This window comes from Kitasatospora sp. NPDC043950 (assembly GCF_056435345.1).
Genome location: NZ_JBWKER010000007.1, coordinates 57672 through 115342, shown reverse-complemented (window position 1 = coordinate 115342; position 57671 = coordinate 57672). Strand labels below are relative to the sequence as shown.

Below are 57671 nucleotides of genomic sequence, written 5' to 3'. Positions count from 1 at the left end.
GACCACAGGGCGCTGGCCATCGAAGGCCGCCTCGACGTGCGCACCGCCGCCGATGCGCGCGCCCGGCTGCACCAGGCCGTGGACGGCGGCCTCGGCGACCTCGTGCTCGACCTCGCCCGGCTGGAGTTCTGGGACGCCACCGGCCTCGGCGTGATCATGGGCACCCACCGCAGGGCCGGCCGGATCGGCCGGCGGCTGGTGCTGCGCTCCGTCCCGGCCCAGCTCCAGCGGCTGCTGGTGGCCACCAAGCTGCACCGCATCCTGGCCGTGGACGGCGTCACCGAGGCCCACGGGATCGCCCTCTAGGGCCTGGCCGCTCCTGCCCCCGTCCGGCCCCGGTGCTCGTTCGTTCCCTGCCTTCGTTCGTTCCCCGCCCGCTCTTCGTCCGGCCCCCGACCTGGCTCTGATCAGCCGTCGTCCGGGCCCCGACCGGGCTCTGATCGGCCGTCGCCCGGCCCCCGACCGGGCCGCCCCTGCGCGGGCGGGCCCGGATGTGCAAGAGTCTGCCCGTCAGATGACGGCCGCCCCAGCCAGCTGCCCCCAGCCCGCGCGCGGCCGCGACCGAGACGTCAGCCGGCCGGCGCGGGACGCCGGCGGCCGAGCAGGATGCGGAGCAGAACGTGGCACAGCCAACCGGGGAGTTCCGGCAGGAGGCCGCCCGCACCCGAGGCGGCGAACTCGTCTCCGGCGCCCTGCTGGTCGGCGTCGGCGCCCCGGACGGCTCCGAGGTCAGGCCCTGTCCCGAGGAGTGGCGGCCCCGCCCGCGCCGGATCGAGCGCAGCGAGCCCGCCCGGGGCCCGGTCGGCGGCGTCGGCCGCGCGGTCGGCCCGCTCGCCCTCGGTGCCGGGCCCGCCGACCTGCCGCTGCTCGACCGCGAGGCCGACGTCGCCGAACTCCTCGGCCTGCTCGCCGAGGGCCGCTCGATACGCCTGGTCGGCCAGGCCGGCTCGGGCCGCAGCGCGCTGCTGTCGGCCGTCGCCGAGGCCGCCGCCGACCTCGCCCCCGGCGGCGTCGTCCAGCTCTGCGGGCACCGCCGCACCGCCGCCGACCTGCTCCAGGACCTCTTCGCGGCCACCCACCACGCCCCCGGCTACCGGCCCGACCCGGGCCAGCTGGCCGTGCACCTCGCCGAGGTCGGCGCGATCGTGGTCGTCGACGGCGCGGAGCAGTCCGGCGCCGAGCTGGAGGACCTGCTCGCCCTCGCCCCCGGCTGCGCCTTCCTGATCTCCGCCGCCCCCGGGAGCCCGGCGCTGTCACCCGGCTCCCGCTTGCAGGACCACCTGGTCGCCGGGCTCTCCCGCTCCGCCTGCCTCGCCCTCGCCGCCCGCCAGGCCGGGCGGCCGCTGGACGTTGAGGAGAAGGCCTGGGCGGTCGACCTCTGGTTCGAGTCCGAGGGGCTGCCGCTGCGCTTCGTCCAGGCCGCCGCGCTGCTGCGCCAGCGGGACGTGGCGGTGGACGCGCTGGTCGCCGCCGAGGAGGACCGGATGGGGGTCTTCGGCGCGGTCGAGGAGCCCGTCCACGACCCCGATCCGGCCGTCCGCGAGAACGCGCTGCGCCGCACCGTCCCGCTGCCGTCCGTCGCCGAGACCGCCTCACCCGCCGTCCGGCTCGCGGAGGGGCTGAGCGAGCCCGCCCAGGCCGTCCTGAGGCTCGCCGTCGCGCTCGGCGGCGAGTGTCCCACCGCGCCGCACCTGCCTGCGCTGATCGACGTCGGCCAGGGCGAGAGCGCCCTCGCCGAACTCGCCGACGCCGGGCTGGCGGTGTCCATCGGCGGGCACCACCGGCTGACCGCCGGGGTGCTGGACCTGCTCGCCCCGCACTGGCCGGCCCGCGGCTGCCTGGACGGCGCCGCCCAGCACTTCGCCTGGTGGGTCGGGCACAGCTCGGTGTCGCTGGAACAGGTCGCGGCCGAGGCGGAGGTCGTGGTCGGCGTGCTGGTCGCGGACCGGGCGGCCGGCCGGCACGACGCCGTCGTGCGCCTGGCCCGGGCGGCCGCGCCCGCGCTGGCGCTGGCGCTGCGCTGGGGCGCCTGGGAGAGGGTCCTGGAGCTGGGGCTGGAGGCGGCCCGCCGGACGGGCTCCGGCACCGACCAGGCCTGGTTCCACCACGAGGCGGGCGTGCACGCGTTCTGCGTCCGGGAGCCGTCCCGGGCGATGGCCGAGCTGGAGACGGCGCTCACCCTGCGGTCCGCCGCCGGCGAGCAGCGCGGCGTCGCGGCAGCCGGCCGGATGCTGGACCTGCTGCGTGCCGACGGGCGGCAGCTGCCGCCCGCGGCGTCCCCCGGGCCGGCGCCCGTGCGGCGGCCCGTCATCCGCGCGATAGCCAAGGTGCCGTCCAGCCTGCGCTCCGGGACCAGGCGTCGGGTGATCGCCGCGTCGGCGGCCGTCCTCGCGCTCGGGGCGCTCGGGACGGCGGTGGCGATGAGCGCCACCGGTCCGGAGCAGCACCCGGGCAACGACCCGCACACCCGGCTCGACGACCCCGACGGCGGGCAGGGCGGGCCGCTCCCGTCCCCGCACGTCGGTGGCCCGACCGCCGGGGCCGGTGCCACCGGTACGGGGGTGTCAGGGACGGGAGCGCCGGGGACGGACGCGGGGGGCGGTGCGGCGGCGGGCGGGACCAGCCCGGAACCGTCGGCGAGCGGTGGCGCCTCGCACTCGCCGAGCGCGTCGAAGAAGCCGAGCCGTGGGCCGAGCGAGACCGCGGGGGCCACCGAGCAGGCGCAGCAGTCGCAGCCGCCCGCACCGGGACAGTCGCAGCCGCCGGCCCAGCAGTCCGGCCCGCCGCAGGGTGGCAGCGGCGGCGGCAGTGGTGGCGGCACCGGCGGCGGCAGCGGTGGCAACTCCGGGGGCACTCAGCCTGGCGGAGGCGCCAGCACGCCGCCCCCGCCGAAGCCGTCGACCACGTCGCCCTCGGCGACCGCGACCACCCAGCCGCCCGCCACGGGCCCCGCGACCGGGACGTCCAGTCCTCCGCCGCCGACGCCCTCGCCGTCCGCGAGCTGACCGGTCAGAACAGCTTGAGCTTGTCGTCGTCGATGCCGCGCAGCTCGTCGTAGTCCAGCACCACGCAGCCGATGCCCCGGTCGGTGGCCAGCACGCGGGCCTGGGGCTTGATCTCCTGGGCGGCGAAGATGCCCTTGACCGGGGCCAACAGTGGGTCCCGGTTGAGGAGTTCGAGGTAGCGGGTGAGCTGCTCGACGCCGTCGATCTCACCGCGGCGCTTGATCTCGACGGCCACCGTGGCACCGTCCGAGTCGCGGCAGAGGATGTCGACCGGGCCGATCGCGGTGGGGTACTCGCGGCGGATCAGGGACCAGCCGGCGCCGAGCACCTCCATCCGGTCCGCGAGCAGCTCCTGGAGGTGCGCCTCGACGCCGTCCTTGATCAGGCCCGGGTCCACCCCGAGTTCGTGGGAGGAGTCGTGCAGCACCTCCTCCAGCGTGATGATGAGCTTCTCGCCGGCCTTGTTCTCCACCGTCCAGACCCCGTCCGCCTCCTTGAGCGCGCACGGCGGGGACATCCAGTTGAGCGGCTTGTAGGCGCGGTCGTCGGCGTGGATGCTGACGCTGCCGTCGGCCTTGACCAGGATGAGCCTGGTGGCGGAGGGCAGATGGGCGGAGAGCCGACCGGCATAGTCGACTGAGCAGCGGGCAATTACGAGACGCACGGTCGACCACGCTAGCCCACCGGGGCCAGTTGATGCGATTCCACGACGACCGGGTGAAGAAACCGGGAACCCCGCGAACATGGAGGCTCGGCAATTCCGCTCACCTCCCGTCGCGGTCTGGCGCCCACGTCCTGGGGTCGCTACCGTACGTGACGGCACGCGTGCGGGATCGCTGTCAACGGGGACGGAGACTTCAGATGAACGATCCGACGGGATCCGGCCAATGTGGTGCACCGCCGCGTATTTCCGAAGCAATCCACAGGAATGACCGGCCCGTCCCGCCGTTGACTGCCACGCTGTTCCGAGCGCGGTCGGTGTCCGGGACGTCACGTCCCGTGGTGCCGCCGCCTTCGCGGGGTGTCAAAAACGCCCGTTCCACGGCGTTCCGGACACCACGCGCGATCCGCCCACCCTCACTGTGAGCTTGGACTACGCACGACCACCCGGGCGCCGCGCGGGTGGACCGCGAGAGGAGAATCCATGTCGCTCGACGTCTCACCGGCCCTGCTGGAAAAGGCCGAGCGGGGCGAGGTCGACGAGCGGGAATTCGTCGACTGCGTCCGCGTCTCGCTGCCGTACGCCTGGGACCTGATCAGCTCGCTGGTCGCCCAGGCGAAGGTCGACGGTACCGACTTCGCCGACAACCAGGTACCGCCGCCCAGCGAGCAGGCCCGCGGCCAGCTCCTGCGGGCCCTCGCCAGCGACGCCATCCGGGGGGCCCTGCAGCGGCACTTCGGGGTGCGGCTGGCCTTCCAGAACTGTCACCGGGTGGCGGTCTTCCTGCCGTCGGACGCCAACGAGGCACGGCACGCACGCTTCACCTCGGTCCGGGAGCAGCTGCTCAACCAGTCCGAGGAGCTGCGGGACTGCTGACCCGGCAGCACCGCCGATGCCGGGCCCTAGGTCCTGTCCGGCCGACCTTGCCGGGCCCGCGACGCCGGACATCCCGCCTGGACGCACGCCCGAATCGCCCAAGTACGCCCAGTACGAGGGCGATCCGGGCGCACGCCCAGCCGGGCGCCCAACGCCGCGGGCTGATCCGCCAAGATCGACCGGATAGGACCTAGCGGCCCGGAAGGTCGTCGGGCCGCCCCCGTCCCCCGGTGCGGGGGGAGGGGCGGCGGCCCGGACCGGGCCCGGCCGCTCCACCCCCGGGCTCACCCCAGCTGCGGCAGCACCTCGGAGCCGAGCCGGGCGATGTTGTGCAGGGTCGCCTCGCGGTCGCCGCTGCCCTCCGCGAGCAGCGCGAAGCGGCGGATGCCGGTCCGCTCGGCGGTGGCCAGCAGCCGGTCGGCGCACTGCCGCGGCGTGCCCACCGCGTGCAGGTCGCAGAGGAGTTCGGTGTACTCGCGCGGGTCGCGCATCTTGCGCTCCCGGCCGTCCACGGTGCGGTGGGCGCCGAGCCCGTACTCGAACCAGCCCGGCATGGCGTTCAGCAGGGTGGCGCGGGCCGCCGAGGTGCGGTCGTCGACCTGGGCCACCCCGGCCGCGACGTGCCGGCGGTTCACCCGGCGCAGCTGCTCCTCGCCGCGCCCGGCGGCCAGCCAGGCGCTGCGGTACAGCTCCAGCATGCGCAGCTTGTCGTCGTCGCCGGAGTGCATGCCGAGCAGCATCGGCAGGCCGCGTTCGGCGGCCAGCCGCACCCCGCTCGGAGAGGTGCACGCGACCACCATCGGCGGTCCGGCCACCGGCCGCCCGGACGGGTCGAGTTCCTCACCGAAGCCCTCGCCGAGGCCCTCGACGTCCTGGCGCTGGCGCGGGAAGCGCACCGGGCCGGACCGCTCGCCGAGACCGAGCCAGCTGCCCAGTCCGGACCGGCGCACCGGTTCGGTGGCGCGCGGCACCACCGCCACCTCGGGGAAGGCGAACTGCGGGCCGTCCGCGCCGACCCGGGAGCCGCGCAGCCAGCGCAGCAGCAGGTCCAGCCGCTCCGGGAAGCCGTTCTCGAAGGCGTCCACGCCGCCGCCGAACACGTCCAGGTCGATCCAGGGGCCGCCGCGGCCCACCCCGAGCGTGAAGCGCCCGTCCGAGGTGAGGTGCAGCAGCGCGGCCTGCTCGCCGAGCGCCACCGGGTGGGCGGTGGAGAGCACGCTGACCGCCGTGCCGACGCCGATCCGGCGGGTGCGGCCGAGCAGCAGCGCGGCCAGCGTGGCGGCGTTGGGGCAGACCCCGTACGGGACGAAGTGGTGCTCGGCCAGCCAGACGCTGTCCAGGCCCGCGCGTTCGGCCTCGACGGCGGCCCGGACGGTGCGGTCCAGCGCCTCGCGGTGGCTCTGCCCGGGGAACTGCGCGGACAGCAGGAACGCGCCGACCCGCACCGGCGCGGTGTCCGGCGGGAGCGCGCCCGCCCGCTGCGGAACGGGCAGCGGCTCGCCCGCCGCGGCCGTGACCGGGGCGGGCGAGGTCAGCACCGGCCCGGGGGCGGGCGGCCGGACTCCGACGGGCCGACGGGTCTCGGCGCGGGCGCTGGTCTTGGTCATGGTGGGGCCTCCTCGGGTGCGCGCAGGGTCTGCGGGCCCCGCCTGTTCCCCTTGTGGGTATCCGATGTCATGTGCCAATGGCACGCGGAAACCCGGATTTCGTCGAAGATCGGGTGGATCTCGGCAAAAACGCGGGAGCGTCGGACGATGCCGTGATAGTGGCCTGCCGGAGGGGCGGCCGGCCGTAGGCTGGAACGACCCGAAATCCCGGAAGAGAGGTAGTCCGACGTGTCGCCGCGCCGCAACCGGATCAAGAGCGCCGACCCGGGCGGGAGCGCCGAGCAGGCCTCCCCGCTCGGCGGATCGCTGCGCCGCACCGAGAGCCACCAGGGCGACGACTGGGTGGTCCAGACGGTCGCCGGGACGGCCGGGCGGCACTACCGGTGCCCGGGCTGCGACCAGGAGATCCCGCCCGGGATGGGCCACGTGGTGGCCTGGCCGATGTACGGCGCGGGCGTGGACGACCGGCGGCACTGGCACCGCGCCTGCTGGGGCGCGCGGGAGCGCCGGGCCTCCAACGTCCTGCGGGGCCGCGGCGCTCCGCGGTACTGAGCCGGTCAGGCGTCCCGGTTCTTGAGCACCAGCGCGCCGCCGAGCAGGGCGGCGAGCGTCCAGGCCAGGCAGATCACGAAGCCCTCCCACGGCCCGTACGGCTGGCCGTGCTGCTCGTACACCAGCAGCATCCGCGAGCCCGCGTAGTCCGGGAAGTAGTGGGCCAGGGTCTTGACCTTCGGCACCGCTGAGAGGATCGGCGAGAGCAGGAAGAAGAACGGGACCAGTACGCCCAGTGCCAGCGTCTGGCTGTGCAGCATCGTGGTGACGCCGGCCGAGAACAGGCAGAGCATCGTCAGGTACAGCGCGGCGCCGAACACCGCGCGCAGCACGTGCGGTTGGTCGAGGCTGGTGGAGTGCGAGCCGAGCAGCGCCTGGCCGGTGAAGAAGGTGACGAAGGCCGTCACCACCGAGACCGCCAGGGCCATCGCGCCGAGCACCACCGCCTTGCCGGTGAGCAGGGTGCCGCGCTGCGGGACGGCGGCCAGGGTGACCCGGATCATGCCGGTGCTGTACTCGTTGCCGATGGCCAGCACGCCGAACACGATGATGGCGAGCTCGCCGAGCATGATGCCGGAGAAGGCCGTGCCGGTGGCGTCGAAGACGGACTGGTCGCCCCGCCGGAACTCGCCGAAGTTGCTGTTGGTGAGCAGGGACAGCAGCGCGCCGATGCCGACGGTGACGACGAAGGTCAGCGCGAGCGTCCAGATCGTCGAGCGGACGCTGCGGATCTTCGTCCACTCGGAGCGCAGGATCGCCGGGAAGGACGTCATCTCAGTTCTCCTCCTGCCGGGCCGCCGCGGTCTGCGGGGCGCCGTCCGCTTTCCAGCCGGCGCCCCAGACGCCGGGTGCGCCGGCCGCGTCCCGGCCCGGGCCGTCGCCCGCGTGGTACTCCACCGAGTCGGCCGTCATCTGCATGAACGCCTCCTCCAACGAGGCCTGCTGCGGGCTGAGTTCGTGCAGGACGACGCCGTGGGCCGCGGCCAGGTCGCCGAGCCGGGCGAGATCGCCGTCGACCACTTCGTAGGAGCCGCCGGGCCCGGGTTCGGACCGGAGCCCGGCGCCGGACAGGGCGTCGAGCAGGCGCTCGGGGTGCGGGGTGCGCAGCCGGACGGCGGAGCGGGAGTTGCGCCGGATGAACTCCGGCATCGGCAGGTCGGCGAGCAGCCGGCCCTTGCCGATGACCACCAGGTGGTCGGCGGTGACGGCCATCTCGCTCATCAGGTGGGAGGAGACGAAGACGGTCCGGCCCTCGGTGGCGAGCCGCTTCATCAGGTTGCGGATCCAGAGGATGCCCTCCGGGTCCAGTCCGTTGACCGGCTCGTCGAACATGACGATCTCCGGGTCGCCGAGCAGTGCGGAGGCGATGCCCAGGCGCTGGCCCATGCCGAGCGAGAAGCCGCGGGCCCGCTTGCGGGCGACCGGGGTGAGGCCCACCAGGTTGAGCACCTCGTCCACCCGGCGGGTCGGGATGCGGTTGCTCTGGGCGAGCCAGAGCAGGTGGTCGCGGGCGGTGCGGCCGGGGTGGACGGCCTTGGCCTCCAGCAGCGCGCCGATGTACTTGAGCGGTTCGCTGAGCTGCCCGTAGCGCTTGCCGTCGATGGTGACCCGGCCGCTGGTGGGGCGGTCGAGGTCGAGGATCATGCGCATGGTGGTGGACTTGCCTGCGCCGTTGGGGCCGAGGAAGCCGGTGACCACGCCCTGGGGGACCTGGAAGCTGAGCCGGTCCACCGCGAGGGTCCTGCCGTAACGTTTTGTCAGGTCGTGCAACTCGATCATTCGCGCTCCCTTACTCCTGGTAAGGCTAGGACAAAGCGGATATCACGGCCCGCTGAGTGGGCCCGCCGGGCGTGCCGGAATACGGTGGGCCCATGACCCAGCCCCCCTCCGCAGTGTCGGTCCGCGAGAGCGGCACCGGAACACCCCTCGTGCTGCTGCACGCCTTTCCGTTGAACGCCTCGATGTGGTCCGCCCAACTGGACGCGCTGCCCGGTCTGACCGGCGACGAGGCCCGGGTGCTCGCCCCGGACCAGCGCGGCTTCGGCGGCACCGAGCTGGGGGCCGACGAACCCTCGCTGGACCTGGTCGCCGACGACCTCGCCCTGCTGCTGGACGCGGCCGGGATCGAGCGCGCGGTGGTCGGCGGGCTCTCCATGGGCGGTTACGTGGCGCTGGCCTTCGCCCGCCGCCACCCGGACCGGCTGGCCGGACTGCTGCTGGCCAGCACCCGCGCCACCGCCGACACCGACGCCGTCCGGGCCAACCGGGAGCGGATCGCGGCCGCCGTCACCGCCCGGGGCAGCGTCCAACTGCTGCTCGACGAGGAGGTCGCCGCCGGGCAGCTCGGGCCGGACTCGCTGCACCTGGTGGAGCGGGTGCGGTCGCTGGTCGCGGCCGCGTCGCCGGCCGCCGTCGCCTGGGCCCAGCGGGCCATGGCGGCCCGGCCGGACGCGCTGGACGTGCTGGCCGGGCTGCGGGTGCCCACCGCCGTCGTCGCGGGCGCGCAGGACGGCCTGGTGGCGCCGGAGGAGGCCGAACCGATGCTCCGGGCCCGGCCGGACGCCGAACTGACCGTCATTCCCGGGGCGGGCCATCTGAGCGCCCTGGAGGCACCGGAGGCGTTCAACACCGCCGTCCGCGACCTGCTGGCCCGGGTGACGGCGGGATGAGGGAGGAAGCGACCGGCTGGGACTTCTCGGCGCTGGAGGTGACCGGCCGGATGCCCGTGACCAACCGCGGCGAGGGCCTGGTCGAACTGACCCTGGAACCGCTCGGCGAGGACTACTGGCTGCGCCCCGGCGAGACCTTCATCGTCACCTCGTACGGCGACCACGGCTCCGGCCACCCGTTCGAGGTGCAGTACTGGCCGGACTCGGTGTCGGTCTGGTGCACCTCGTGGTTCGGCACCGTCTCCGACGACGAGGGCAACCAGCTCAGCAGCGGGCACCAGCGGCCCGACGGGGCCTACCCCAGGTGACGCCCGCTCACCCAGGTCACCCGAGATGATGACGGTGGAAAGACGGCAGGCCCTCACCCTGGTGGGTGAGGGCCTGCCTGCTGTTCCGCACGTGCCGTCCGTTCCGCACGTACCGCCGGGCGCCGGCGCCCGGCGGCGGCGTCAGCGCGACTGCTGGGCGGGCACGCCCATGGTGTCGTCGCCCGGCAGCGAGGCGGCGGCCACGGCCGCGCCGGTCAGCGTCGCCAGCATCTCGCGGACGTTGGTCAGCTGGGCGTTGATGCTGTCGCGGCGGTTGGTGAGCGCCGCCAGCTCGCGCTCGGACTCGCTGCGGATCCGGTCGGCCTTGGCGTTGGCGTCCGCCACGATGTCCTCGGACTGGCGCTGCGCCGTCTCGACGGTCTGGCGGGCGCGGCGCTCGGCGTCGGTGCGCAGCTTCTCGGCCTCCAGGCGCAGCTGCTCGGCCCGGTGCTCGATCTCGGCCAGGCGCTTCTCGGCCTTGGCCTGACGGGCGGCCAGGTCACGCTCGGACTGCTCGCGGCGCTTGGCCAGGTTGGTCTCGAACTCCAGCGCGGCCTGGGCGGCCTTGGTGCGGGTCTCCTCGAAGAGGGCGTCCGCCTCCTCGCGCTTGTTCTGGGCGTCCTTGTTGGCCTCGGCGCGCAGCTGGGCGCTGTCGCTCTTGGCCTTGTCGACGATCCGCAGACCCTCGTCCTCCGCCTTGGCCTTGCGGTCCTTGGCGTAGTTCTCGGCCTCGGTGCGGACCTGCTGGGCAGCGGCCTCGGCGAGCTCGCGGTGCTGCTCGGAGGCGCGGTGCGCCTCGTCGCGCAGGTCCTTGGCCTCCTCCTCGGCCAGTCGCAGGATCTTCTCGACCCGGGCGCCGAGACCGGCGTACGAGGGCTCCGCCTCGGTGACCGCCGCCTGCGCGGTCTGGGTCTCCAGGTGGAGTTCTTCGATGCGCTTCTCGAGCGCGCTGATCCGGGTCAGGGCACTGTCACGGTCGGCCACCAGCTTGGTGATCCGCTCGTCGACCTGGGCGCGCTCGTACCCACGGCGCACCAGGTCGAAGCCGTGAGGGGAGTGACTGTCGCTCATGGGGTTCTGGGCTTCCTGTCGTCAAACCGCTGAGGTGGTTGAGGGAATCCTGACACGGTACCGGAGTGTCGACGGCGAGATGCCGTCGTCCCGCGGACAATGTCCGCTCAATCGGGTGGTGCGTTCTTGGAACGATTGCCGCCCGACCGGGGGGAACCAATTCCGGCACCCGCCTTGGCACCCCCGTCCTTCTTGGTGCTGCTTCCCCCGTTGGTCTGGGCGACCGGTGCCGGTGCCTCGAACGCCTCCAGCGCGGACAGCACGTCCTGCACCCTGGAGATCTCGGTGTTGATGTCCTTGCGCCGCCGCACCAGTTCGTCCAGCTCGCGACGGCCCTCGTCGGTGACCCGCTTCGCCTCGGCCTGCGCTTCGGCGAGCAGCCGTTCGGCCTCCGCCTTCGCCAGTTCGACCTGCTCGTCCGCGCTGCGGTCGGCGTCCCGCAGCCGCTTCTCCGCCTCGGTGGCGGCGGTCTCCAGCCGCTCCTCGGCCTCGGCCTCGGCCGACTGGAGCTTGGCCTCGGCCTTGACGATCAGCGCCTCGGCGCGGCTGGTGGAGTCGGCGAGCTTGGTCTCCGCCTCCTTCAGCAGCCCCTCGGCCTTGCGGACGGCCGAGATCCGGACCTTGCTGGCCTCCGCGGACGCCTCCGAGGTGAGCTCGCCCGCGCGGTCCTCGGCGGCCGCGACCAGCGCCGCCGCCCGGTCCTCGGCCTCGGCGACGGTGGCCACCGCCTGCTCCTCGGCCTCGGTCAGCTGCTCCTGAGCGGCCGTCACCAGGGCGTCGACCCGCTCGCCGGCCGACTTCATGGCCGCCGCGTTCTCCTTGCGGGCGCGCTCGTGCAGCGCCTCCACCTCGGCGTCGGTGCGCTCGCGCAACTCCTCGGCGCGCTCGCGGATCGCGGTGGAGTCCCGGCGGGCCTCGGCGAGCAGCGTGTCGGCGTCGGACCGGCCCTTCTCCACCTCGGCCTGGCCGGCCGCCTCGCCGGCGGCGACCAGCCGGTCGGCCTCCTTGCGGGCGGCGGCGACCATCGCGTCCGCCTGCTCCTCGGCGGCGGCGGTGGTGGCCAGTGCGGTGGTCTGGGCGTCCTCGCCGAGCGACTCGGCGTCCGCGAAGGCCTTCTCCAGGACGGAGTTGGCCTGCTCGCGGGTGGCCTTGTCGAACTGCTCGGCGGCCTCCCGGGTCTCCGCGTCGTACGCGTCGGCGCGGCCGTGGGCGGCGGCGTCGTACTCGTCGGCGAGGGTCCGGGTGGCGAACGCGTACTCCTCGGCCTCGGCGCGCAGGGCGGCGGCCAGCTCCTCGGCGTCGGCGACCAGGCCGGCCGAGCGCTCGTCGGCGGCGGCCATCGTCCGGGCGGCCTGGGCCTCGGCGTCCGCGCGCAACTGCCCGGCGGCCTCCCGGGCCGCGTGCAGTACGGCGTCGGCCTCCGCCCGCAGGTGCTCGTCGTAGGCCTGGGCCTCGGCGCGCTGACGGCCCAACTCGGCCTCGTGGGCCTCGCGTTCGGCGGCCAGCTCGCGGTCGGTCAGGTCGCGCAGGGCGGTGGTCTCGGCGTCGGTACGGGCGCGCAGTTCGGCGGTCTCGTGGTCGGCGAGGGCCCGCTGCTCGGCGGTCTCGGCGTCGGCGAGTTCGCGCAGGGCGGTGGTCTCGGCGACGGCGAGGGCCCGCTGCTCGGCGGTCTCGCGCTCGGCCAGTTCGCGCAGTTCGGCGGCGGCCTGTTCGGCCCGGTCGCGGACCTCGGCGGCCTCCCGCTCGGCGGCGGCCTTCCGCTCGGCGATCTGCTCGGCGGCGGCCTCGTGCATGCCGGCCACCGACTGGCGGACCTCGGCGGCCTCCTCCTCGGCGGCCTCGACCAGGGCGGCGCCCTCGACACCGGCGGCGGCGACCAGCTCCTCGCCGTCGACCCGGGCCTGCTCCAGGACGGCGGTGGCCTCGGCCCGGATGCTGTCGGCGGTGGCGCGGGCCTCGGACAGCTCGCGGCCGGCCTCGGCGCGGACCGTCTCGGCCTGCTCGGCGGCGAACGCCAGCTCGGCGGCGGCCTTCTCCCGGACGGCCTTGGCGTCCCGGGCGGCCTCGGCCTGGCGCTGCTCGGCGGCGCTCCGGGCGCCCTCCAGCAGTTCCTCGGCTTCGGCGCGCTGGGCGGCGACGTGCTGTTCGGTCGCCTCGCGCTGTTCGGTGGTCTCGGCGGTGGTGCGTTCGGTGAGTTCGGTGGCGGCCTGTTCGGCCTTGGCCCGGACGTCGGCGGCGTACGCCTCGGCGGCGGTGCGCTGCTCGGTGGTCTCGCGCTCGGCGAGCTCGCGCAGTTCGGCGCTCTCCCGCTCGGCCAGCTCGCGCAGTTCGGTGGTCTCGCGTTCGGCGAGGGCGCGCAGTTCGGCGACGTGCTGTTCGGTCGCCTCGCGCTGTTCGGTGGTCTCGGCGGTGGTGCGTTCGGTGAGTTCGGTGGCGGCCTGTTCGGCCTTGGCCCGGACGTCGGCGGCGTACGCCTCGGCGGCGGTGCGCTGCTCGGTGGTCTCGCGCTCGGCGAGCTCGCGCAGTTCGGCGCTCTCCCGCTCGGCGAGGGCCCGCAGCTCGGTCGCCGTCTGTTCGGCCTGCTCGTGGGCGGCCTGGGCGGCGGCCAGCTGCTCGGCGGTCTCCTCGCGTTCGCGGTGCAGCCCGGCGGCGGCCTCCTCGTACTCGCGCCGGCTCTCCTCGCGCAGCGCGTTCGCGGCGGCCTCGGCCTCGCTGCGGGCACGGGCGGCCTCGGCGTCGGCCTCGGTGCGGACGCGCTCGGCGTCGGCCACCGCGGCGTCCCGGACGGCGTTCGCCTCGGCCCGGACCCGCTGGTCGAACTCGGTCGCGTCCCGGCGGAGTTCGGCGGTCTCGCGCTCGGCGGCGGCGCGGTTCTCGGCGGCTGCGGCCTTGGCGGCGGCGAGGGCGTCCTGGCCCTGCTGCTCGGCGGCGGTGGTGGTCTTCTCGGCCTCGGTGCGGGCCCGGGCGAGGGTCTGCTCGGCCCGGCCCTGGGTCTCGGCGGCCTGTTCCTGGGCCTGCGCGCGCAGCCGCTCGATCTCCCCGGCGGCGCCCGCGCGCAGCTCGTCGGCGTCGGCCTTGGCCCTGGTGAGCAGTTCCTCGGCGTTCTTCGCCGACTCCTCGATCTGCACGACGGCCTGGCGGCGGGCCTCGCCGCGCACCCGGTCGGCCTCGGCGGCGGCCTGGGCGCGCAGCTCCTCGGCCTCGGCCCGCAGGCGGGCCGCCTCGTCCTGCATCTGCTCGATCCGCTCGCGGATCGCGGCGGCGTCGTCGAGCGCGGCGTTCTGGGCCTGCTCGACGGCGGCCTGGGCCTGCTCGCGCAGGCGCTGCGCCTCGGCGGCGGCCTCGGTGCGGATCCGCTCGGCCTCGGTGGCGGCCTCGGTGCGGGCGGTCTCGGCGTCCTGGTCGGCCTGGCCGAGCACCTCCTCGGCGGTCTTGGCGGCCTTGGCGAGGTGGACGGTGGCTTCCTTGGCGCCGGCCGCCCGGCCCTCCTCCTCGGCCGCGTGGCGCAGCCGCTGGGCCTCGGCCTCGGCGTGGGCGCGGAGTTCGGCGACCTCCCGGTCGGCCTGGGCGCGCAGGTCGGCGATCGCGGCCTCGGCCTCGGCGCGCAGCTCGCCGGCCACCGATTCGGCGGTGGCCCGCAGCCGTTCGCTCTCCTCGGCGGCGGCGGCCTTGGCGGCCTCCGCCTCGGCCTGCTTGGTGGTGGCCTCGGCGCGGATCGCCTCGGCCTCCTTGGTGGCGTGGGCGACCATCCGGGCGACCTCGGCACGGGCGGTCTGCGAGCGCTGCTCGTTGGCGGCCTCGCCGTCGGCGGCCTTGCGTTCGGCGGCGGCCTCGGCGTCGGCCTGGAGCTGTTCGGCGGCCTGTTCGGCCTGGGCCCGCAGCTCGGCGGACTCGCGGCGGGTGCGTTCGGCCTCGGCGATCGCCTCGGCACGCAGCCGCTCTATCTCGGCCTGGGCGTGGGCGAGCTGCTGCTCGGCCCGGATCTGCTCGGCGGAGGCCTGCTCCTTGAGCCGGCCGATCTCGGCCTTCGCGACGGCGAGCTGCTGCTCGGCGGCGGCGTGCGCGGCGGCCAGCTGCTGCTGGGCCTCGCCGCGGGCGGCGTCCACGTCGGCGGCGGCCTGGGCGCCGGCCTGCTGGGCGTGCTCGGAGGCGGCGCGCAGCAGGCGCTCGGCGTCGCTCTGGGCCCGCTGGAGGGCGGCCTCGGCGGCGGCCTGGGCCTCGCCGCGGGCGGCGTCGACGTCGGCGGCGGTCTGGGCGCGGGCCTGGTCGGAGAGCGCGACGGCCTCCGCGCGGGCGGCGGCGACCATGCGCTCGGCCTCGGCGCGGGCGTCCTGGAGCAGGCGCTGGGCCTCCTGCTCGGAGCCGGTCCTGGTCTGCTCGGCCCAGCCGTTGACGTGCTGCTCGGCGGTGCGGCGCAGCTCGGTGAGCTCGTCCTCCAGCTGGCGGCGGCGGGCGGTGAGCTCGGCCTCCAGTCGGGCGGTGCGCTCGGCGGCCTCGGCCATGATCCGCTGGGTGGCGGCCTGGGAGTCGCGCAGCTGGCGCTCGGCGTCGGCGCGCAGCTGCTGGGCCTGCATCTCGGCAGTGCGGAGCATCTGCTCGGCCTGGCCGGAGACGGCGTCGAAGGCGCGCGGCTGGGCGAGCATGCGGCGGGACTCGTGCAGCTTGGCCCGGAGCACCTCCACCTGGTAGGCGAGGTCCTCGGCATGCTCGACTGCCTTGTCCCGCTCCTTTCGAGTCCGACCCATCTCGGCCTCGAACTGGGAGAGGTGATCGTCAACCTCGTAGCGGTCGTTGCCCCGCACTCCGCGGTCCCATCCATCTCCTGGTCGCGTCCTCGACCCGGCCGGTCCAGGGCACCCGTTGTCCGGGTACTGGTCCGACTGGCTCCTTGCATCCGCAGCCGGTGGACGGCCCGCCGGTCAATCCGGGGCCGCCCGCCGCGGTCGTCGGAGCCCTGGGCGTGGAAGCGCGGTGATGCCGCGTTCCCCCGTCCGGGTGGACTCCTGGGCGAACTCTTGCCTTGTGGAGAATGGTGACAGATCAGTGTTGCGACTGTTCAGCCGTGCCCGCGTTGTGGACTCCCCTGCGACGGGCCGGCCACCGCTGGGCGGACGGGCCTGTCATCGGCCGTGCCCGTCGCCTCCGTCCCCCGGAGCCTTCGCGCACCTGGGCATTGTAGTGGGAGCGCACCGCGGGGGAATGGCCGCGTGGTGGTTTTCCGGCTGTCGGACGAGGTTACTGACGGGTCATGACCGGCGATTCGGGGGTGCCGCCCGGTCGTGGGCGGCACCTGGCGGGGGTCAGTGGGCGTCGTGGACGCCCGGTTCGGCGGAGGTGACCAGCTCGGTCAGGACGCCGCCGCAGTCCTTGGGGTGCAGGAAGGTGATCCGCGAACCCATCGAGCCGATCCGGGGCTCGTCGTAGAGGACCCGCACGCCCTTGGCCCGGACGGCCTCGGCGTCGCCGTCCACGTCGGCGGTGCCGAAGGCGATGTGGTGCACGCCCTCGCCGTTCTTCTCCAGCCACTTGGCGACGGTCGAGTCGGGCCGGGTGGGCTCCAGCAGCTGGAGGTAGGAGGCGCCGCCGTCGCCGGTGTCGTTGATCTTGAGCATGGCCTCGCGGACGCCCTGCTCCTCGTTGACCTCGGTGTGGAACACCTCGAAGCCGTAGGTGGCGCGGTAGAACTCGACCGTCTTGTCGAGGTCGCGGCAGGCGATGCCGATGTGGTCGATACGGGTCAGCACGGCGACCTCCGGGGGCGGGTTGGGTACCTCGGGAACCAGGTGGCACCAGTGCAGCGCATCGCCGCTGACCGGCGCCAGCGCCGGACGTGCGAGTCTGCTCACACGCCGGGGGTCCACCCGGGCCGCACACCGGGGGCTCACCCGGGGCGGACGCCGGGGTTCACCCGGGCCGCGTTGACACGGTGTTGACTGGAAGGTGCCAGTGCGCTCGATCACACCGTCGCTCCGGTGACGGGCGGGTAACGGGTCAGTACATTGAGCGCATCCTCACCTGGCCACGACGTGCGAAGGGGCTCGTCCCATGACCAACACCACCTCTGTGATCGTTGCCGGTGCGCGGACCCCGATGGGTCGCCTGCTCGGTTCCCTCAAGGGCTTCTCCGGTGCCGACCTCGGCGGCTTCGCGATCAAGGCCGCGCTGGAGCGGGCCGGCATCACGGGTGAGCAGGTCCAGTACGTGATCATGGGCCAGGTGCTGCAGGCCGGCGCCGGCCAGATCCCGGCCCGCCAGGCCGCCGTCCGGGCCGGCATCCCGATGAGCGTCCCGGCGCTCACCATCAACAAGGTCTGCCTCTCCGGCCTGGACGCCATCGCGCTGGCCGACCAGCTGATCCGGGCCGGCGAGTTCGACGTCGTGGTGGCCGGCGGCCAGGAGTCGATGACCAACGCCCCGCACCTGCTGCCGAAGTCCCGCGAGGGCTACAAGTACGGCGCGATCGGGATGCTCGACTCGATGGCCCACGACGGCCTCACCGACGCCTACGAGAACATCCCGATGGGCGAGTCGACCGAGAAGCACAACACCCGGCTGGGCATCGCCCGCGAGGTGCAGGACGAGATCGCCGCGGCCTCCCACCAGCGGGCCGCCAAGGCGCAGGCCGACGGCGTCTTCGACGCCGAGATCACCCCGGTCGCGATCCCGCAGCGCAAGGGCGAGCCGGTGCTGTTCGGCCAGGACGAGGGCATCCGCGCGGACACCACCGTCGAGGGCCTGGCCAAGCTGCGTCCGGCGTTCGCCAAGGACGGCACGATCACGGCCGGCACCTCCTCGCAGATCTCGGACGGCGCCGCCGCGGTGGTCGTGATGAGCAAGGCCAAGGCCGAGGAGCTGGGTCTGAGCTGGATCGCCGAGATCGGCGCGCACGGCAACGTGGCGGGCCCGGACAACTCGCTGCAGTCGCAGCCGTCCAACGCGATCAAGCACGCGCTGGCCAAGGAGGGCCTGGAGGTCTCCGACCTCGACCTGATCGAGATCAACGAGGCGTTCGCGGCCGTCGCCCACCAGTCGACCAAGGACCTGGGCGTCTCCTCGGACATCGTCAACGTCAACGGCGGCGCGATCGCGCTCGGCCACCCGATCGGGATGTCCGGCGCCCGCGTGGTGCTGCACCTGGCGCTGGAGCTCCAGCGGCGCGGCGGCGGGGTCGGCGCGGCCGCGCTGTGCGGCGGCGGCGGCCAGGGCGACGCCCTGATCGTGCGCGTCCCCAAGGACGCCAGCCCGAAGGCCTGATCAGCTGACATGCCTTCGGGGCTGCGGACCGCCACGAGCGGCGCCGCAGCCCCGAAGGCATCCGCGCGAGGAGCTCCCGATGATCGATGTCGCCACGCTGGTCGAACAGGCCCGGGCGGGCCGGCCGCGGGCGGTCGCCCGGCTGATCACGCTGGTCGAGAACGCCGCCCCGCAACTGCGCGAGGCGATGGCCGCGCTCGCGCCGTACACCGGTCAGGCCTACACGGTGGGCCTGACCGGCTCGCCCGGGGTCGGCAAGTCCACCTCCACCTCGGCGCTGGTCTCCGCCTACCGGCGGCTCGGCAAGCGGGTCGGGGTGCTGGCCGTCGATCCGTCCTCGCCGTTCTCCGGCGGGGCGCTGCTCGGCGACCGGGTCCGGATGCAGGACCACGCCACCGACCCCGAGGTGTTCATCCGCTCGATGGCCACCCGCGGCCACCTCGGCGGGCTGTCCTGGACGGCGCCGCAGGCCCTGCGGGTGCTGGACGCGGCCGGCTGCGACGTGATCCTGGTCGAGACCGTCGGGGTGGGCCAGTCCGAGGTGGAGATCGCCGCCCAGGCCGACACCACCGTGGTGCTGCTCGCCCCCGGCATGGGCGACGGCATCCAGGCCGCCAAGGCCGGGATCCTGGAGATCGGCGACGTCTTCGTGGTCAACAAGGCCGACCGGGACGGCGCCGACGCCACCGCGCGCGAGCTCAACCACATGCTCGGCCTCGGCGAGGCCCGCGGGGCGGGGGACTGGCGCCCGCCGATCGTCAAGACCGTCGCCGCCCGCGGCGAGGGCGTCGACGAGCTGGTCGAGGCGCTGGAGAAGCACCGCGCATGGCTGGAGGAGCACGGCGAACTGGCGGCGCGCCGCCGCCGTCGGGCCTCCGACGAGATCGAGGCGATCGCGTTGGCCGAACTGCGCACCCGGATCGGCGACCTGCGCGGGGACCGCCACCTGGCCGGCCTGGCCGAGCGGGTGGTGGCGGGCGAACTGGACCCGTACGGCGCGGCCGACGAACTCGTGGCCGGCCTCACCCGGGGCTGAGGACGGCGCGGGGCCGGCCCCTGGCGGGGCCGGCCCCGGTGTGCTGGGGGGGCGGCGCGTCAGGCGCGGCCGCGGAGGCCGCGGAGGTGTTCGGCGACCGGGGCGAGGGCCTCGTACATGGCGTCGAGCTGCTCCTGGGTGAAGCGGTCGATGAAGTGGGCCCGGACGCTGCGCACGTGGTCGGGGGCGACCCGCTGCATGGTCTCCCAGCCGTGCTCGGTGAGGTGGGCGTAGAGGCCGCGGCGGTCGCCGGGACACTCCTGGCGCAGCACCAGGCCGGCGTTCTCCATCCGGGTGATCTGGTGCGAGAGCCGGCTCTTGGACTGGAGGGTGGCGGTGGCGAGGTCGGTCATCCGCATCCGGCGGTCGGGGGCCTCGGAGAGCACCACCAGGATCTCGTAGTCGTTGATCGCCAGGTTGTGCGGCTGGAGTTCACGGCTGAGCTGGTACTCCAGCAGTTTGGCGACCTCCAGATGGGCGCGCCACATCCGCTGCTCCCTGGCGGTCAGCCAGGGAGTCTCCTCCTCGGGCTGCGACGGAGGGGTGTCCGCAGTGTTGATCGTGTGCGTATCCATGGGCTCAGCATACCCTATTTAGTTCAATCTTGTACAAGTTTACAGGCCGAAACGTCGCCCCAGATCGCCCAGATTGCCGAGACCCGGCACGTTGAGGTTGCCCCCGCCGTGGCCCGACGCCGCCGGCTGCGACGGCACCCCGCCCACCGGCACGCCCGCCTCGGCGTCCACCTGGCCCACCGACCGCTCGGCCATCAGTTTCTCGCTGGACTGCAGCAGCACCTGGCCGGCGCCGATGAACTCGAACTGGTGCTCCTCGCCGGAGGCCCCGCCCAGCCCGGTCAGCCGTCGGATGCCGCCGATCAGCCCGTGCATGTAGTCGTGGTCGTAGTGGTGGCACGGCGCCGGGCAGTCCGCCCAGCCCACCAGCGCCTGCGGGTCCACCCGGATCGGCGGCTCGACGAAGTGCACCGGCCCGTTGGAGGCGGCGACGAACTTCCCGGTGCCGATCAGGGTCAGGAAGCCCGGGATGATCGACTGCTTGAGCCGCAGCGACGGGTCGAAGGCCAGCAGGTTGCCCGAGCGGACGGTCAGGTTGCCGTCGTCCAGGTCGTAGGAGTTGAGGTCGAAGGCCCGGTCGGCCAGCAGCAGCTTGCCGCGGCCCTGGGCGACCACCCAGTCCGCCGCGTGCATCGGCGAGTTGAAGTGCTGGCCGATCGCCCGGTCCAGCATGCCGGCGCCGACGCCCTTGAAGGTGATGTCGCCGTAGTAGGCGACCATCTTGCCCTTCTGGAGGAAGTACGAGCCGTTCAGGTCGACCGAGAAGGCGTACGGGTTGACGTTGTCGTTCACCGGCAGGCTGTACGCGTCGTGCACCACCGGGCCGGAGCCGCCGTGCGCGCTCGGCAGCGGGGCCTGCGGGCCGCCGAACTGCTCCTGGGCGTAGGCCTGTTGGGGCTGCTGCGGGGGAGGCGGTGGCGGGTACCCGCCCTGCTGGGGGTAACCCTGCGCGGGCGGCGGCGCGTAGCCCGGCGGGGGAGGGGCGGCGAAGCCGGGCTGGGTCGGCTGGTCGTACGGCGACTGCCCGTGCGGCGGCTGCGGCGGGTAGGACATCAGAGCTTCTCCTCGCTCGCCTGGACGTACACCGCGCCCTGTCCGGACAGCTCCAGCTGGAAGGCCTCGCCGGAGCCGCGGCCGATCATGTCGCGCCAGCCCAGCGCCGTGGACAGCTTGTTCTGCACCTGGCCGCGGTGCGCCACGTACGCCTGCGGGTCGACGTGCACCGGCCGGCCCGGGACGATCGGCAGCTCGAAGACGCCGCCGTGCGCCATCACCGCGACCGAGCCCTTGCCGTCCAGCTGGGTGGTGAACAGGCCCTGGCCGGTGACCTGGCCGCGGACCATGCCCATCACCCCGCCCTGCGAGCCCATGAACATGGTGGACTGGCGCAGCGTGCCCTCGAAGGCCAGCAGCCGGTCCGCCTCGACGTACAGGGTGTCGCCGGCCAGGTCGATCACGTGCACGTGGTGGCCGCCGTGGCCGAACATCACCCGGCCCTGGCCCTCGACGGTCATCAGCGGGGTGTCCTCGTTGGCCACCCGGCGGCCGATCATCGACATCACGCCGCCCTGCCCGCCGGTGATGTTCGGCGTGAAGCGGACGTCCCCGGTGTACGCGAGCATCGCGCCGCGCTGGCTGAACAGCCGCTGCCCGGGCAGCACCACGGCCTCGACCATCTTGCCGTTGATCTTCGTGAAGCCCATCAGACGTCGCCTCCGATGGTGACCTTCTCCGACGGCTGCACGTACACCAGGCCCTCTCCGGTGAACTCCACCTGGACGGCCTCGCCGCCGCCCTCGCCGATCACCGTGGTCCAGCCCGCGCCCGACTTCAGGCTGCGGTGCAGGCTGCCGGTGTGCGCCACGTAGGCGCCCGGGTCCACCCGCAGCGGCTGGCCCTGGCCGACCCGCAGGATGATCGCGGGCCCGTTCGAGGTGACGGCGGCCCAGCCGTGGCCCTCCACCTTGGTGGTGAAGAGGCCGTTGCCGGAGGACATGCCGTTGAGTCCGGTGAAGGTGGTGCCGGTGCGCAGCGAGCCCTCCGTGCAGAGCAGGTTGTCCGCCTCGACGAACAGCGTCTCGCCGTTCAGCCGGACCAGGTTGATCTCGGTGGCCTTGTCGGCGAAGTAGCAGGTGCCCTGGCCCTTCACCTCCATGACGGTCATCTGCTCGCCGGTGAGCCGGCGGGCGACCATGCCGCGCAGGCCGTCCCCGCCGCCGGTCAGCTTCTTGAAGCTCATCTGGCCGGTGTAGGCGACCATCGAGCCGTGTCTGGCCTTGACGGCCTCGCCGGCCAACTCGACCGCGAGTACCCGGGATCCCTGAAGTCTGAACTGTGCCACGGCCGCAATCTAGCGGGCGCGGCCGGTGCGGGGGGAGGGGCGGGGGCGGAACTGGTACCGGTCTGCGACAAACGCGCCGGTCACGCCCGCGCGTGCGCCCCCCGAGCGGCGTGCGGGACGGCGCCGGCCGCCTCCTCGACCTCCAGCAGCGAGGCCGAGTGGCGCTCCGCCTCGAAGGCCACCACGCCGCCGCGCAGCCCGAACAGCCGCTTGGACAGCATGATCCAGAGCACCGCGGCGATGTTCAGCACCAGCGTGCCGATCTTCACGGCGCTGACGTGCTCGCTCAGCTCGTAGCCCTCCAGCGGCAGGAAGGCGGCGGTGGCCACGACGGTGAGGTACTCGGCCCAGCGCCTGCCCAGCCAGAGGCCGACCGCCTCGATGATCTCGATCAGCGCGTAGGCCAGCAGCGCGCCCGCGACGATCAGCAGGGTGCTCTTCCTGTAGTCGAAGGTCTTGCGGATGGTGTCGACGATCGGGGAGTGTTCGAGGTCCCAGTGGAAGTGGTCGGTGACCGGCCGGAAGACCGACAGGTTCTCGTCGAAGACCCGGTGCACGGCGTCCTGGCTGTTGGAGAACTTCCAGACGGCCCAGGCCACGATGATGATCAGCAGGCCGCGCAGCACCCGCTCGACGGCGAGGAAGCGCAGGATGAAGAGGTCCCGCAGCGCCTTGCCGCGCGGCACCAGCGGGGCGTCCTGCGCCGGGCCGGAGCCGTGCGGGGCGCCGAGCGCGAAGTCGCCGCAGCGCAGGCAGCGCCAGGCGTCGCCGAGGGCGGTGGCGGCGTGCAGCCGGGCGGCCAGCTCGGGCTCGGTCGGCGCGTAGGTGGTGTGGCCGCGCTTGGCGCAGGTCCTTCGGTCCCAGTCCCGCTTGAACATGTGGTCGCTACCCCCGGTCGTCCGATGTCTACGGCGCCCGGTGCGTCGGGCGCGGGCAGCAGGATAGGGGCAGCGGGTGACGGGCCGGCGCGACGAGCCGGGTTCTGGCGCACAGCTGTGACACGGACACGACGGCCGTGGCGCCGGGGCGGGACACGGTGGTTGTGACGTCGGGCACGGTGACCACCCCGGCCGGGGCTTCGGACAGGTGCTCGGTGATAATGGCCGGAAGACTTGTGAGTCGCTTCACAAGCAGGTACGCCTCCGACCCCCGTATTGAGGTACCCATCGTGAACAGCAGCGCCGTCCACCGCCTGCGCCTGGTCTCCGGCCCCGAAGGGGTCTCGTTCATCCTGCTGCTGATCTGCTCCGTGCTGAAGCGGACCACGTCCTTCGACGGCGTCCCGGTGATGGGCATGGTCCACGGGATCCTGTTCATCCTGTACGTCGTCTTCTGGATCCAGGCCTGGCAGGCGCAGAAGTGGGACGCCAAGCGCGGCGTGCTGCTGTTCGTCCTCTCGGTGCTGCCCACCGGCGGCTTCTTCGCCGAGCGGATGCTCGCCAAGGAGGAGCGCGGCGAGCTGAAGCCGGCCACCGCGTAGGGACGCGCGCCCGCCACGCGACGGTCGACAGGCTGCCGCGGCCTCCTCTCCCAAAGGGCCGCGGCAGCCTGTCGCCGTTTCTTACCGGGGGTGGCTGGGGGGTGCTGGGGCGCGCACTAGTTGACGTTGACGCCGCTCCACGCGGCCGCCACGGTCTTGTACTCGGTGCTGGTGGCGCCGTACAGGTCGGTCGCGGCCTTCAGGGTCGCCGTGCGGGCGGCCTTGTAGTTGGTGGTGGAGGTCATGTAGACGGTCAGCGCGCGGTACCAGATCGCGGCCGCCTTGGTCCGGCCGATGCCGGTGACCGTCGAGCCGTTGGAGGTCGGGCTGTTGTAGCTGACCCCGTTGACCACCTTGGCGCCGCTGCCCTCGGACAGCAGGTAGAAGAAGTGGTTGGCGATGCCCGAGGAGTAGTGGACGTCGAGGTTGCCGACGCCCGAGTACCAGGAGTCCGCGGAGCTGCCGTCCTTGGAGGGCTTGTCCATGTAGCGCAGCGGCTTGCCGTTGCCGAAGATGTTGAGCTTCTCGCCGATCAGGTAGTCCGGCGGGTCCGCGGGCAGGTTGGCCGACCACTCGACCATGGTGCCGAAGATGTCGGAGGTGGCCTCGTTGAGGCCGCCGGACTCGCCGGAGTAGTTGAGGTTCGCCGTGGCGGAGGTGACGCCGTGGGTCATCTCGTGGCCGGAGACGTCGATCGCGGTCAGCGGGTTGGTGTTGCCGGAGCCGTCCCCGTACGTCATGCAGAAGCAGGAGTCGTCCCAGAACGCGTTGACGTAGTTGGAGCCGTAGTGGACGCGGCTGGCGGCGCCGACGCCGTTGTTCTTGATGCCGTTGCGGCCGAAGGTGTTCTTGTAGTAGTCCCAGGTGGCCGCGGCGCCGTACTGGGCGTCCACGGCGGCGGACTCGCGGTTGGAGGCCAGGCCGTTGCCCCAGGAGTTGCTGGTCTTGGCGAACAGCGTGCCGTTGCCCGAGGTGGCGCCCTTGAGGTCGGTGGTGGACTGGCCGCCGCGCGTGGCGTCCTTCAGCTGGTACGAGGTGCCGCTCTGGGTGGTGGTCAGCGTGACGGTGCCGACGTTGACGCCCTTGCCGGTGCCGGAGGCGGTCTGCACCTGCTCGCGGGTGGACAGCACCTCGCCGGTGGCGGCGTCGGTGACGACCTGCTGGCTGCTCGGGGTGCCGTCGGCCCGCTCGCCGCGGACCACCGTGCGGTGGGCCAGCCGCGGCGCGCCGTCGGCCGCCCACACCACCAGCTCGGCCGCGCCCGCGCCGTCGACCCGGCTGAGCGCCGCCTCGTCCTCGTCGGCGGCCGTCCCGACGGTCGCCCGCACCGCGGCGGTGGCCCGCTCGGCCGCCTGCCCGGCGGCGAGGCCCGGGGCCAGGCTCGGCAGCGACAGGCTGCCGTCGAAGGCCCGGTCGACCGAGTCCACCGAGCCGTCGGCGCGCTGGTGGACGACCAGGTCGCCGCCGAGCACCGGCAGGCCGGCGTAGGTCCGCTCGTAGCGCAGGTGGCGTTCGCCGTTGGCGTCCGCGACGACGTCCTTGACCACCAGCCGCTCCTGGCCGCCGAGGGCCAGGGCCTGGGCGACCGGGCTGCTCTGCCCGGCGGCCACCGCGAGCAGCGCGGCGCGCTGCTGCTCCGGCGACGGGGCGGCGGCCTGGGCGGCGGGGACGATGGCGATCTGGATCACGCCGGCGAGCAGGGCGGTGGCGGAGAGTATGGCGCCGGCTGTCAGCTTTCGCTTCACGTGCGGGGGTTCCTTCCACGAAACCGCGTGTGCGCGCGGTTGCGCCGCGTACCGGGGCGCCGGGGTTGGCGCCGTGGGGCGGTAGGGCGCGGACGTGCTGCTCCCGTGCGGTACCTGACGATCCGTCGACGGGTGGGGGTGACGGGCGTCGGACGGGGCTTGGGCAGAAGCATGACAATCGATGGCAGGAAATGACAGACCACGGACAGGGATTGGCCGGGATCCGCCAGTGTCGGTGCGGATGGTTCGGCTGCCGCCCAGTGCCCGCTACGGGCGGTTCGTCCGGCTGGCGGGACTTCGCCACCCCGGGAGCGGAGCGGAGCGGGCACGCGCGGGGGAGGGCGGGCGTGCAGGGGCGGGCGTGCGAGGGGGTGCGCGGACGCCCGGGGCCGCCCTCCACGGGGGCCCCGGACGTCCTGTCGCCGTGCGCCGTGCGCCGTGCGTCAGTTGACGTTGACGCCGCTCCACGCGGCCGCGACCGCCTTGTACTCGGCGCTGGTGGCGCCGTACAGGTCGGAGGCGGCCTTCAGGGTGCCGGTGCGGGCACTCGCGTAGTTGGTGGTGGAGGTGAAGTAGACGGTCAGCGCGCGGTACCAGATCTGCGCGGCCTTGTCCCGGCCGATGCCGGTGACGGCCGAGCCGTTGGAGGTCGGGCTGTTGTAGCTGAAGCCGTTGATGCTCTTCGCGCCGCTGCCCTCGGACAGCAGGTAGAAGAAGTGGTTGGCGATGCCCGAGGAGTAGTGGACGTCGAGGTTGCCGACGCCCGAGTACCAGGAGTCCGCCGAGGCGCCGTCCTTGCTGGGCTTGTCCATGTAGCGCAGCGGGGTGCCGTCGCCGTTCAGGTTGATCAACTCGCCGATCCAGTAGTTCGGCGGGTTGGAGGGCAGGTTGGCGTAGAACTCGACCATCGTGCCGAAGATGTCGGAGGTGGCCTCGTTGAGGCCGCCGGACTCGCCGGAGTAGTTGAGGTTCGCCGTGGCGGAGGTGACGCCGTGGCTCATCTCGTGGCCGGCCACGTCGATCTCGGTGAGCGGGTGGGTGTTGCCGCTGCCGTCGCCGTAGGACATGCAGAAGCAGGCGTCGCTCCAGAACGCGTTCACGTAGTTGGAGCCGTAGTGCACCCGGCTGGTCGCGCCGACACCGTTGTTCTTGATGCCGTTGCGGCCGAAGGTGTTCTTGTAGAAGTCCCAGGTGGCCGCGGCGCCGTACTGGGCGTCCACGGCGGCGGACTCGCTGTTGGAGGCCAGGCCGTTGCCGAAGGCGTTGGTCGAGTTGGCGACCAGCGTGCCGGTGCCGGAGGTCTTGTTCTTCAGGTTGACGGTCGACTGGCCGCCGCGCGTGGCGTCCTTCAGCTGGTACGAGGTGCCGCTCTGGGTGGTGGTCAGCGGGACGTTGCCGACGAAGACGCCCTTGCCGGTGCCGGAGGCGGTCTGCACCTGCTCGTGGGTGGACAGCACCTGGCCGGTGGCGGCGTCGGTGACCAGCAGCTGGCTGCTGGGGGTGCCGTCGGCGCGCACGCCCTCGACGGTGGTCCGGTACGCCAGGCGCGGGTTGCCGTCGCTCGCCCAGACCACCAGCTCGGCCTTGCCGGTCTGGTGCACGGCCGCCAGCGGGGACTCGTCCTTGTCCGCGGCGACGCCGACGGTGGCCTGGACGGCGCCGGTGGCCTGCGCGGCGGCCTTGTCGGCCGGGATCTGCGGGGCCAGGCTCGGCAGGCTCAGCTGCGCGGAGACCGCCTTGTCGACCGACTCCACCGCGCCGCGGGCGCTCTGGTGGACGACCAGGTCGCCGCCGAGCACCGGCAGGCCGGCGTAGGTGCGCTCGAAGCGCAGGTGCCGGGTGCCGTCCTGGTCCACCACGGCGTCCTTCGCCACCAGTTGCTCCTGGCCGCCGAGGGCGAGGGCCTTCGCCAGCGGGCCGGACTGGCCGCCCGCCAGGGCGAGCGCCGCCGCGTGCTGCTCGGCGGCCTGCGCCTGCGCCGCGGGGATCGGGCTGGCCTGGGCGGCGGTGCTCACCTGGACGACGCCGGTGAGCAGGGCGGTGGCGGAGAGTACGGCGACTGCTGCGAGCTTTCGCTTCACGGACGAGTCCTTCCGGGTAACCGCGTGTGGGCGGTCGCGCCGCGTCCCGGGGGCCGGGGTCGGCACCTGAGGGGCGGGACGGGCGCTGACGTGCGGACCCCGTGCGGTCGAGCGGCGGGCCACCGGTGGGTGGGGGTGGTGGCTACCGGACGGGGTTGGCGGAAAGCATGACAATCGAGCAAATCAAATGACAGGTCTTGCTCATGAATTGGCCAAGTCCCGCCAGCCGGAGGGATTGTGAACGGGCGGACAAAAGGTGTGAATCACCCGGCCTTTCAGCGGGTTACCATCCGAACCGAGGCCTGATAGTGCGGCTGCGGACCGATCGGCCGTCAACTCCGCCGCGCCCCGGTCCCGTTGCCCCGCATTCACACCGGCGCAATGTCCTGGTATGGACCTGGCCGCCCTTTTGGCGGGTTCCCGCCACGCGTCGCGCTTGTCCACCATCAGGACGGCTGGTAGCGCCCGCCCCCTCCGCCGGTACGGTAAGGAGGTGCCCAAGCCCCTAGCCCTCGACTTCGACCCGATCGCCCGCGCCGACGAGCTCTGGACCCGCCGCTGGGGCGGGGTCCCCTCGATGGCGGCGATCACCTCGATCATGCGAGCCCACCAGATCCTGCTCTCCCGGGTAGACGCGGTGCTCAAGCCGTACGGGCTGACCTTCGCCCGGTACGAGGCGCTGGTGCTGCTGACCTTCAGTCGGACCGGCGAGCTCTCGCTGTCCAAGATCGGCGAGCGGCTCATGGTCCACCCGACCAGCGTCACCAACACCGTCGACCGGCTGGAGCGGGCGGGCCTGGTCGCCCGCCGCCCCAACCCGCTGGACGGCCGCGGCGTGCTCGCCGCGATCACCGGCCGCGGCCGCGAGACGGTCGAGGAGGCCACCCGGGAACTCATGGCGATGGAGTTCGGGCTGGAGGAGTACGACACCGAGCAGTGTCGGCAGGTGTTCGAACTGCTCAGGCCGCTGCGGATCGCCGCCGGCGACTTCACCGACGACCGCGGCGAGGGGGCTGCGCGGGAGCGGCCGTGAGGACGGTTACCCTCGTGGGAGCGGTGCGCGGATCCGGGCGTACCGGTCGATCCCTGCCGAACGAGGCGATGAAGAGTATGAAGGCGACCCCCCTGCTGGGCTGGTACCGGGCCCTGGCCATTGCGACCGGTGTGGCCCTGCTGGTGTTCTGCGGCTTCATGGTCGCGAAGTACGGCTTCGACGCGGCCGAGGACCTGACCACGTACGTCGCGATGCTGCACGGCTACCTGTACATCGGGTACTTCGTGGTGACCTTCCTGCTCGGGCAGAAGCTGAAGTGGCCGCTCGGCCGGATGATCCTGACCCTGGCCGCCGGCTGCATCCCGTTCGCGTCCTTCGTCTTCGAGCGCAAGGTGGTCCGCGAGGCCGCCGAGCGGCTCCCGACCGGCACGGACGCCCGCCAGCCCGCCGGCGTCTGATCCGACGCCCCGGCGAGTGCCCCTTCCCCCGCGGGGGAAGGGGCACCGCGCGTTTCCGGGCCCCGGGAGGGCGGCCCGCGGCGTTTCGACCCGGGCATCCATCGACAGCTGCTAGGACGTCCGAGTAAATTAGTAGGACGTCCTAATAGCTGTGCCGCCCCGGTGCCGTGGCGGCCGTACGGAGCGGAGTTCGGGGTCATGGACGCCGAGGAGATCGAGCGCGGACGGCAGCGCTGGCAGCAGCGGTACGACAGCGCCCGCAAGCGGGACGCGGACTTCACCACCCTGTCCGGCGACGAGGTCGAGCCGGCGTACGGTCCCGCCCCCGGGCAGGCCGTCGAGGGCTTCGAGCGGATCGGCTGGCCGGGCGAGTACCCCTTCACCCGCGGGCTGCACCCCACCGGCTACCGGGGCCGCACCTGGACCATCCGCCAGTTCGCCGGCTTCGGCAACGCGCAGCAGACCAACGAGCGCTACCGGATGATCCTGGAGGCGGGCGGCGGGGGCCTCTCGGTCGCCTTCGACATGCCCACCCTGATGGGCTACGACTCCGACGACGCCAAGTCGCTCGGTGAGGTGGGCCACTGCGGCGTCGCCATCGACTCGGCCGCCGACATGGAGGTGCTGTTCAACGGCATCCCGCTCGGCGAGGTCACCACCTCGATGACGATCAGCGGCCCGGCCGTCCCGATCTTCTGCATGTACCTGGTCGCCGCCGAGCGCCAGGGCGTCGACCCGGCGGTGCTCAACGGCACCCTGCAGACGGACATCTTCAAGGAGTACATCGCCCAGAAGGAGTGGCTCTTCGCCCCCGAGCCGCACCTGCGGCTGATCGGCGACCTGATGGCGTACTGCGCCCAGGGCATTCCCGCGTACAAGCCGCTGTCCGTCTCCGGCTACCACATCCGCGAGGCCGGGGCGACGGCCGCGCAGGAGCTCGCGTACACCCTCGCCGACGGCTTCGCCTACGTCGAGCTGGGCCTGTCCCGGGGCCTGGACGTGGACGTCTTCGCGCCCGGCCTGTCCTTCTTCTTCGACGCGCACCTGGACTTCTTCGAGGAGATCGCCAAGTTCCGCGCCGCGCGCCGGATCTGGGCCCGCTGGATGCGCGACCGCTTCGGCGCCAAGACCGACAAGGCGCAGTGGCTGCGCTTCCACACCCAGACCGCCGGCGTCTCGCTGACCGCGCAGCAGCCGTACAACAACGTGGTCCGCACCGCCGTGGAGGCGCTGTCCGCGGTGCTCGGCGGCACCAACTCGCTGCACACCAACGCCCTGGACGAGACCCTGGCGCTGCCGTCCGAGCAGGCCGCCGAGATCGCCCTGCGCACCCAGCAGGTGCTGATGGAGGAGACCGGCGTCGCCAACGTGGCCGACCCGCTGGGCGGTTCCTGGTACGTCGAGGCGCTCACCGACCGGATCGAGCAGCAGGCCGAGGCGATCTTCCAGCAGATCTTGAACAAGAGCCGTCTCGACAAGGGCCGCGAGGACCACGGGATCGGCCCGATCACCTCCGGCATCCTGCGCGGGATCGAGGAGGGCTGGTTCACCGGCGAGATCGCCGAGGCGGCCTTCCAGTACCAGCAGTCGGTGGAGAAGGGGGACAAGCGCGTGGTCGGCGTCAACTGCCACCCGCGCAGCGTCACCCCCGAACTGGAGATCCTGCGGGTCAGCCACGAGGTCGAACGCGAGCAGGTGCGGGTGCTGCGCGAGCGCAAGGAGGCCCGGGACGAGGCGGCGGTGCGGGCCGGGCTGGACGCCATGCTGGCGGCCGCGCGCTCGGGCGAGTCGATGATCCCGCCGATGCTGGACGCGGTGCGCGCCGAGGCGACCCTGGGCGAGATCTGCAACGCGCTGCGCGAGGAGTGGGGGACGTACCGGGAGAACGCGTCCTTCTAGGACGTGCCGGTGGGCCGCCCCCTACGGAGCTTCTCCGTGCGGGGCGGCTTCGCCGTGCGTTCGGCCGGACAGGGCCTAGTCGGCCAGCAGGCTGGGGAAGGGGCCGAGCAGCAGGTTGGTGAAGCGGCGGGTCCAGTCGGCGGTGATCGGCTCGCCGCTGACCAGGACGCGGTGCTCTACCGTCCCGGCGATGGTGTCGAAGATGATGTCGATCTCCTCGTCGGCCGTCCGCGGGTCGGCGTCCGGGGCGAGTTCGCCGCGCGCCTGGGCGGCCGCCCGGCCCTGCCGGACCAGGCGCTTCTGCGGGTCGACGATGGCCTCCCGGATGCGGCGGTGCAGGTGCGGGTCACGGGTGCCCTCGGCGAACAGCGCGAGCAGCGCGGCCTGGGTCTCGGGGCGGGCCAGCAGGTCGGCGAACTGGGCGACCACCGCCTCGATGTCGGCCCGCAGGCTGCCGAGGTCGGGCATCACCAGGTCGTCGAAGAGGCTGGCGACGGCGTCCACCACGAGTTCGTTCTTGGACGGCCAGCGGCGATAGAGGGTGGTCTTGGCGACCTTGGCGCGGGTCGCGACGTGGCCCATGGTCAGCCCGCCCCAGCCGAGTTCGGCGAGGGCCTCGCGGGTGGCGTCGAGGATGGCGCGGTCGGCGGCGGCACTGCGCGGGCGCCCCTTGGCCCTGGTCGTGGCACCCGCCGAGGGGGCGGGGCCGTCCGCGGTCTCCGGGCCCGTGACGTCCGGGTTCGCGGGGGGCTGGGGGGCCGGCAACCGGGCCTCCTTGCGCTCTACTGGTGAGTAACATGGGTGGGGCTGGTAACGGTAGCGGCTGTTCGCCCGTTCGGGCAGCCGGGCCGCCCCGGAAAGTGGGGCAGGTCACGTCGCGGAACCGCCGATGGGGCTTGCGGCCGGGACCCCGGCTCCAGTTACGCTACGACTCGTAGCGAAAGCAGTGACAACCAGGCACCGCACCCGTGGGACGGGGCGGCGCGGGCGCGGGTGGGGATCCGCGCCGAATGGTTCAGGCTACCGGGGGAGGGCCACCGCGCCCGGGAATCCGCGCCGCGCGGCCCGTGCGGGGCGACTTTCCTGAGGTTGGTTGCCCGCAGGCGGCGCGGACGGGGGAGGATGGTGCCATGCAGCCACGGAATTCGCGTCTCAACAGCTCCGCCCTGCGCGGTGCGGTCGACCTCGCCGCAGTGAAGGCAGCCGGCGAGGCTGCCCAGAAGGCCGAGCAGGCCCGGGTCGAGCGGGCCCGCCAGGCGGCCGCCGACGAAGCGGCCGGGGTCGCCCCCGCGCAGTCCGCCTACGCGCTCGTCATCGACGTCACCGAGGACACCTTCGAGGCCGAGGTCGTCCAGCGCTCCACCGAAGTGCCGGTCGTCATCGACTTCTGGGCCGAGTGGTGCGGCCCCTGCAAGCAGCTCAGCCCGATCCTGGAGGGCCTGGCCGAGGAGTACGCCGGCCGGTTCGTGCTCGCCAAGATCGACGTGGACGCCAACCCGCTGATCTCCCAGCAGTTCGGCATCCAGGGCATCCCGGCCGTGATGGCCGTGGTGGCCGGCCAGTTGGTACCGCTGTTCCAGGGCGCCGAGAGCGCGGCCAACGTCCGCAAGGTGCTGGACCAGCTGATCCTGGTCGCCGAGCAGCGCTTCGGCGTGGTCGGCGGCGCCGGGGCCCCGGGCGAGGCGTCGGACGCCGCCCCGCAGCGGCCGGAGGACCCGGCCCTGGCCGCCGCGCACGACGCGCTGGACAGCGGCGACCTGGGCGGCGCCGTCCAGGCCTACCGGAACGTGCTGGCCGACCAGCCGGGCAACACCGAGGCCAGGCTGGGCCTCGCCCAGGCCGAACTGCTGCAGCGGATCGAGAGCGTGGACCCGCAGGCCGTCCGCGCCGCGGCCGCGGCCGACCCGAAGGACGTCGAGGCCCAGCTGCGGGCGGCCGACCTGGACCTGGTGGGCGGTCACGTCGAGGACGCCTTCGGCCGGCTGGTGGACACCGTCGGCCGGACCGCCGGTGAGGACCGGGACGCCGCCCGGCTGCGCCTGCTGGAGCTGTTCGAGGTGATCGGCCCGGACGACCCGCGGGTCACCGCGGCCCGCACCGCGCTGGCGCGCGTGCTGTTCTGACGCCGCCTCCGGTTCGGGCCCGGTCGGTCCCGGGCGGGTCCTGGCACGGCGGATGACCTGCGGTGTCGCCGGGTGATTTGGCGACAATCCGGTCAACCGGACAGAGGTTTACCAAATCTTGACAACACCCGTGGACAGTCACACCTGGTGACTGTCCACGGGTGTTTCGTTCGTGTTTCCGGCGGATTTCTTCGTCACGTTTCCTTCAAGACGTCACACACGGTGCATGTCGCGTCGATTTCATGATCAACGCTGTCGGGTGTTGCATTACCCGTCAGTAAGGAACCTCTTGTGCTTCGCCCGGGATTCGAGCACGATCGGCGACGCCCGGTCCCTGACTCCACACCCTCCGATCCGGTCGGCCACGTGGAGCACGGGATCCCCACCGGGTGATCCGTCGGCCCCGGTCGGCGGTAGGGAGGGCAGGGGGGTATCCGCGGTCCCACGGCGGTTCCTGTCCTTCGACCGGCCGCGCGGCCCTGCGCGGTCGCTGGTTGTCGCTCGGGGGTGATCGCCGATGTCGTCGGTCCTGCCCGCCGCCCCGCAAGGGCGGCCGGTGGAGGGACGGGAGTGCCGCTGTGTGCCGGCCGCTCCCGCGTCCGACGACGCCCAAGGCGCTCTCCGCTACCGAGGACGTAGCTCTCTCCCATCCCAGTCCCCCACCGGCGCGGGCGCGCCGCCGGGGAGCCGGAGATGTACGTCCTAGAAGGAGGACTCGCATGTCCCAGACCTACGGCAAGACCCGCTGGAAGCGCTTCGCCCTGGTGATGGTGCCGAGCATCGCGGCCACCGCGATGGTCGGCGCCGCCATGGCCAACAACGCGCTGGCGGCTTCGTTCAGCGTCTCCGGCCAGAGCTTCAAGGTCACCACGCCGGAGCTGCACGGCAAGAACTTCGCCCAGTTCGGCTCGATCGACGCCGAGGTGAACGGCACTCCGCACCCGGTCGCGGTCTCGGCCTTCGACGAGGCGACCATCAAGGGCCTCTGCCAGTCGGTGGTGACCGACCCCAACGTCATCCCCGGCCTGCCGTGGAAGCTGCCCAAGATCGTCCTTCGCCTGGAGGCGGGCAACAGCGACGACGTCAAGAAGCAGGTCTACGCCAAGAACCTGCTGATCGACCTCGACCAGCTGAACGCGGACGCCGAGTTCACCAACATCAACATCGGCCAGGACGCCTCGACCCTCAAGGGCGAGGCCACCCAGGGCTGGAAGTCCAAGCTCGGCGGCCTGCCGTCCGGCGCGACCGGCTTCGCCCAGGCCGCCGACAAGGCCGACCTGTACAACGTGCAGCAGACCGCCTGGGCCACCTCGGCCGGCACCTTCAAGCTCCCCGGCCTGAAGCTCGCGCTGCACACCGACGGCACCGGCGAGTGCTACTAGGCCGTTGACGGGCGGCGGACCGGGCCCGGTCCGCCGCCCCGACGGCACCTGTGGGACCGGTGGTGGCGCGTGCGCCGTCGCCGGATCCCGTGTCTCGTCCATCCCTCGTTCACACCATCGAGGAGCTGCACCGTGTCCAGCGCCCTTGCCTCATTCCGGCCCGCCGAGCACGAGAACCCCGTCCAGTGGCTGCGCCGGGTGTTCCGTACCTTCCGTCGGACGCGGCCGTACTACGGCGGCCTGCTGGCCATGATCGCCGGCGTCCCGATCATGTACTTCCCGTACGCCAAGCTCTCGTTGGGCGGCATGACGGTGGCCATGGCCACCACGGCGGGCGCCGGATCGCTGATCATCGGCGTGCTGCTGATCGTGCTCGGGCTGACCGCGTGGTTCCAGCCGACCGTGCGGGTCTTCGCGGGAGTCGCCACCACGCTGCTGACGCTGGTCTCGATCCCGGTCTCCAACCTGGCCGGGTTCGGCCTGGCGCTGCTGCCGGGGCTGATCGGCGGCGGCCTGATGGCGTCCTGGGCGCCACTGCCGGAGCCGAAGGCGGCCAAGACCGCCGTCGCCGCGAGCGTCGCCGCCGAGGCCCCTGCTCCTGAGGCCGCCGCACTTGGGACACCGGCCTCCGAGGCCGCCGTCGGCGAGAGCGCGGCCGTCGTCGAGAGCGTCGCCACCGAGCCCGCGGCGGCCGGAGCGCCCACCGCGAAGCTGCCCGCACAGGCCGCGTCGAACGAGCAGGCCGCCGCCGTGGACCCGAAGGAGGCGCGGTGAGCGCGTCGGAGGACCAACCGCAGCGCGCCGGTCGACACGCGGCGCCGCGCACGCCCGTCCGGGTCCGGCTGAGAGGCCGCGCGTTGGCGATGGCCGCGGTGCCGACGGCGCTGCTGATGGCCGCCGCGTACACCCCCAACCCGGCCGTCGCCGAGTCGACGGCGGGCAAGCCCTGTGGGACCGCGCCCGCCACCGTGCCGGACGTCGCACCGCTGGAGACGCCCGTCCCCAAGAGCGAGCTGCCCGAGCCGCCGCCCGGTCCGTCCACGGCGCCCCCCACCGTGCCCTCGACGGCGCCCTCGACGGGGCCGAGCGCGATCCCCACCCAGACGCCGACCACCGCGCCCACCCAGCAGCCCTCCGCGCCGACCGGTACGCCGAGCGCCGGCGCGACGCCGACCGGCGCCCCGACCGGCGCGGCCACCACCCCGGCGACCACGCCGCCGGCCGCCCGCTCCGCCGCTCCCGGCGGTTCGGACACGGTCCACCGGGCCGGGCTGATCGACGACGTCCTGGGCGGCGTCAACCACCTGCTGGACCCGGGTGGTTCACCGAGCCCGACGCCGAGCGCCAAGTCGACCGGCACCCCCGCGCCGGCCACCACCCAGGCCCCCGCGCCGGCCGTCCCGGCCCCGCGCGCCGGGACGCCGACCCAGCCGCAGGCCCCGACGGCCGGGGCCCCGGCCGACGCGCGGCCCGGCACCCCGCCGCCCGCCGCCGACAGCGGCGAGCAGACCCCGGCGGGCGACCAGGCCTCGCCCGCCGCGACGGCCTCCGCCGCCGGTGGCCCGGCCGGCGGCACGACGGGGAAGCCGAGCGGCAAGGCGAGCCCGAGTACGGCCCCCGCCACCCCGTCCGGGGCCGCCAGCGACACCCCGGCGTCCTCGCCGAGCGCGAACCCCAACTGCGCGGTGGACACCAGCGGCCTGACCGCCGGCGCGCCCGCCACCGGGGACGTCGTCCCGCAGCAGAACTGGACGCTGGCGACCAGCCGGCTGGCGCTGCACGGCGCGGCCTTCCACGGCGTCTACGACGTGCGGACCCCGACCGGCACCAAGCGGGTGCTGAAGTTCGTGGTGGACAGCGTCGACATCGACAACCTCGACATGTCGACGTTGCAGGGCAACGGCAAGACCTTCCACGTGAAGGGCGCCCCCGGCTCGACCTCGACCATGCGCAAGGGCCCGGTCACGATGTACGTGGAGCGACTGTCCGGCCACCTCTCCAAGGTGCTCGGCCTGCCGATCCCGATCGACCTGGGCGAGATCACCCTCACCCCGGACACCCTGCCGCGCTGGCTGTACGACCTGATCGGCTCGATCCCGATCCCGCTGGACCTGGAGCTGACCGGGGTCACCGCCAAGCAGGCCGGCCAGTTCGGCGGCACGCTGACCATTCCCGGCATGCGCCTGTTCAACGACGACGCGCCCTACAGCGACAAGTAGGCGACCGGTAGCCGCGCCACGGCGGCGGCGACGTCGCGAGAACGCCCGTGGGGCGGCCCTCCACCGGAGGACCGCCCCACGGGCGTCGGAACCACGGGGTGTTACTCGCCCCGGGTGCCCAGGTGGTGCACCTGGACCATGTTGGTGTTGCCGGGGATGCCGGGGGGCGAGCCGGCGGTGACGATGACGGTCGCGCCCTCGGCGAGCTGGCCCATGCTGAGCAGCTCGCGGTCGACCTGGGCGACCATCGCGTCGGTGGACCCGACCTGCTCGGTGACGTGCGCCTCGACGCCCCAGCTCAGCGAGAGCTGGTTGCGGGTGGCGACGTCCGGGGTGAACGCGATCACCGGGATCGGCGAACGGTAGCGGGACAGGCGGCGGGCGGTGTCACCGGACTTGGTGAACGCGACCAGCGCCTGGCCGTTCAGGAAGTCGCCCAGCTCGCACGCGGCGCGGGCGATCGAGCCGCCCTGGGTGCGCGGCTTGCGACCCGGGTTGAGCGGCTGGAGGCCCTGGGAAAGCAGCTCCTCCTCGGCCCTCTCGGCGATCCGGCTCATGGTGCGGACGGTCTCGATCGGGTACTTGCCGACGCTCGACTCGGCGGACAGCATGACCGCGTCGGTGCCGTCCAGGATGGCGTTGGCGACGTCGGAGACCTCGGCGCGGGTGGGGCGCGAGGCGTGGATCATCGACTCCATCATCTGGGTGGCGACGATGACGGGCTTGGCGTTGCGGCGGGCCAGCGTGATCAGCTGCTTCTGGACCAGCGGCACCCGCTCCAGCGGGTACTCGACGGCCAGGTCGCCGCGGGCGACCATGATGGCGTCGAAGGCGAGGACGATCTCCTCCATGGCCTCGACGGCCTGCGGCTTCTCGATCTTGGCGATGACCGGCACGCGGATGCCGACCTCGTCCATGACCTCGTGGACGTCCTTGACGTCGTCCGCGTTGCGGACGAAGGACAGGGCGACCATGTCGACGCCCAGGCGCAGCGAGAAGCGCAGGTCGTCCTTGTCCTTCTCGGACAGGGCGGGCACGTTCACGGCCGCGCCGGGCAGGTTGATGCCCTTGTTGTTCGAGAGCACGCCGCCCTCGATCACCACGGTCTTCACCCGCGGGCCGTCGACGCTGACGACCTCCAGGGCGATGACGCCGTCGTTGATCAGGATCGGGTCGCCGGGCTTGACGTCGCCGGGCAGGCCCTTGTAGGTGGTGCCGCAGATGTGCTGGTCACCGGGGACGTCCTCGGTGGTGATGGTGAACTCGTCGCCGTTGTCGACGGTCACCGGGCCGTTGGCGAAGGTCGCCAGACGGATCTTGGGACCCTGGAGGTCGGCCAGGACGCCGATGGCCTTGCCGGTGTCCTCCGAGACCTGGCGGACCTTGCGGTACCGCTCCTCGTGGTCCGCGTGGTTGCCGTGGCTCATGTTCAGTCGGGCGACGTTCATGCCCGCCTCGACGATGGCCTTCAGCTGTTCGTAGGAGTCCGTCGCCGGACCCAGGGTGCAGACAATTTTCGCTCGGCGCATATGGATCAGTCTATCCGTTCGTGTTATAGGTGCATTCGGCACGAATCGTGAGGAATCGCCAACGAAGGATCCCGAGGGGCGAGACGGCGTCCGGTCAGTCCCCGGACCGCCGGTGGACCAGGGCGAAGGCCTGTCGGGCGATCTCCAGTTCCTCGTCGGTGGGCACCACGGCGACCGCCACCCGGGCGTACGCGGGCGAGATGATCCGGGCCTCGCCGGAGCGCACCGAGTTCAGCTCGGGGTCGACCGCGATGCCCAGTTCGTCCAGCCCGGCGGTGGCCGCCGCGCGCACCGGCGCCGCGTTCTCCCCGACGCCCGCGGTGAACGCGATCGCGTCCACCCGGCCGAGCACGGCGTAGTAGCCGCCGATGTACTTGCGCAGCCGGTGGATGTACGCGTCGAAGGCGAGCTTCGCGTCGGCGTCCCCGGCCCCGGCCCGGCGCATGATCTCGCGCATGTCGTTGTCGCCGCACAGGCCGCGCAGACCGCTGCGGCGGTTGAGCAGGTCGTCGATCTCGTCGATCGACAGCCCGCCCACCCGGTGCAGGTGGAACACCACACCGGCGTCGATGTCGCCCGAGCGGGTGCCCATGACCAGGCCCTCCAGCGGGGTCAGGCCCATCGAGGTGTCCAGGCAGCGACCACCGGCGACCGCCGAGGCGGAGGCGCCGTTGCCCAGGTGCAGCACGATCACGTTCACCTCGGCCGGGTCCTTGCCGAGCAGCCGGGCGGTGGCCCGCGAGACGTACTGGTGCGAGGTGCCGTGGAAGCCGTAGCGGCGCACCCGGTGCTCGTCGGCCACGGCCTTGTCGATCGCGTACCGGGCCGAGAACTCGGGCATCGAGGCGTGGAAGGCGGTGTCGAAGACGGCCACCTGGGGGAGGTCCGGGCGCAGCGCGCGGGCCACCTCGATGCCGGTGATGTTGGCCGGGTTGTGCAGCGGCGCGACCGGGATCAGCCGGCGGATCTCCTTGAGCACGTCGTCGGTGACCACGGTCGGCTCGGTGAACCGCTTGCCGCCGTGCACCACCCGGTGGCCGATCGCGGCCAGCTCGGGGGAGTCCAGCCCGAGGCCGTCGGCGGCCAGCTCCTCGGCGACGGCCTTCAGGGCGGCGGAGTGGTCCGGGAAGAGCTGCGGCAGCTCGCGCGGCCCGCCCGAGTGCGGGGTGTGCACCAGCCGCCCGCCGGGCTCGCCGATCCGCTCCACCAGGCCGGAGGCCAGCCGGGCACCGTCCAGCATGTCGATCAGCTGGTACTTCACCGACGAGGAGCCGGCGTTCAGGACGAGAACGCGCGTTCCTTCGCTCATGCCTTCGGCTCCTTCTCGTCCTGGGCCTGGATGGCGGTGATCGCGACGGTGTTGACGATGTCCTGGACCAGCGCGCCGCGCGAGAGGTCGTTGACGGGCTTGCGCAGGCCCTGGAGGACGGGGCCGACCGCCACCGCGCCCGCCGAGCGCTGGACCGCCTTGTAGGTGTTGTTGCCGGTGTTGAGGTCCGGGAAGATCAGCACGGTCGCCCGGCCCGCCACCGCGGAGCCCGGCAGCTTGGTGGCCGCGACGTGGGCGTCCACCGCCGCGTCGTACTGGATCGGGCCCTCGACCAGGATGTCCGGCCGCAGCTCGCGGACCAGCTCGGTGGCCTTGCGGACCTTGTCGACGTCCGCGCCGGACCCGGAGGTGCCGGTCGAGTACGAGAGCATCGCGACCCGCGGCTCCACCCCGAACTGGGCGGCGGTGGCGGCGGACTGGATCGCGATGTCGGCCAGCTGCTGGGCGTCCGGGTCGGGGTTGACCGCGCAGTCGCCGTACACCAGCACCTTGTCGGCCAGGCACATGAAGAAGACGCTCGACACGATGGCCGCGCCCGGCGAGGTCTTGATCACCTCGAAGGCGGGCCGGATGGTCGCGGCGGTGGAGTGCACCGCGCCGGAGACCATGCCGTCGGCGATGCCCTCCTGGACCATCAGGGTGCCGAAGTACGAGACGTCGGTGACCACGTCCAGCGCCAGCTCGACGGTCATCCCCTTGTGGGCGCGCAGCCGGGCGTACAGCTCGGCGAACTGGCGGCGCAGCGGGCTGGTGGTCGGGTCGACGATCCGGACCTGGGCGCGGTCGGTGCCCGACTGCTCCTGCGGGAGGTCGATGCCGAGGCTCGCGGCCTTGCGGCGCACCGCGTCGGCCTCGCCGAGCAGGGTGAGGTCGCAGATGTTGCGGCGCAGCAGGATCTCGGCCGCGCGCAGCACCCGTTCCTCGGTGCCCTCCGGCAGGACGACGTGCCGCCGGCTCGCCCGGGCCCGCTCCAGCAGCTCGTGCTCGAACATCATCGGGGTGACGCGCTCGGACCGGCCGACCTCGATCAGGTTGGTCAACTCGGCCGTGTCGACGTGCAGTTCGAACAGCCCGAGGGCGATCTCGGCCTTCCGCGGACTGGCCGCGGTGAGCTTGCCCTCCAGGTGGGTGAGGGCCGCGGCGGTCGGCCAGCTGCCCTCCGGGACGACCGCGACCGGGGTGCCGGGGGCGAGTCGGGCGGCCAGCGCCATCACGTTCGGGCCGGGGTGCTGGCCGAGCGTCAGCAGCACGCCGGCGATCGGCGGGGCGCCGGCGGCGTGCGCGGCCAGCGAGCCGATCACCAGGTCGGCGCGGTCCCCGGGGGTGACGACCAGGGCGCCCTCGGTCAGGGCGTCCAGGAAGGTGGGCAGCATGGCGCCGCCGAAGACGAAGCCGCGGACGTCCCGGGCCAGGCCGGCGGCGTCCCCGAGCAGGACCTCGGCGCCGGTCGTCTCGACCAGCTGGGCGACGGTCGGCGCGGCCAGCGCCGGCTCCTCCGGGATGACGTAGGCGGGGATCGGCAGCTTCTCGGTGAGCTTGCGCTGGATCCGCTGCTTGGCGCCCGGGGCGACCCGGTTGGCGATCATCGCCAGGGTCTCGCAGCCCAGGTCGGTGAACGCCCGGTGGGCGTTGCGGACCTCGGCGATGACGGCCTCCGGGTCCTCGGCGTGCCCGCCGACGACCGGCAGCACGGCGGCGCCGAACTCGTTGGCCAGCCGGGCGTTGAAGGCCAGCTCGTCCGGGATGTTGGTGTCGGCGAAGTCGGTGCCGAGCACCAGCACCGCCTGGCAGCGCCGCTCCAGCGCGCGGAAGCGGTCGACCAGGGCGGAGACCAGCTCGTCCTGCCCCCGGGCGGCCTGCAGCGCGGCGGCCTCCTCGTAGCTGAGCCCGTACAGCTCGGAACTCGGCAGGTCGATCCGGTACCGGCCGCGCAGCAGCTCCACCACGTGGTCCGAGCCCGGCTCGGACCCGGCCCGGTGGCCGGCAGACGCCCCCGCGTGCGCGTGCACCAGCGGCCGGAACACCCCGACCCGGTCCACCTGGCGGGTGAGCAGTTCCATGACCCCGAGTTCGACCGCCTGCCGGCCGTCCCCCCGGTCGATACCGGTCACGTACACGCTGCGCGCCACGTGGGTGTCTCCGTCCCGTCGTCTCGGAATATGGCCATATCGACCATACCTTCGCACCACGAACGGGCGTCCGCGAGCAGAGCGGCCGAGTCGGGGCAAGGGCTGAACGTCCTGGGCGTGGGGTTTGCGCCGCCGCCCGCCCTTGATGTACCTACATGACGTAGTTACATTGGAGGGCATGGAGACCATGGGACTGCGTGAGCTGAACCAGAACCCGTCCAAGGCGGTCGCGCGGGTCCGGGCCGGCGCGACGATCGTCGTCACCGACCGCGGGCGGCCCGTGCTGAGACTCGTGCCGGAGGAACCCCCGGCGACGGTCCTCGAACGCATGGTCGCGGCCGGCGAGGTCACCCCGCCCGCCGAGGAGGGCATGCCCGAGCTGGCCCTCGACCTGTTGCCGGAGATCGGCAGCCTCTCGGACCTCCTGGTGGAGGACCGCGAACGGGAGCGGAACCGTTGATCTACCTCGACTCCTGCGCGCTGCTGAAGTTCATCAAGCCGGAGCCGGAGACGGCCGCAGTGCGGGCGTGGCGGCAGGCGCTGCCCGCCGGGACCGAGCTGATCACCAGCGCGCTGGCCCGGCTGGAGATCACCCGCACCCTGCTCCGCGCGGGCCTGGCCCACCAGCAGGTCCCCTACTACGTGGACCAGGCGCTCCGGGGCAGCCACCAGGTCGACCTCAGCAGCGCGGTGCTCGCCCGGGCGCTCTCCTACCGCACTCCGCGCCTCGGCTCGCTGGACGCGTTGCACCTGGCCAGCGCGGACCCGTTCCGCACGGAGCTGACCGAGTTCATCACCTACGACCGCGAGCTGGGCAGGGCCGCGGAGGACCTCGGCTTCCCGGTGTCGGCGCCGAGCTGAGCGCCTGCCCGGCCGGGCAGGCGCTCAGACACTCTGGTGCTCAGGCCCTCAGCGGGCCGGGCGGAGCCAGAGGGTGGCGAGCGGGGGGAGGACCAGTTCGGCGGAGCGGGGCTGGTCGTGCCAGGGGGTCGGTTCGGCCTTGACCGGGTGGGAGTTGCCGATGCCGCCGCCGCCGTAGGCCTCGGCGTCGGTGTTGAGCAGTTCCTCCCACAGCTGGTCGCGGCCGTCCAGGTCGGGCAGACCGACCCGGTGGCCGTGCCGGACGACGGGGGAGAAGTTGCAGACCGCGACCAGCGGCGAGCCGTCGGCCCCGTACCGGACGAAGGAGAGCAGGTTGTCCTCGGCGGCGCCGCCGTCGAGCCAGCGGAAGCCGTCCGGGGTGGTGTCCCGCTCCCAGAGGGCGGGGGTGTCCAGGTAGTGCCGGTTGAGGTCGCGGACCAGCCGGCGGACGCCGCGGTGGTCCTGGTGGGCGGGCCACTGCTCGTCGAGCACCCACCACTGCGGGCCCTGCTCGTGGTCCCATTCAGCTCCCTGGGCGAACTCCTGTCCCATGAAGAGCAGTTGCTTGCCCGGGTGGGACCACATGAAGCCCAGGTAGGCGCGGTGGTTGGCGCGCTGCTGCCACCAGTCGCCGGGCATCTTGGAGACCAGCGCCTGCTTGCCGTGCACCACCTCGTCGTGCGAGATCGGCAGGACGTAGTTCTCCGAGTAGGCGTACACCATCGAGAAGGTGATCTCGTTGTGGTGGAACTTGCGGTGCACCGGCTCCTTGGACATGTAGACCAGCGAGTCGTGCATCCAGCCCATGTTCCACTTGAGCCCGAAGCCGAGGCCGCCGGCGTCGGTCGGGCGGGTGACGCCGTCCCAGGCGGTGGACTCCTCGGCGATGGTGACCACGCCGGGGCAGCGCCGGTAGACGGTGGCGTTCATCTCCTGGAGGAACGCGGCCGCGTCCGGGTTCTCCCGGCCGCCGTGCTGGTTGGGCGTCCAGGCGCCGCCCTCGCGGGAGTAGTCGAGGTAGAGCATCGAGGCGACGGCGTCCACCCGCAGGCCGTCGATGTGGAACTCCTCGCACCAGTAGACCGCGTTGGCGACGAGGAAGTTGCGCACCTCCGTGCGGCCGTAGTCGAACTCCAGGGTTCCCCAGTCGGGGTGCTCGGCGCGCAGCGGGTCGGCCGGCTCGTACAGCGGCTCGCCGTCGAAGCGGGCGAGCGCGAAGGCGTCCTTGGGGAAGTGGGCGGGCACCCAGTCGACGATCACGCCGATGCCGTGCCGGTGCAGGGTGTCGACCAGGTGGCGGAAGTCGTCGGGGCTGCCGAGCCGGGCGGTGGGGGCGTAGTAGCCGGACACCTGGTAGCCCCAGGAGCCGCCGAAGGGGTGCTCCATGACCGGCATGAACTCCACGTGGGTGAAGTTCAACTCCTTGAGGTAGCGCGGCAGTTCCTCGGCGATGGCGCGGTAGCTGGTGAGGTCGGGCCGCCAGGAGGCCAGGTGCAGCTCGTAGACGGACATCGGCGCCCGGTGGTGTGCGGCGCGGGCCCGGCGGGCCATCCAGTCGCCGTCCTGCCAGCGGTAGTCGGAGGAGGTGACCACCGAGGCGGTGGCGGGCGGGCACTGGGCGGCCCGGGCGAGCGGGTCGGCCTTGTCGAGCACCCAGCCCTGCCGGGTGTGGATCTCGTACTTGTACGCGGCGCCCTCGGCGAGGCCCGGGACGAAGAGCTCCCAGATGCCGGACGAGCCGAGCGAGCGCATCGGGTGCCCGGTGCCGTCCCAGTGGTTGAAGTCGCCGATCAGCCGGACGCCGACGGCGTTCGGCGCCCAGACCGCGAAGGCGGTGCCGGCGACGCCGTCGACGGTGCGCACGTGCGAGCCGAGGGCCTGCCATAGCTGCTCGTGCCGGCCTTCGGAGATCAGGTGCAGGTCGAGTTCGCCGAGGGTGGGCGGGGTGCGGTAGCCGTCGTGCTGGGCCAGCGGCTCGCCGCCGGGGTAGGTCACCAGCAGCCGGTAGTCCACGGCGTCGGCGCCGGCCACCAGCCCCGTGAACAACCCGCCCTGCTGATGGGTGAGTTCGGCCGGGCCCTGGGTGGTCTCGACGACCACCCGCTCGGCGAACGGGCGCAGCACCCGGATCGCGGTGCCGCCGTGCACCGGGTGCGCGCTGAGCAGGGCGTGCGGGTCGTGGTGCTGCCCGCCGACCAGCCGGTCCACCTCGGACGGCGGCAGCGGCGCCTCGGGCAGGCGCAGCGAGGCCGTGGGCGGGGCCGTGACCGGTGCGGACGCCGCGACTGGTGCGGACGCCGCGACTGGTACGGACTCCTCCGTCGGGGCGGGTTCGCCGGCCGGCCCGGACTCCTCGGCCGGGACGGGCTCGGGCCGGGGCGAGTCCGGGCCGGCCAGGAAGGTGGCCGGGACGGGGCGGGTGGTGCGGCCGGGCGGGTCGAGCGGCGTCACGGCTGGGTCCTCCTGCGACGGGGGGTGGGCTAACTCCAGGGCGGCGGAACCGGGGGTGCGGGTGGGGCAGGGGGCGGGCAGGGCAGGGGGTGCGGGCGGGCCGGAGCGGTCAGACGGTGAGGGCGAGCCGGTTGATCGCGGCGAGCGGGATCGGCAGCCAGCTCGGCCGGTGCCGGGCCTCGTACACGACCTCGTACACCGCCTTGTCGATCTCCAGGGCCCGCATCAGCTCCGGTGAGGCCGCCGGGTCGGCGCCGCCGCCGGCGGTGTAGCCGGCGCAGAAGGCGGTGCGGTTGCGCTGGGCCCAGGCGGCGGCGAGGTGGGCGAGTTCCGGATCGACCGGGCCGCCGGCGAGCAGGTGGGCGGCCGCGTAGTCGAAGGAGCGGAGCATGGCGGCGACGTCGCGCAGCGCGGGCTGGGGTTCGCGGCGTTCGTTGACGGACTTGGCGGGTTCGCCCTCGAAGTCCAGCAGCACCCAGCCGTGCGGGGTGCGCATGGCCTGTCCGAGGTGCAGGTCGCCGTGGATGCGCTGGACGGGCAGGCCGTCGGGGTGGGCGTCGGCGAGTTGCTGGAAGGCGGTGCGCAGTGCGGCCCGGTAGCGCAGCAGGCCGGGGACGGCGGCGACGGCGCTGTCCAGCCGGTCGGCCATGGTGGTGGCGAGCCGGCTGGTCTGGGCGCGGTCGAGCCGGGCGACCGGCATCGAGCGGGCCAGGACCCGGTGGACTTCGGCGGTGGCCCGGCCGAGCCGGTGGGCCTCGATGGCGAAGTTGCCGGGGGAGGGGTCGCCCTTGAGCCGGCCGACCTGGTCGAGGGCGAGCTCCCAGCCGTCCTCGGCGTCCGGCAGGTAGCGCTGGAGCAGCCCGAGGGTGGCGGGTTCGGCGCGTTCCAGCCGGCTCTCGAACCAGGCGGCGACCCGGGGGATCCGGGTGGAGCCGGCCCGGGAGAGGGCGAGGGAGAGTTCGAGGTCGGGGTTGGTGCCGGGGTGGATGCGGCGGAACAGCTTGAGGATGTACGAGGTGCCGTAGATGACCGAGCTGTTGGACTGCTCGGCGGTGGAGGCGCGGCCTGGGAGGTTGGCGGGGAGCCCGGAGCCGGGGGTCCGGCGGAAGGACAGCGAGCCGAACCGGTCGCCGGTGGCGAGGTGTTCCAGCAGCCGCCCGGTGAGTTCGGGGTCGTGGACGGCGTCGTAGAGCGCCGCGCCGTCGTACGGGCCCTGGTTGAGCCGGCCGAGCACGGCGCTGGGCTCGATGTCCGCGGGCCCCTCCGAGCGGATGCCGAGCAGGAGTTGGTAGATGTCGCCGTGCGGGGCGCCGGCCGTGGTGGCGTGCTCGACCCGCAGCAGCAGGTGCAGCAGGGCGGGGTCGCCGACCTGGAGCGGGGTTCCGACCATCGGGGTGAGGCCGGTGATGGGCCGTCCCTTTCCGGCGTACCACCGCTGGGTGGGGAGCCACTCGGCGATCAGCGGCAGCGCGGCCTGGACGAGTTCGCTGACCCCCAGGGCGGTTCTCCGGGCCCCGGTGCTCCGCGCGCCCGCCGGCGCGGCGGTGTCGGCGGGGGCGTCCTGCTGCACATGGGCTTGAGAACGGGAGGTTTCGGACATGACTCCCTTTCCCCGGAAGCGGGCGGACTGCCCGACGGGTCTGGCCGGGTCCGTCAGTCTTCCGGATTTCGGCGGCGCGGCGGCGGCGGCACGCGAGCGGGGCTCAGGTGTCACGCCTTCGTGTGGGTGGCCGTTGGGCTGTTCTCCGTACGCGGCGGTGCAGAGAACTCCGGGGGCGCAGGGGTTCAACTCGCGCCCCCGGAGGGTCTGGTGGTGCTGTGGGGCAGGGTGTGGCGGATCGTTACTTCGAGCGCCTGGTCCCGCTCAGCCGCGGCGGCTGCCGGAGCTGGAACCAGTAGAAGCCGTGGCCGGCCAGCGTGAGCAGGTAGGGCCACTCGCCGATGGAGGGGAAGCGCACCCCGCCGATCAGCTCGACCGGGTACCGTCCGCCGTACTGCCGCAGATCCAGCTCGGTCGGCTGCGCGAACCGCGAGAAGTTGTTCACGCACATGACCAGGTCCCCCTCGTGTTCGCGCACGAAGGCCAGCACGGCGGGGTTGCTGGAGGGCAGTTCGGTGTACGTACCGAGGCCGAACGCCGGATTGAGCTTGCGGATCTCGATCATGCGACGCGTCCAGTGCAGCAGCGAACTCGAACTGCTCTGCTGTGCCTCGACGTTGGTCACCTGGTAGCCGTACACCGGGTCCATGATGGGCGGCAGACTGAGCCTGCCCGGGTCGGCGGAGGAGAAACCCGCGTTGCGGTCCGGGGTCCACTGCATCGGTGTGCGCACGCCGTCCCGGTCGCCCAGCCAGATGTTGTCGCCCATGCCGATCTCGTCCCCGTAGTAGAGGACCGGCGAGCCGGGCAGCGAGAACAGCAGGGCGGTGAACAGCTCGATCTGGTTGCGGTCGTTCTCCAGCAGCGGGGCGAGCCGGCGGCGGATGCCCACGTTGGCGCGCATCCGGGGGTCCTTGGCGTACTCCGCGTACATGTAGTCGCGCTCCTCGTCGGTGACCATCTCCAGGGTCAGCTCGTCGTGGTTGCGCAGGAAGATGCCCCACTGGCAGCCGCCGGGGATCTGCGGGGTCTTGCTGAGGATCTCCGACACCGGGTAGCGGGACTCCCGCCGCACGGCCATGAAGATCCGGGGCATCACCGGGAAGTGGAACGCCATGTGGCACTCGTCGCCGCCCGCGGTGAAGTCGCCGAAGTAGTCGACGACGTCCTCGGGCCACTGGTTGGCCTCGGCCAGCAGGACGGTGTCGGGGTAGTCGGCGTCGATCTCCTTGCGGACCCGCTGGAGGAACTCGTGGGTCTCCGGCAGGTTCTCGCAGTTGGTGCCCTCGCGGGCGAACAGGTACGGCACCGCGTCCAGCCGGAAGCCGTCGATGCCGAGGTCGAGCCAGAACCGCAGTCCGGCGATCATCTCCTGCTGGACGCGGGGGTTGTCGTAGTTGAGGTCCGGCTGGTGGGAGAAGAACCGGTGCCAGAAGTACTGCTTGCGGACCGGGTCGTAGGTCCAGTTGGAGGTCTCGGTGTCGACGAAGATGATTCGGGCGTCCGGGTACTGCTTGTCGTCGTCGGCCCACATGTAGAAGTCGCCGTACGGGCCGTCCGGGTCCGTCCGGGAGGCCTGGAACCACGGGTGCTGGTCGCTGGTGTGGTTCATGACGAAGTCGATGATCACGCGCATGCCGCGGGCGTGCGCGGCGTCGACGAACTCCATGAAGTCGGCGAGGTCGCCGAACTCCGGCAGCACCGACTTGTAGTCGGCCACGTCGTACCCGCCGTCGCGCAGCGGCGAGGCGAAGAACGGCGGGAGCCAGAGGCAGTCGACCCCGAGCCACTGCAGGTAGTCGAGTTTGGTGGTGAGCCCCTTCAGGTCCCCGACCCCGTCGCCGTTGCTGTCCTGGAAGGACCGCACCAGCACCTCGTAGAAGACCGCACGCTTGAACCACTCCGGGTCCAGGTTCTTCTTCGAGGTCTCCGGGAAGGTGTCGGGGACGGGCTCGTTCACAGTCACGCTGGGTTCCTCCGAACCGTGAGGAGGTGAGCCGGCTCGGCTGAGGGATCGAGCCGGACGTAGTTGTGCCGGCCCCAGGTGTAGACGGCGCCGGTGAGCTCGTCGTGCACCGCGTACGGGCCGTCGCCGTCGAGGGTGACGGTGGCCTCCTGGACGTGGTGCGGGTCGAGGTTGACCACGGTGACGACCTGGTCGGTGAGGCCCTCGGGGGTGGTCGCGGTCTTGGAGTAGGCGAGCACCTGGTCGTTGTCGGTGGGGTGGAAGCGCAGGTTGCGCAGCTGCTGGAGGGCGGGGTGGCGCCGGCGCAGCCGGTTCAGCACGGTGAGCAGCGGGGCGAGGGAGTCGGTGCGGGTCCAGTCGCGCGGGCGCAGCTCGTACTTCTCCGAGTGCAGGTACTCCTCGGAGCCGGGGTGGGCCGGCTCGTCCTCGTACAGCTCGAAGCCGGCGTAGACGCCGTAGCTGGGGGCGAGGGTGGCGGCGAGCACGGCGCGGATCGCGAACGCGGCGCGGCCGCCGTGTTGGAGGTAGCCGTGCAGGATGTCCGGGGTGTTGGCGAAGAAGTTGGGCCGCATGTAGGCGGCGGCGTCACCGGTGAGTTCGGTGAGGTACTCGGTGAGTTCCGGCTTGGTGGTGCGCCAGGTGAAGTACGTGTACGACTGGTGGAAACCGATCTTCCCCAGGGTGTGCATCATCGCGGGCCGGGTGAAGGCCTCCGCCAGGAACACGACGTCCGGGTCGGTGCGGGCGATGTCGGCGAGCACCTTCTCCCAGAACGCCACCGGTTTGGTGTGCGGGTTGTCGACCCGGAAGATCCGAACGCCGTGGGACATCCAGAACCGGAGGATCCGGATGGTTTCCTTGACGATTCCGTCCATGTCCTGGTCGAAGTTGATCGGATAGATGTCCTGGTACTTCTTCGGAGGGTTCTCGGCGTACGCGATGGTGCCGTCCGCGCGGTGGCTGAACCATTCCGGGTGCTTGTTCACCCACGGGTGGTCGGGGGAGCACTGGAGGGCGAAGTCCAGCGCCACCTCCAGGCGCAGGGCCTCGGCCTCGGCGACGAAGTGGTCGAAGTCCTCGATCGTGCCGAGGTCGGGGTGGACGGCGTCGTGGCCGCCCTCGGGGGAGCCGATCGCCCAGGGCGAGCCGACGTCGTGCGGACCGGCCGTCAGGGCGTTGTCCGGCCCCTTGCGGAAGGCTCGCCCGATCGGGTGCACCGGCGGCAGGTAGACCACGTCGAAGCCCATCGCGGCGACGGCCGGCAGCCGCTCGGCGGCGGTGCGCAGGGTGCCCGAACGCGGCGGCTCGACGCCGCTCGGATCCACCACCGCGCCCTCCGAGCGGGGGAAGAACTCGTACCAGGAGCCGTACAGCGCGCGCTCGCGGTCCACCTGGAGCGGCAGCGGGCGGGAGGCGCTGAGCAGTTCGCGCAGCGGGTACCGGGCCAGCAGGTCCAGCACCTCGGGGGCGAGCGCGGCGGCCAGCCGGGACAGCGGCGGCAGGCCGGGGTCGCGCAGCGCGTCGGCGGCCGCCAGCACGTGCGCGCGGCCCTCCTTCTTCGGCACGCCGACCGCGGCCTGCTCCAGCAGCCGGGCGCCGTCCTCCAGGACCAGCGCGGTGTCGATCCCGGCGGGCAGCTTCACGGCGGCGGTCCGGCGCCAGGTGGCGACCGGGTCGCTCCACGCCTCGACCAGGTACGACCAGCGGCCGGGCGCGGTCGGGGTGACGTGCGCGCCCCAGCGGTCGGTGCCCTCGGCCAGCTCGCGCATCGGCGTCCACGGGCCGCCGCGGCCGCGCGGGTCGCGCAGCACCACGTTGGCGTTGACGGCGTCGTGGCCCTCGCGGAACACGGTCGCGGTGACCAGGAAGGTCTCGCCGACGACGGCCTTGGCCGGGCGGCGGCCGGAGTCGACGAGGGGGCTGACGTCCAGGACGGGGATGCGGCCGATCACGGTGTCGCTCTCTGTCGTCTTGCGGGCGGCGGGCTTGCGGGCGGAGGCCTTGCGCGGCGCGGCGCCGGAGGCGCCCTCGGCGGTGGTCCCGGCGGTCCCGGCGGCGTCGGCGGGGGCCTTCGCGATGGCGGCGGCGCGGCGCGTGGTGGTGGTGCGCCTGCGCGGTGCCGCGGTCCGGCCCTCCTCGGCCCCGGGTTGTCGGGCCGCTTCGGCCGGCTCGGTGCGGACCGCCCCGGCGGCCCGCGGTGCCGGCATCGCCGGATCCGTCCGAGTGTCAGAATCCATCCGTCCGGCGGATTCCGCGACCGCTGCGTCGTGGCTGTCGGCCACCGGTGTGGACTGGTCCCGCGTGTCGCCGTGCATGTCAAACTCCTGCCCGAGATCGGCGGCAGCTCCCGCGGGCCGGGGATGGGCCAGGGGAGTACCGGGAGGACTGCTGGGTGGGGAGGACGTGCGACCGGAAGCCTGCCCGCGCCGCCGTCCCCGGCAACCTGCCCGGCGCCCGCCGAGTCCTCGACGGGAGGCCCTGGAGCCGCGCGCGTCCCGGCGCGCGCCTCCAGGGGCACGCCCCTGGGCGACCCGGTCGACCCGTGAACGAGCAGGCCGAGTACGAGGACACGCGTCGGTGCGAGGTGAGCGCCGAATGGGCTAAGAAGAAGGGGAACGATCAACGCGAAAAGGATTCGGACGTGCTGCTTCAAGGCGGACGCCACCCGCCGCCGCACTCCCCGCAGCATCAACGACCTTGAGTCATCCTCGCACCGGGGACAAGACTTTTGCAGCGGTACGACAGTAGTTTCGGGCTTTGTCCTGAGCGGATGAGCCATCGGAAATGGACCTGTTCCGCAGTGTTCATGCATTGGTAGCGCAGGACCCCGGAAATGTGCGCCGCGCGCGCCCCCCGTGCAGACCAATGCGCCGAATGCGATCTCATCAATAGGCCGAACGGATGCCCAATAGCCCACTTGACGCACTGTCATGACGGACATCGCGGCTACGCTTCACGCCGTGAAGGCAATCCGCAGATTCACCGTCCGCACCGTCCTGCCCGAACAACTCCAGCCGCTGCACGAGCTGGCCCTCAACCTGCGCTGGTCCTGGCACCCCGAGACCAGGGACCTCTTCCGGTCCGTGGACCCGGAGGTCTGGGCCGCGACCGGCGAGGACCCGGTGCGGCTGCTCGGGGAGGTCCCGGCCGCCCGGCTCGCCGCCCTCGCCGCCGACCGGCGGTTCCTGCGCAGACTCGGCGACCTCGCCGACGACCTGCGCGAGTACCTCAGCGGCCCGCGCTGGTACCAGGCCCAGCAGGAGGCCGGCGCCACCCCGCTGCCCGCCGCCATCGCCTACTTCTCGCCCGAGTACGGCATCGCCGCCGCGCTGCCCCAGTACTCCGGCGGGCTCGGCATCCTGGCCGGCGACCACCTCAAGGCCGCCAGCGACCTCGGCGTCCCGATCATCGGCGTCGGCCTGTTCTACCGGCACGGCTACTTCCGGCAGTCCCTCAACCGGGACGGCTGGCAGCAGGAGCGCTACCCGCTGCTCGACCCGGACGAACTCGCGGTCAGCCTGCTCCGGGAGGACGACGGCACCCCCGGCCGGGTCGACCTCGCCCTGCCCGGCGGCCGCACCCTGGCCGCGCACATCTGGAAGGCCCAGGTCGGACGGGTCCCGCTGCTGCTCCTCGACTCCGACATCGAGGCCAACTCGCCCGCCGAGCGCGACGTCACCGACCGGCTCTACGGCGGCGGCAGCGAGCACCGGCTGCTCCAGGAGATGCTGCTCGGCATCGGCGGCGTCCGCGCCGTCCGCGCCTACTGCCGGCTCACCGGGCACCCCGCCCCCGAGGTGTTCCACACCAACGAGGGCCACGCGGGCTTCCTCGGCGTCGAACGGATCCGCGAGCTGGTCTCCACCGGCTCACCCGGCCCCGACAGCGTCGGCCTGGACTTCGCCGCCGCCCTGGAGTCCGTCCGGGCCGGCACCCTGTTCACCACCCACACACCCGTCCCGGCCGGCATCGACCGCTTCGACCGCGAGCTGGTCGCCCGCCACTTCAGCGGCGACGCCGCGCTGCCGGGCGTCCCGGTCGAGCCGGTGCTCGCGCTCGGCGCCGAGACCTGGCCCGGCGGGGACCCGAAGCTCTTCAACATGGCCGCCATGGGCCTGCGGCTCGCCCAGCGCGCCAACGGGGTCTCCACCCTGCACGGCGAGGTCAGCCGCTCCATGTTCAACGGCCTCTGGCCCGGCTTCGACGCCACCGAGGTGCCGATCACCTCCGTCACCAACGGCGTCCACGCCGCCACCTGGATCGACCCGGCGGTCGTGCGGCTCGGCGCCGCCGAGATCGGCGCCGACCGCGCCGAGGACGCCATGACCACCGGCGACGCCAAGCGCTGGACCGGCCTGGAGCGGATCGGCAACACCGAGGTCTGGGACCTGCGCCGCAGCCTGCGCGCCCAACTGGTCGACGAGGCCCGCCGCCGACTGCGCGACTCCTGGCGCCAGCGCGGCGCCGGCGAGGCCGAACTCGGCTGGGTCTCCTCGGTGCTCGACCCCGACGTGCTCACCATCGGCTTCGCCCGCCGGGTGCCCTCGTACAAGCGGCTCACCCTGATGCTGCGCGACCCGGACCGGCTGCGCGCCCTGCTGCTGCACCCCGTCCGGCCGGTGCAGATCGTGGTCGCCGGCAAGGCCCACCCGGCCGACGACGGCGGCAAGCGGCTGATCCAGCAGATGGTTGCCTTCGCCGACGACCCGGCCGTCCGGCACCGGATCGTCTTCCTGCCGGACTACGACATGGCGATGGCCCGGCACCTCTACCCGGGCTGCGACGTCTGGCTGAACAACCCGCTGCGCCCGCTGGAGGCCTGCGGTACCTCCGGGATGAAGGCCGCGCTCAACGGCTGCCTCAACCTGTCCGTCCTGGACGGCTGGTGGGACGAGTGGTACGACGGCCAGAACGGCTGGGCGATCCCCACCGCCGACGAGACCGACGGCGTGCTCGACCCGGAGAGCAGCGAGGCCGAGCGCCGCGACGACATCGAGGCCGCCGCGCTGTACGACCTGATCGAGGACCAGGTCGCCGGCCGGTTCTACGACCGGGGCACGGACGGGCTGCCGCACCGCTGGATCGCCATGGTCCGGCACACCCTGGTCACCCTCGGCCCCAAGGTGCTGGCCGGGCGGATGGTCCGCGAGTACGTCGAACGGCTGTACACCCCGGCGGCGCTGGCCCAGCGGGAGCTGGCGGCGGCGGAGCACCACGGCGCCCTGGAGCTGGCGGCCTGGAAGGCGAAGGTCCGGGAGGCCTGGCCGGCCGTCCGGGTCGAGCACGTCGAGGCGGACTGTCCGGACGAGGCGCAGGAGCTGGGCAGCTCGCTGGCGCTGCGGGTGCAGGTCACGCTCGGGGCGCTGGAGCCGGGCGACGTCGAGGTGCAGGCGGTGTCCGGCCGGGTGGACGAGACGGACGGCATCTCGGACGGCTGCGTGCTCGCCCTCAAGCCGGTCGGCGGGTCCGACCTGGACGGCCGGACCCGCTACGAGGGCTCGCTGGAGCTGTGCCGGACCGGCCCGTTCGGCTACACCGTCCGGGTGCTGCCGGCCCACCCCCGGCTGGCCTCCCCGGCGGAGCTGGGGCTGGTGGCCCTGCCCGCCGAGTCGTCGGGGATGGACGCGGGGGTGCTGCGCTGAGGCCCTGCCGGGGGGAGCGCCGGCCCTAGACCAGGCTGTCCCGCCAGGCCTGGTGGAGGGCGGCGAAGCGGCCGGATCCGTCGATCAGCTCCTGCGGGGAGCCGTCCTCGACGATCCGGCCCTGGTCCATCACCAGGACGCGGTCGGCGATCTCCACGGTGGAGAGCCGGTGCGCGATGATCACCGCCGTCCGGCCGGCCAGCACCGTGCGCATGGCCCGCTGGACGGCCTGCTCGCCGGGGACGTCCAGCGAGCTGGTCGCCTCGTCGAGGATCAGCACCGCCGGGTCGGCGAGCAGGGCGCGGGCGAAGGCGACCAACTGGCGCTGCCCGGCGGAGATCCGGCCGCCGCGCTTGCGCACGTCGGTGTCGAAGCCGTCCGGGAGCGCCGCGATGAACTCGTACGCGCCGATGTCCCGGGCGGCCTGCTCGACCTCCTCGCGGCCGGCGCCGGGGCGGCCGATCGCGATGTTCTCGGCGACGGTGCCGGAGAACAGGAAGGACTCCTGGGTCACCATCACCACGCCGCGCCGCAGCTCGGGGGTGGCGAGGTCGCGCAGGTCCACGCCGTCCAGCCGGATCCGGCCGTCGGTCGGGTCGTAGAAGCGGGCCAGCAGCTTGGCGACCGTCGACTTGCCGGCGCCGGTCGCGCCGACCACCGCCACCGTCTGCCCGGCCGGGATCACCAGGTCGAACGGCGGCAGCACCTGCTTGCCGGTGCGGTAGGCGAAACGGGTCTCCTCGAAGCGGACCTCGCGCCCCTTGCCGGCGGCCTGCGGCAGTTCGGCGGGCGCGGCCGGTTCGGCGACGGTCGGCTCGTGGGCGAGCAGGCCGGCGATCTTCTCCAGCGCGGCGGCGGCCGACTGGTAGCTGTTCAGGAACATCGCCAGCTGGTCGATCGGGTCGTAGAGCCGGCGCAGGTAGAGCACGAAGGCGGTGAGCACGCCCAGCTCGACCGTGCCGTCGGCGACCAGGTAGGCGCCGAGCAGCACCACGCCGGTGGTCCACAGGTTGGCGGTGACGCGGGAGAGGCCGACGTAGCGGGCGATCTCCAGCAGGCCGTCCGCCGTCGCGGTGGCGGACTGCCGGTTGACCACGGCGAAGGCCTCGTCGTTGGCCTTCTCGCGGCGGAAGGCCTGCACCGGGCGGATGCCGTTCATGGTCTCGGTGAAACGGACGATCAGTGAGGCGGCCGAGGTGCGGGAGCGGCGGTAGACCCGGCGCGAGCGGCTGCGGAAGGACCGGGCGATCAGCGCCAGCGGCAGGATCGACGCCAGCGAGACCAGTCCGAGCCGCCAGTCCAGCACCAGCAGCAGCACCGAGATGTAGCAAACCGACAGGAGGACGGTCAGCAGCTCCTGGAGGCCCTCGGAGAGCAGCTCGCGCAGCGCGTCCACGTCGCTGGTGGCGCGGGAGATGATCCGGCCCGAGGTGTAGCGCTCGTGGAAGTCCAGGCTCAGCCGCTGGGCGTGCCGGAAGATCCGGCCGCGCAGCTCCAGCAGGATGTCCTGGTTGACCCGGGCGCTGATCTTGATGAACGCCCACTGCAGCAGCAGGCTGAGCAGCGCGCAGCCCAGGTAGGCGCAGACCACCGCGATCAGCGGGCCGCTGTCGCTCTCGCGCAGTGCCGGGATGCCGCGGTCCATCGCGATGGCGACCAGCAGCGGGCCGGACTGCAGGGCCGCCTGCTGGATGAGGATCACCAGCATCGCGACGGCGATCCGGGCCCGGTGCGGGCCGAGCAGCGAGCGCAGCAGAGCCCGGGGCGCGCCGGGCGGGACGGGGATGTCCTCCTCGTCGGCCGGGGGCGGCGGCAGCTGTTCCTCGACCGGTTCGGCGGTCTCCCGTTCGGCGGGGCCGACGGGCGAGATGGTGGTGGTCATCGGGTGGTGCCCCCCTCGGAGACCAGGACGGCCTCGGGCATCGGGGCGGACTCGCCCGACATCAGTTCGCGGTAGTGCGCGCAGTCGCGCAGCAGGTCCTGGTGGGTGCCGACGGCCTCGATCCGGCCGTCGGAGAGCACCGCGACCCGGTCGGCGAGCAGCACGGTGCTCGGGCGGTGGGCGACCACCAGGGCGGTGGTGGCGCCGAGGACCTGGCGCAGCGCCCGTTCGACCAGGGCCTCGGTGTGCACGTCGAGGGCGGAGAGCGGGTCGTCCAGCACCAGGAAGGCCGGGTCGCCGACCACCGCACGGGCCAGGGCGAGGCGCTGGCGCTGGCCGCCGGACAGGCTCAGGCCCTGCTCGCCGACCTCGGTGTCCACGCCGTCCGGGAGCTTGTCCACGAAGGAGGCCTGGGCGGTGGCCAGGGCGGCGCGCAGCTGCTGGTCGTTCGCGCCCGGGGCGCCCATCAGGACGTTCTCCCGGACGGTGGCGGAGAACAGGGTGGGCTCCTCGAAGGCGACCGCGACCAGCTCGCGCAGCCGCTCCCGGGGGAGGTCGCGGATGTCCCGGCCGTCCAGGGTGATGGTGCCGGCGGTGGCCTCGTACAGGCGGGGGAGCAGCGCGGTGAGCGTGGTCTTGCCGCTGCCGGTGGCGCCGACCAGGGCCATCGTCTCGCCGCTGCGGATGTGCAGGTCGATGCCGGCCAGCAGGTCGGGGGTGTCGTCGGGGGCGTCGGGGTAGCGGAAGCGGACGCCGGTGAAGCGGATGCCGTCGGGGGCACCGCCGAGGCCGTCGGCGGTGCCCGGGTCGGCGGTCTCGGGCTCGTCCAGCACCTCGAAGAAGCGGTCGGTGGCGGTGGCGGCCTCGTTGGCGTAGGCGAGCAGCCAGCCCAGGGACTCGACCGGCCAGCGCAGCGCCAGCGCGGTGGAGAGGAAGGCGACCAGGGTGCCGGCGCTCAGCTCGTCGTGGGCGACCAGGTAGGCGCCGGCGGCGAGGGCGCAGCCGAGGGCGATCTCGGGCAGGCCGACGATGACCGCCCAGAGGTTGGCGAGCAGCCCGGCCTTGCGCAGTTCGGTGCGGCGCAGGTCGTGGGCCTGGGCGCGGAAGCGCTCGGCCATCGAGCGGTGGCGGCCGAAGGCCTTGAGGATGCGGATGCCGAGGACGGACTCCTCGATGACGGTGGCGAGGTCGCCGTTCTGGTCCTGGGCGCGGCGGGAGGCGCCGGAGTAGCCGGCCTCGAACCGCCGGGTGAGCACGAACAGCGGGACGGCGGGCAGCAGGATGATCAGGGCGAGCCGCCAGTCCTGGGTGAACATCACCGCCGTGCCGGCGAGGAACATCACCGAGTTGACGACCAGGAAGACCAGCGGGAAGGCCAGAAACAGCCGCATGGTGTACATGTCGGCGGTGGCCCGGGAGAGCAGCTGGCCGGATCCCCAGCGCTCGTGGAAGGAGATCGGCAGCCGCTGGAGCTTGGCGAAGAGGTCGCCGCGCATGGCCGTCTCCAGCCCGGCCAGCGGGCGGGCCAGGACCACCCGGCGGGTGTAGAACAGCGCGGCCTCGACCAGCCCGAGGACCAGCAGCAGGCCGATCAGCGGCCAGAGTCCGCTCAGGTCGTGTTCGGCGAGCGGACCGTCGACGATCCGGCCGAGGACCAGCGGGACGCCGAGGACGCTCAGCATGGCGACCAGGGCGGCGGCCACCGAGGTGGCCAACCGGCGGCGGACGGCTCGGGCGTAGGGCCACAGGCGCAGGAGGGAGCGGACCGTGGAGCGGTGCCCGGTCGCGGTGTCGTCGTGTTGTCGGTTCTCGGCCATCGTCGTGAGGGTAGGACGAGGTCGCGTCATTTCTCATCAGGTTTTTCACCCCTGACAGAACCCTTCGGCGAGAACCGGCCACCCGTACGGGTGGGGCGCGGGTGAACGGCGGGGCGCGTGGGGCCGGC

General features: G+C 73.1%; 43 protein-coding genes (1 of these 43 only partly in view). 19 read left to right on the top strand and 24 right to left on the bottom strand.

Annotated elements, in window-relative coordinates; all coding sequences use genetic code 11:
* Both AC07BF_RS07120 and AC07BF_RS07115 read left to right on the top strand, forming a co-directional pair.
* Positions 1 to 306: the 3' portion of an STAS domain-containing protein gene (locus AC07BF_RS07120; protein ID WP_363582008.1), read on the top strand. The gene continues 15 nt to the left of window position 1, outside the view; the window shows 306 of its 321 coding nt (coding positions 16-321); its start codon lies off the left edge, out of view; it ends in the stop codon at positions 304 to 306.
* Between the two features lie 314 nt (positions 307 to 620).
* Positions 621 to 3005 carry a P-loop NTPase family protein gene (locus AC07BF_RS07115; RefSeq protein ID WP_478317272.1) on the top strand — a complete coding sequence of 795 codons (2385 nt, stop codon included), beginning with the start codon at positions 621 to 623 and terminating at the stop codon, positions 3003 to 3005.
* A gap of 4 nt (positions 3006 to 3009) precedes the next feature.
* Here the strand turns inward: AC07BF_RS07115 and nucS are convergent, their stop codons facing one another.
* A complete protein-coding gene (gene nucS / locus AC07BF_RS07110; RefSeq protein ID WP_280676005.1) occupies positions 3010 to 3669 on the bottom strand; it encodes an endonuclease NucS in 660 nt (219 codons plus the stop codon).
* A 480-nt stretch (positions 3670 to 4149) separates the two neighbouring features.
* On the opposite strand from nucS, the gene AC07BF_RS07105 reads away from it, so the two are divergent.
* Positions 4150 to 4542: an SCO5389 family protein gene (locus AC07BF_RS07105; protein ID WP_063347790.1), complete on the top strand. Its 393-nt coding sequence runs from the start codon at positions 4150 to 4152 to the stop codon at positions 4540 to 4542.
* A gap of 284 nt (positions 4543 to 4826) precedes the next feature.
* On the opposite strand, the gene AC07BF_RS07100 is transcribed toward AC07BF_RS07105, so the two are convergent.
* Entirely contained in the window at positions 4827 to 5987 is a 1161-nt protein-coding gene (locus AC07BF_RS07100) for an LLM class flavin-dependent oxidoreductase (RefSeq protein WP_363582152.1), read from the bottom strand.
* A 390-nt stretch (positions 5988 to 6377) separates the two neighbouring features.
* On the opposite strand from AC07BF_RS07100, the gene AC07BF_RS07095 reads away from it, so the two are divergent.
* The gene (locus tag AC07BF_RS07095; protein ID WP_363582013.1) at positions 6378 to 6701 is read left to right on the top strand and encodes an ATP/GTP-binding protein; all 324 of its coding nucleotides are present in this window, start codon (positions 6378 to 6380) and stop codon (positions 6699 to 6701) included.
* 5 nt (positions 6702 to 6706) lie between these two features.
* On the opposite strand, the gene AC07BF_RS07090 is transcribed toward AC07BF_RS07095, so the two are convergent.
* Both AC07BF_RS07090 and AC07BF_RS07085 read right to left on the bottom strand, forming a co-directional pair.
* Positions 6707 to 7474: an ABC transporter permease subunit gene (locus AC07BF_RS07090; RefSeq protein WP_363582015.1), complete on the bottom strand. Its 768-nt coding sequence runs from the start codon at positions 7472 to 7474 to the stop codon at positions 6707 to 6709.
* Position 7475: 1 nt separating this feature from the next.
* Positions 7476 to 8480 (bottom strand): ABC transporter ATP-binding protein, encoded by a 1005-nt coding sequence (locus AC07BF_RS07085; protein ID WP_363582018.1) that lies wholly within the window; start codon positions 8478 to 8480, stop codon positions 7476 to 7478.
* Between the two features lie 92 nt (positions 8481 to 8572).
* On the opposite strand from AC07BF_RS07085, the gene AC07BF_RS07080 reads away from it, so the two are divergent.
* Entirely contained in the window at positions 8573 to 9370 is a 798-nt protein-coding gene (locus tag AC07BF_RS07080) for an alpha/beta fold hydrolase (RefSeq protein WP_363582020.1), read from the top strand.
* Positions 9367 to 9678 (top strand): hypothetical protein, encoded by a 312-nt coding sequence (locus tag AC07BF_RS07075; RefSeq protein WP_363582022.1) that lies wholly within the window; start codon positions 9367 to 9369, stop codon positions 9676 to 9678. The genes AC07BF_RS07080 and AC07BF_RS07075 overlap by 4 nt, the downstream gene beginning before the upstream one ends.
* Before the next feature lie 141 nt (positions 9679 to 9819).
* Here AC07BF_RS07075 and AC07BF_RS07070 read toward each other — a convergent pair whose 3' ends face one another.
* The 3 genes from AC07BF_RS07070 to mce all read right to left on the bottom strand — a co-directional run bounded on the left by AC07BF_RS07070 (position 9820) and on the right by mce (position 16493).
* Complete coding sequence (locus tag AC07BF_RS07070; RefSeq protein WP_063347784.1) at positions 9820 to 10749, bottom strand: coiled-coil domain-containing protein; 930 nt, start codon at positions 10747 to 10749, stop codon at positions 9820 to 9822.
* A 107-nt stretch (positions 10750 to 10856) separates the two neighbouring features.
* Positions 10857 to 15551 carry a hypothetical protein gene (locus tag AC07BF_RS07065; RefSeq protein ID WP_478333053.1) on the bottom strand — a complete coding sequence of 1565 codons (4695 nt, stop codon included), beginning with the start codon at positions 15549 to 15551 and terminating at the stop codon, positions 10857 to 10859.
* Positions 15552 to 16049: 498 nt separating this feature from the next.
* Positions 16050 to 16493, bottom strand: a complete 444-nt coding sequence (gene mce, locus AC07BF_RS07060) for a methylmalonyl-CoA epimerase (RefSeq protein ID WP_363582154.1) — start codon at positions 16491 to 16493, stop codon at positions 16050 to 16052.
* Positions 16494 to 16794: 301 nt separating this feature from the next.
* Here mce and AC07BF_RS07055 point away from each other — a divergent pair, with 301 nt between their 5' ends.
* Both AC07BF_RS07055 and meaB read left to right on the top strand, forming a co-directional pair.
* Positions 16795 to 18003: an acetyl-CoA C-acetyltransferase gene (locus AC07BF_RS07055; protein WP_363582026.1), complete on the top strand. Its 1209-nt coding sequence runs from the start codon at positions 16795 to 16797 to the stop codon at positions 18001 to 18003.
* Between the two features lie 79 nt (positions 18004 to 18082).
* Positions 18083 to 19039, top strand: a complete 957-nt coding sequence (gene meaB, locus AC07BF_RS07050; RefSeq protein WP_363371930.1) for a methylmalonyl Co-A mutase-associated GTPase MeaB — start codon at positions 18083 to 18085, stop codon at positions 19037 to 19039.
* 59 nt (positions 19040 to 19098) lie between these two features.
* Here meaB and AC07BF_RS07045 read toward each other — a convergent pair whose 3' ends face one another.
* The 5 genes from AC07BF_RS07045 to AC07BF_RS07025 form a co-directional block, all read right to left on the bottom strand.
* Entirely contained in the window at positions 19099 to 19614 is a 516-nt protein-coding gene (locus AC07BF_RS07045; RefSeq protein WP_350879579.1) for a MarR family winged helix-turn-helix transcriptional regulator, read from the bottom strand.
* A 39-nt stretch (positions 19615 to 19653) separates the two neighbouring features.
* Positions 19654 to 20463 carry an AIM24 family protein gene (locus AC07BF_RS07040; protein ID WP_363582156.1) on the bottom strand — a complete coding sequence of 270 codons (810 nt, stop codon included), beginning with the start codon at positions 20461 to 20463 and terminating at the stop codon, positions 19654 to 19656.
* Positions 20464 to 20666: 203 nt separating this feature from the next.
* Entirely contained in the window at positions 20667 to 21317 is a 651-nt protein-coding gene (locus tag AC07BF_RS07035; protein WP_363582028.1) for an AIM24 family protein, read from the bottom strand.
* The gene (locus AC07BF_RS07030; RefSeq protein WP_079135621.1) at positions 21317 to 21955 is read right to left on the bottom strand and encodes an AIM24 family protein; all 639 of its coding nucleotides are present in this window, start codon (positions 21953 to 21955) and stop codon (positions 21317 to 21319) included. The genes AC07BF_RS07035 and AC07BF_RS07030 overlap by 1 nt, the downstream gene beginning before the upstream one ends.
* A gap of 80 nt (positions 21956 to 22035) precedes the next feature.
* On the bottom strand, positions 22036 to 22833 hold the full coding sequence (locus AC07BF_RS07025; RefSeq protein WP_478333052.1) for a DUF2127 domain-containing protein: 798 nt from the start codon (positions 22831 to 22833) through the stop codon (positions 22036 to 22038).
* Between the two features lie 290 nt (positions 22834 to 23123).
* Here AC07BF_RS07025 and AC07BF_RS07020 point away from each other — a divergent pair, with 290 nt between their 5' ends.
* Positions 23124 to 23435: a DUF3817 domain-containing protein gene (locus AC07BF_RS07020; protein ID WP_371517107.1), complete on the top strand. Its 312-nt coding sequence runs from the start codon at positions 23124 to 23126 to the stop codon at positions 23433 to 23435.
* 116 nt (positions 23436 to 23551) lie between these two features.
* Here the strand turns inward: AC07BF_RS07020 and AC07BF_RS07015 are convergent, their stop codons facing one another.
* Positions 23552 to 25180, bottom strand: a complete 1629-nt coding sequence (locus tag AC07BF_RS07015; protein ID WP_363582032.1) for a M4 family metallopeptidase — start codon at positions 25178 to 25180, stop codon at positions 23552 to 23554.
* Positions 25181 to 25623: 443 nt separating this feature from the next.
* Positions 25624 to 27261: a M4 family metallopeptidase gene (locus AC07BF_RS07010; RefSeq protein ID WP_363582034.1), complete on the bottom strand. Its 1638-nt coding sequence runs from the start codon at positions 27259 to 27261 to the stop codon at positions 25624 to 25626.
* Between the two features lie 493 nt (positions 27262 to 27754).
* Here AC07BF_RS07010 and AC07BF_RS07005 point away from each other — a divergent pair, with 493 nt between their 5' ends.
* The 3 genes from AC07BF_RS07005 (at position 27755) to AC07BF_RS06995 (ending at position 30612) form a co-directional block, all read left to right on the top strand.
* Positions 27755 to 28294 (top strand): MarR family winged helix-turn-helix transcriptional regulator, encoded by a 540-nt coding sequence (locus tag AC07BF_RS07005; protein ID WP_363619291.1) that lies wholly within the window; start codon positions 27755 to 27757, stop codon positions 28292 to 28294.
* 77 nt (positions 28295 to 28371) lie between these two features.
* A complete protein-coding gene (locus tag AC07BF_RS07000; protein WP_400806337.1) occupies positions 28372 to 28713 on the top strand; it encodes a DUF3817 domain-containing protein in 342 nt (113 codons plus the stop codon).
* A gap of 198 nt (positions 28714 to 28911) precedes the next feature.
* A complete protein-coding gene (locus AC07BF_RS06995; protein ID WP_363582040.1) occupies positions 28912 to 30612 on the top strand; it encodes a coenzyme B12-dependent isobutyryl-CoA mutase large subunit in 1701 nt (566 codons plus the stop codon).
* 75 nt (positions 30613 to 30687) lie between these two features.
* On the opposite strand, the gene AC07BF_RS06990 is transcribed toward AC07BF_RS06995, so the two are convergent.
* On the bottom strand, positions 30688 to 31248 hold the full coding sequence (locus tag AC07BF_RS06990; protein ID WP_400806488.1) for a TetR/AcrR family transcriptional regulator: 561 nt from the start codon (positions 31246 to 31248) through the stop codon (positions 30688 to 30690).
* Positions 31249 to 31742: 494 nt separating this feature from the next.
* Here AC07BF_RS06990 and AC07BF_RS06985 point away from each other — a divergent pair, with 494 nt between their 5' ends.
* From AC07BF_RS06985 to AC07BF_RS06970, 4 genes are all read left to right on the top strand, one after another.
* Positions 31743 to 32735: a tetratricopeptide repeat protein gene (locus AC07BF_RS06985; RefSeq protein ID WP_363582044.1), complete on the top strand. Its 993-nt coding sequence runs from the start codon at positions 31743 to 31745 to the stop codon at positions 32733 to 32735.
* Between the two features lie 719 nt (positions 32736 to 33454).
* Positions 33455 to 34117 (top strand): DUF6230 family protein, encoded by a 663-nt coding sequence (locus tag AC07BF_RS06980; RefSeq protein ID WP_063347768.1) that lies wholly within the window; start codon positions 33455 to 33457, stop codon positions 34115 to 34117.
* 132 nt (positions 34118 to 34249) lie between these two features.
* Positions 34250 to 34891 (top strand): DUF6114 domain-containing protein, encoded by a 642-nt coding sequence (locus AC07BF_RS06975; protein ID WP_363582046.1) that lies wholly within the window; start codon positions 34250 to 34252, stop codon positions 34889 to 34891.
* Positions 34888 to 36336 carry a hypothetical protein gene (locus tag AC07BF_RS06970; protein WP_363582048.1) on the top strand — a complete coding sequence of 483 codons (1449 nt, stop codon included), beginning with the start codon at positions 34888 to 34890 and terminating at the stop codon, positions 36334 to 36336. The genes AC07BF_RS06975 and AC07BF_RS06970 overlap by 4 nt, the downstream gene beginning before the upstream one ends.
* Positions 36337 to 36437: 101 nt before the next feature.
* On the opposite strand, the gene pyk is transcribed toward AC07BF_RS06970, so the two are convergent.
* From pyk to pta, 3 genes are all read right to left on the bottom strand, one after another.
* Positions 36438 to 37865, bottom strand: coding sequence for a pyruvate kinase (gene pyk, locus AC07BF_RS06965; RefSeq protein WP_063347766.1), 1428 nt, complete (start codon positions 37863 to 37865; stop codon positions 36438 to 36440).
* Between the two features lie 94 nt (positions 37866 to 37959).
* Positions 37960 to 39174, bottom strand: coding sequence for an acetate kinase (locus tag AC07BF_RS06960; protein ID WP_363582050.1), 1215 nt, complete (start codon positions 39172 to 39174; stop codon positions 37960 to 37962).
* Positions 39171 to 41324, bottom strand: coding sequence for a phosphate acetyltransferase (gene pta, locus AC07BF_RS06955; protein ID WP_363582052.1), 2154 nt, complete (start codon positions 41322 to 41324; stop codon positions 39171 to 39173). Before pta ends, AC07BF_RS06960 begins: the two co-directional genes overlap by 4 nt.
* 178 nt (positions 41325 to 41502) lie before the next feature.
* On the opposite strand from pta, the gene AC07BF_RS06950 reads away from it, so the two are divergent.
* Together AC07BF_RS06950 and AC07BF_RS06945 are read left to right on the top strand one after the other, a co-directional pair.
* Positions 41503 to 41784, top strand: coding sequence for a type II toxin-antitoxin system Phd/YefM family antitoxin (locus AC07BF_RS06950; RefSeq protein WP_363582054.1), 282 nt, complete (start codon positions 41503 to 41505; stop codon positions 41782 to 41784).
* On the top strand, positions 41781 to 42185 hold the full coding sequence (locus AC07BF_RS06945; RefSeq protein ID WP_363628719.1) for a type II toxin-antitoxin system VapC family toxin: 405 nt from the start codon (positions 41781 to 41783) through the stop codon (positions 42183 to 42185). The genes AC07BF_RS06950 and AC07BF_RS06945 overlap by 4 nt, the downstream gene beginning before the upstream one ends.
* Before the next feature lie 48 nt (positions 42186 to 42233).
* On the opposite strand, the gene glgB is transcribed toward AC07BF_RS06945, so the two are convergent.
* From glgB to AC07BF_RS06925, 4 genes are all read right to left on the bottom strand, one after another.
* Positions 42234 to 44636 carry a 1,4-alpha-glucan branching enzyme gene (glgB, locus tag AC07BF_RS06940; RefSeq protein WP_363582058.1) on the bottom strand — a complete coding sequence of 801 codons (2403 nt, stop codon included), beginning with the start codon at positions 44634 to 44636 and terminating at the stop codon, positions 42234 to 42236.
* 109 nt (positions 44637 to 44745) lie between these two features.
* Positions 44746 to 46236, bottom strand: a complete 1491-nt coding sequence (locus AC07BF_RS06935) for a maltokinase N-terminal cap-like domain-containing protein (protein WP_363582060.1) — start codon at positions 46234 to 46236, stop codon at positions 44746 to 44748.
* Positions 46237 to 46477: 241 nt separating this feature from the next.
* Positions 46478 to 48202: a maltose alpha-D-glucosyltransferase gene (treS, locus tag AC07BF_RS06930; RefSeq protein WP_063347760.1), complete on the bottom strand. Its 1725-nt coding sequence runs from the start codon at positions 48200 to 48202 to the stop codon at positions 46478 to 46480.
* Complete coding sequence (locus AC07BF_RS06925; RefSeq protein WP_363582158.1) at positions 48199 to 50154, bottom strand: alpha-1,4-glucan--maltose-1-phosphate maltosyltransferase; 1956 nt, start codon at positions 50152 to 50154, stop codon at positions 48199 to 48201. Before AC07BF_RS06925 ends, treS begins: the two co-directional genes overlap by 4 nt.
* Before the next feature lie 1008 nt (positions 50155 to 51162).
* Here AC07BF_RS06925 and glgP point away from each other — a divergent pair.
* Positions 51163 to 53844, top strand: a complete 2682-nt coding sequence (gene glgP, locus AC07BF_RS06920; protein WP_478333051.1) for an alpha-glucan family phosphorylase — start codon at positions 51163 to 51165, stop codon at positions 53842 to 53844.
* A gap of 25 nt (positions 53845 to 53869) precedes the next feature.
* Here glgP and AC07BF_RS06915 read toward each other — a convergent pair whose 3' ends face one another.
* Both AC07BF_RS06915 and AC07BF_RS06910 read right to left on the bottom strand, forming a co-directional pair.
* Positions 53870 to 55726, bottom strand: a complete 1857-nt coding sequence (locus AC07BF_RS06915) for an ABC transporter ATP-binding protein (protein WP_363582065.1) — start codon at positions 55724 to 55726, stop codon at positions 53870 to 53872.
* Entirely contained in the window at positions 55723 to 57543 is a 1821-nt protein-coding gene (locus tag AC07BF_RS06910; protein ID WP_363582067.1) for an ABC transporter ATP-binding protein, read from the bottom strand. Before AC07BF_RS06910 ends, AC07BF_RS06915 begins: the two co-directional genes overlap by 4 nt.
* Positions 57544 to 57671: the final 128 nt, after the last annotated feature.

Coding starts and splice junctions, on each gene's coding strand:
- AC07BF_RS07105 (WP_063347790.1), top strand. CDS start 4,150: ATGTCGCTCGACGTCTCACCGGCCCTGCTGGAAAAGGCCGAGCGGGGC.
- AC07BF_RS07090 (WP_363582015.1), bottom strand. CDS start 7,474: ATGACGTCCTTCCCGGCGATCCTGCGCTCCGAGTGGACGAAGATCCGC.
- AC07BF_RS07085 (WP_363582018.1), bottom strand. CDS start 8,480: ATGATCGAGTTGCACGACCTGACAAAACGTTACGGCAGGACCCTCGCG.
- AC07BF_RS07080 (WP_363582020.1), top strand. CDS start 8,573: ATGACCCAGCCCCCCTCCGCAGTGTCGGTCCGCGAGAGCGGCACCGGA.
- AC07BF_RS07075 (WP_363582022.1), top strand. CDS start 9,367: ATGAGGGAGGAAGCGACCGGCTGGGACTTCTCGGCGCTGGAGGTGACC.
- AC07BF_RS07070 (WP_063347784.1), bottom strand. CDS start 10,749: ATGAGCGACAGTCACTCCCCTCACGGCTTCGACCTGGTGCGCCGTGGG.
- AC07BF_RS07055 (WP_363582026.1), top strand. CDS start 16,795: ATGACCAACACCACCTCTGTGATCGTTGCCGGTGCGCGGACCCCGATG.
- meaB (WP_363371930.1), top strand. CDS start 18,083: ATGATCGATGTCGCCACGCTGGTCGAACAGGCCCGGGCGGGCCGGCCG.
- AC07BF_RS07045 (WP_350879579.1), bottom strand. CDS start 19,614: ATGGATACGCACACGATCAACACTGCGGACACCCCTCCGTCGCAGCCC.
- AC07BF_RS07035 (WP_363582028.1), bottom strand. CDS start 21,317: ATGGGCTTCACGAAGATCAACGGCAAGATGGTCGAGGCCGTGGTGCTG.
- AC07BF_RS07025 (WP_478333052.1), bottom strand. CDS start 22,833: ATGTTCAAGCGGGACTGGGACCGAAGGACCTGCGCCAAGCGCGGCCAC.
- AC07BF_RS07000 (WP_400806337.1), top strand. CDS start 28,372: ATGAAGGCGACCCCCCTGCTGGGCTGGTACCGGGCCCTGGCCATTGCG.
- AC07BF_RS06995 (WP_363582040.1), top strand. CDS start 28,912: ATGGACGCCGAGGAGATCGAGCGCGGACGGCAGCGCTGGCAGCAGCGG.
- AC07BF_RS06985 (WP_363582044.1), top strand. CDS start 31,743: ATGCAGCCACGGAATTCGCGTCTCAACAGCTCCGCCCTGCGCGGTGCG.
- AC07BF_RS06980 (WP_063347768.1), top strand. CDS start 33,455: ATGTCCCAGACCTACGGCAAGACCCGCTGGAAGCGCTTCGCCCTGGTG.
- pyk (WP_063347766.1), bottom strand. CDS start 37,865: ATGCGCCGAGCGAAAATTGTCTGCACCCTGGGTCCGGCGACGGACTCC.
- AC07BF_RS06960 (WP_363582050.1), bottom strand. CDS start 39,174: ATGAGCGAAGGAACGCGCGTTCTCGTCCTGAACGCCGGCTCCTCGTCG.
- AC07BF_RS06950 (WP_363582054.1), top strand. CDS start 41,503: ATGGAGACCATGGGACTGCGTGAGCTGAACCAGAACCCGTCCAAGGCG.
- AC07BF_RS06935 (WP_363582060.1), bottom strand. CDS start 46,236: ATGTCCGAAACCTCCCGTTCTCAAGCCCATGTGCAGCAGGACGCCCCC.
- AC07BF_RS06915 (WP_363582065.1), bottom strand. CDS start 55,726: ATGACCACCACCATCTCGCCCGTCGGCCCCGCCGAACGGGAGACCGCC.
- AC07BF_RS06910 (WP_363582067.1), bottom strand. CDS start 57,543: ATGGCCGAGAACCGACAACACGACGACACCGCGACCGGGCACCGCTCC.